We start from the raw sequence: 57,671 nt of genomic DNA on the forward strand, positions 1-57,671 counted from the left end.
GATGGCCTTTTGGCAAATTTAACTTTTCAAAATTGTAGTTGTCAGTCTCGACCTCGGGACCTTCTGCAACCGCATAGCCAAGCCCGATAAAGATATCTTCCATTTCTTCAATAATTCGTGTTAATGGATGGTGATTGCCTCGTTTAACAGGTCTTGCCGGTAATGTGACATCAATAAATTCTGATGCTAACTGCTGGTTCACAGCTTCCTCTTCTAAAACTGCTTGTTTTTGTTCAATTTGTGATTGAATGTTTTCGCGAATGACATTCACAAGAGCGCCCATTTTCGGACGTTCTTCTGGAGATAATTTCCCCATTCCACGTAATACTTCTGTGATCGGTCCTTTTTTTCCTAAATAAGCGACACGTACATCATTCAGTTCTTTCAAATTGGTTGAAGCTTCAATCTTTTGCAACGCTTCACTTTGCAATTCTTCTAAACGTTCTAGCATGAAACAATTCCTCCTATATTAGTTTTTTATGTTTTGATAAAAAACAAAAAAACCCCGTCCCATACAAAGGGACGAGGTTTATGTATCGCGTTACCACCCTTATTAGCTTCGAATATCAAATTCGCCCTTTTAAATTTACATCCGGATTGTACAAAATCCGTGGCATCCGCCAGAGGCTTTACTTCATTCAGCAAGACATTGAACCTATATTAAATCAGTAGATCCTTTTAGCATCCATCTTCCACTTATAGAAGAAGGAGTCTTTTGCTGAATAGAGTTAATAATCTCCACTCACTTCATTAAAAAATAACGGCTTTATACCGGAGCATTTTTCAGATCAAATAAATGATCCTCCCAATGTCGACTCAAGAGGTGAATTCGCTAGAGGCTTCCATAAAATGCTTTCAGTCACGGCATTTATTCCCTAAATGGTCGCTAGTCCTAGTTACTAGTCTCTATCACAGTCTTTTAATTATCAAATTCTGTATGATTTTAAATTCTGTATTATTATAGTACAAAATGGTTCGGGATTCAAATTCATTTCCGCAAATAATACATTAAAATACCTGCTGCAATCGCTACATTTAAGGATTCACTTTTTCCATAAATTGGTATGTAGAGATTTTTTGTTGTTTTTTCCAAAAGGGCTTTGGAAACTCCTTGCCCTTCATTGCCAACAAGTAGTCCAAATTCATCAGCCGGTTCGACTTCATTGTACGGAAGTCCCCCATCTAAAGCGGTTCCGTAAATAGGAATATTGATTTCATCAATAAAATCCTCAAGTCGTGCTTTTACAATCGGCAAATGAAATAAACTCCCTTGTGTAGAGCGAATCACTTTTGGATTGTATGGGTCTGCACACCCCTCTCCCAAAATTACCGCATCGATTCCTGCAGCATCTGCAGTTCGAATCATTGTTCCAATATTCCCGGGATCTTGTACAGAATCGATTAACAAGAATTTCTTGCCTTCCATTGATGATAAATCCACTTTAGGCTTTTGACATACGGCCATAATTCCTTGTGGCGTTTCTGTATCACTTAATGCGATCATCACTTCATTCGTGACAACCACTACAGGGATGTCTCCATAATTCCAAGTGTGAGGGATATCCGTATTTTCATGTAGAATCAAGTGCTGAATTAGATTCGCTTTTAGTGCTTCTTCAACTAAATGAAAGCCTTCAATTAGAAATAAACCTGATTTGTCTCTTTCCTTTTTCGTATAGAGTTTTTTCCACTCTTTAACCTGTCCATTTTTTACAGAAGTAATATGCTTCAATCAGGGTCTTCCCTTCTTCAAAATCTATCCATTTCCTTATTATATCGTAAGTAACAGGCATAATAAAATCAAATTTAGCAATCCTAAAAATGAATTCAAAATATGATAGGAGTGTCCTTGATGAACTTAAATTTGCGTAATGCTATTATTCACAATGTGACTGGTAATACCCAAGAGCAACTTGAAGATACGATTGTGGATGCAATTGGAACAGGCGAAGAAAAAATGCTGCCTGGACTAGGAGTTTTATTTGAAGTCATTTGGAAGAATTCATCTGAACAAGATAAAAGGGAAATGTTACAAGCTTTAGAAAAGGGTTTAAAGTAAGATGCTTAAAAAGCACTCTCAAATTTGAGAGTGCTTTTCCTTTTTACTCATAAGTAATCCGATCAACCGTTTCACGATCTAACTTTTTAATCACTTCGACAACAAGTTTTACAGCATTTTCAAAGTCATCCCGATGAAGCATTGCTGCATGAGAGTGGATATAACGAGTCGCGATTCCAATTGACAAGGCAGGCACACCTCTTGCTGTTACATGAATAGAACCAGCATCTGTTCCTCCACCTGGCATCGAAGTGTATTGGTATGGAATGTTCAATTCCTCCGCAGTATCAACTACTAAATCGCGTAAGCCTTTATGAGAAACCATTGATGCGTCATAAAGAACGATTTGCGGACCGTCTCCCATTTTACTCATTGCTTCTTTTTCACTGATTCCAGGTGTGTCCCCAGCAATTCCAACATCAACGGCAAAGCCAATGTCTGGATCTACTTTAAATGTAGATGTTTTTGAACCTCTTAAACCTACTTCTTCTTGGACAGCACCAATGCCGTAAACTACGTTTGGATGCTGTATTCCTTGCAACTCTTTTAAGACATTAATTGCAATTCCGCAGCCAATTCGGTTATCCCATGCTTTAGCTAAAAGCATTTTTTCGTTATTCATAACGGTGAATTCAAAGTATGGGACAACCATATCTCCGGGACGAACGCCCCATTCTTCTGCTTCTTCCTTACTTGAAGCTCCAATATCAATGAACATATCTTTAATTTCAAACGGTTTTTTCCTTGCTTCTGGTGATAAAATATGAGGTGGCTTCGACCCGATTACCCCAGTAATCTCACCTTTACGAGTCACAATCGTTACCCGCTGAGCCAGCATCACTTGCCCCCACCAGCCACCAACGGTTTGAAACTTTAAAAATCCTTTTTTATCGATTTGTGTGATCATAAAACCGATTTCATCTAAATGTCCTGTCACAACAATTTTCGGACCCTTTTCATCACCGGATTTTTTTGCAATCAAACTACCTAGATTATCGTATGTAATTTCATCTGCATAAGGAGTTATGTATTTCTTCATGACTTCACGCGGTTCCCTCTCATTCCCTGGGATCCCTTTGGCATCGGTTAATTCTTTAAGCATTGTTAAGGTTTCATCTAATTGCGCCATTTCTTCGACTCCTTTTCTCATTCTATTTTCTATTATACAAAAGGTAGTTGGTAATATACAAAAAATTAGCGAATGAACAGCTTGTTTCACACTTTCCCTCCAAGTGAAACTTTTATTGACGAGATTCGTACTTATAAGAATAACTACGATTGTGAGGTGGTTTCTAATGCTCTGGGTCATACGCTTAATCTTGCTCGTCATCATTTTATTTGCCATCTATCGAATCATTCTGTATTTATCCCATCCTAGACGTAAATTAGAACTTGCCCGTGAACAACAGCGATATTATTTTTACGATGATCCTACGAACGTAAGAAAAAACTTTCTCCTTACTTATAAAGGCGTTTTGTTTGAGGGTGAAAAATATTTAGACCCAATAAAGAAGTCCTTCAATGTTGTCTCAATATCGATGATCCCCCAACAAGTGATCGATTTAAGTAGTTTTATTCAGGATGACTTTCATCTTATTGAACAAAAAATACACGAACAATATCCAAATGCGATTATTGATTGGAAAAGTCCAGTTAAGGAGTTCTTACACTCCCATTATAAAGGAAAAGGCTAACATCTGTAAGTTAGCCTCTTTTTATTTGATTCTCATTAAAGAAATCGGCCCATTTAATGACCGCCATTTTTTCCCTAAATAAATACGTTAGGATGAATAATGAAAATAAAATGATGACAATGAGCTCGGGGGTAAAACCGCTGATAAATTCTCCAAATACAGAGTAAAAAAATGCGAGCGGTAAATTTGTTATAAAACTGTTTTTTAGATAAGCCTGATAGTTTTTATCTTTTTCGATTAGGCAGAAGTTGAGCAGGTGATAATGAATAAAAGGAATTAGCCTTAAAATCGCTGTTTGGGTAACGGTTAGATTTCGATATTCTCCAAACCATTTCCGTTTGAGATTGGATAGTTTATTATGCATTTTTGGAAGCTTCCCAATTAAAAAGTAAAACCCTAAGGAACAGAGCATTAAACCAACTAATGAATACACCGTCCCGAGAACAGCTCCAAAGAGAATCCCACCTGTCATGCAAACAAGGGTTACTGGAATAAATAAAAATTGACGAAAAAAATGAAAGAAAATAAAAGCAATTGGAGCTAATAATCCACCAGCCTCCACCAAAATAAACAAGAGCGAAAGTCCGTCTCCCATTCTTTCACCTACTCTCTGCAATTTCTCGCTGTCTCTAAAGCTTATCAAAAACAATCCCATGTTATGCCTGATTAATAGAAATAGATCAAGAGAACGATGTCAAGGATGGCCAAAATAGGAAGACCGACCTTAAAGATTAAATGTTTCGTTTTATGCCGAAAAAGGTTCATACCAATGGTAGAGCCGATCGCCCCACCTAAAATGGCAACGGTCCATAAAGTTTTTTCGCTAATTCGAAACTCTCGGTTTTTTGCCTTCTGTTTATCAGCTTTCATTACGAAAAAACCGACCAGATTGATGAATAAAAAGTATAGAATGATGTATTCAAACATTCTTACACCTCCTGTCTGTTTTTATAAAATTGAGATGCTTTCTTTGATAGAGAATAAGACGGCAAATAAGGAAATGAGCCGGAATGAGCTGGGATTGCACTAAAATTAAGGTTAATTGCACCAGTAATAGCTGGGATTTCACCTAATAACATTTCATCCCAAATAAAAAGCCATCCTCAATGAGAGAATGGCGTAGTTAACATTATTTGCTTAAGTTTGTTTTTGCAACAGATGCTAATTCAGCAAATGCTTTTTCGTCGCTAACTGCAAGGTCAGCTAGCATTTTACGGTTTACTTCAATACCGGCAAGCTTTAATCCGTGCATTAAGTTGCTGTATGAAAGACCGTTCATACGTGCTGCTGCATTAATACGTGTAATCCATAGTTTACGGAAATCACGTTTTTTCTGACGACGATCTCTGTAAGCATATTGTAATGATTTCATTACCTGTTGATTTGCAACTTTATATAATGTATGTTTTGAACCGAAATAACCTTTAGCTAATTTAAGAACTTTTTTACGACGTCTGCGCGTAACTGTACCGCCTTTAACACGTGGCATATGGTTTCCCTCCTATAAATCAATCAAATTTGCTTGTGCCTAAGAGTAACACGTTCCATTAGGCTTCTAAAAAAATAGTTTTGCTTACCTTCAGCAAGTACGAACACTCAAAAAAATTGAAATTGTATCTACATTCACTCACTACATAGAAAGAGAAGCAGAATTTTGCTGAATTAAAGGTAAGTTTACTTAAATGTTATCTAATAAATGACGAATACGTTTGTAGTCCCCGCTAGAAACTAGAGCACCTTTACGAAGTTTACGTTTTTGCTTTGTTGATTTATTAGCAAATAAGTGACTTGTATAAGCTTGACCACGTTTTAATTTACCAGTTCCAGTTTTTTTGAAACGCTTTGCAGCGCCCCGGTGAGTTTTCATTTTTGGCATTTGGTAGTCCTCCTCTTACTTTTCAGATTTTGGTGCTAACACCATAAACATACTTCGGCCTTCCATTTTCGGATACGCCTCAACTGTTGCAATCTCTTTTGTTGCTTCAGCGAAACGATCTAAAACACGTTGACCAATTTCTTTATGCGTGATGGCCCGTCCTTTAAAGCGAATCGATGCCTTCACTTTGTCACCTTTTTCAAGGAATTTTATCGCATTTCGAAGTTTTGTATTAAAGTCATGCTCATCAATCGACGGGCTTAAACGAACTTCTTTTGTAGTAATAACCTTTTGGTTTTTACGAGCCTCTTTATCCTTCTTCTGCTGTTCAAACTTAAACTTTCCGTAGTCCATAATTCGACCTACAGGGGGTTTAGCGTTTGGAGCAACAAGAACAAGATCAAGATTTGCTCGAGCGGCTATTTCAAGAGCTTCATTTTTTGACTTAATTCCTAACTGTTCACCGTTTTGATCAATTAAACGTACTTCGCGGGCACGAATCCCTTCATTTAACAACACATCTTTGCTAATAGCAAAACACCTCCAAATATTATCCATAGATCCGAATACAAAAATTTAGGTCAGAGAATCACCTGTCACTGTTTTCAGGTATGATGAACCACAAAAAAGTGTGAGTGAATACACCCACACTTTACGAAACATTTCAAAAGTAAAAGTTTTCGTTAACCTGTCAACAGCCATTCTTGCGTCAATCAGGTGAGAAGCGGGTGCTTCTTCTTATCCTAAAAAAAGTATTCTATTTTCAACTGTTTAACTATATCACAATTCATGTTGTTATGTCAAAGTAGTGATGTTCTTTTATCGCAACGAATAAAATCATACCAAATATTTTTTATTCATGCAACACTTTTTTGAAAATTACTTTTTAACCTCATCCTTTAAGGCCTCAACAAATTGAGAAAATGGAACGGATTCTGATTTTTGCTCGCCATATTTACGGACATTAACGGATTCGGTAGATACTTCTTGGTCCCCAACAACTAGCATATAAGGGATTTTTTGCATTTGCGCTTCACGTATTTTGTAGCCAATTTTTTCATTACGGCCATCTAATTCAACACGGAATCCTTGTGCTTTCAGCTGTTCTTGAACTTTTTTTGCATAATCAAAATGAACATCTGGAGATACAGGGATAACTTGAACTTGTACAGGTGCAAGCCATGCTGGGAAAGCCCCTTTGTATTCTTCGATTAAGAACGCAACAAAGCGCTCCATTGTTGAAACAACGCCACGGTGAATGACGACTGGACGATGTGGCTTGCCATCTTCACCTACATATGTCAAATCAAAACGTTCAGGCAGTAAGAAGTCTAATTGAACCGTTGAAAGAGTTTCCTCTTTGCCTAGTGCTGTTTTTACTTGAACATCAAGCTTAGGACCGTAGAATGCCGCTTCTCCTTCTGCCTCATAGTATTCTACACCCATTTCATCAATAACTTCTTTGAGCATCCCTTGTGCTTTTTCCCACATTTCATCATCATCGTAATATTTCTCCGTGTTTTCTGGATCACGGTAGGATAAACGGAAGGAATAATTTTTAAAATTAAAATCCTTATAAACCTCCAATATTAATTCGACTACACGCTTAAATTCTTCCTTAATTTGATCCGGACGAACAAAGACATGAGCATCGTTTAAGGTCATTCCGCGAACACGTTGTAATCCGGAAAGGGCTCCAGACATTTCATAACGGTGCATGGTTCCAAGTTCAGCAATTCGAATTGGCAATTCGCGGTAACTATGAATTCCGTTTTTATAGATCATCATATGGTGCGGACAGTTCATTGGACGAAGAACCAATTGTTCATTATCCATTTCCATCACTGGAAACATGTCTTCATGGTAATGATCCCAGTGTCCAGAAGTTTTGTACAACTCAACATTTGCCATAATTGGTGTATAAACGTGGTCATATCCCAATTTGACCTCTTTATCGACAATATATCGCTCAATAATACGGCGAATGGTCGCACCTTTTGGCATCCATAATGGCAAACCTTGTCCAACTTGTTGGGAATGAGTAAATAGATTTAATTCTTTTCCAATTTTACGGTGATCACGTTCTTTTGCTTCTTCAAGAAGACGTAAATGCTCGTCTAAATCTTCTTTTTTGAAAAAGGCCGTTCCATAAATACGTTGCAACATTTTATTGTCGCTGTTTCCACGCCAGTAAGCACCGGCAATGCTAAGAAGCTTGATCTCACGGAGCTTTCCTGTTGATGGTACATGAACACCACGGCATAAATCAAAGAATTCACCTTGTTCATAAAGCGTTACCGTTTCATTTTCAGGAATCGCTTCAATGAGCTCAAGTTTATACTCATCATCTATTTCTTTGTAAATTTGAATGGCTTCTTCACGACTTACTTCTTTACGAACAATCGGTAAATTTTCGTTAATAATTTTTTTCATTTCTTTTTCAATTAACGGTAAATCCTCTGGTGTTAGTGATTGTGGCATATCGATATCATAATAGAATCCACCTTCAATAACAGGACCAACACCTAATTTTACATCTTTGTATAAGCGTTTAACGGCTTGGGCCATTAAATGGGCAGAACTATGACGCAAAATTTCCAAAGCATCTGGTTGATCTTGCGTAATAATTTCAATCGATCCATCTTCTTCGATTGGTCTTCTTAAATCATACATTTCTCCATTAAATTTTCCAGCAATCGCCTTCTTTTTTAAGCCAGAACTAATCGAACCAGCAATCTCTTCTGTCGTTGTTCCTTTTGAAAACTCCTTTATGGCTCCATCAGGAAAAGAAATTTTTACAACTTCTGACATGTTCATTCCTCCATTATTTATTTTTCATACTGAGTTAAGAGTTTAACTCGTAGGTATTTTTGGTTTTTGGACAAAATAAAAAGCCCATCCCGAAAAAGGGACGAGCTATTACACACGTGGTTCCACCCTACTTTATATTTTTACAATATGTATGTAAAAATAACTTTGTAGAAAGATAACGGTCTTAGGCCGTCTTCCGATAATTTAACGAGTCTAGTCGTTATTTCCCGGTTGAAGTTCAGAGGTGGTAAGTAATCCAATCGTGTTAGGAAGGTTCCAGCCTTGCCTTCCCTCTCTATAAACCGTAAATAGAATACCCTTGTCCTCATCATTACTTTACTATCAAATTGCTTATGTACGTTATTATAGTAATTTATGATTTAGAAATCAAGGTGTATTATATTTTTTATTATTCAACGAATGTTTTATTTCCTCGAAGGTACATGTATTTTCAACCCTCAATCTTTCTTCGAAAATATTACGGACTGTTCGAATGATCGGCTGATCGTGGTCAGAACTATACAGAAATATCTTTTTCGGTGCAATGGATAGCAAGGGTGCAATGGTATTAGAATCAATATAAATCGGGTGATTAATCAGCAATTTTCGATCGACCATTTTGGCTAATTCGGATCGTCTTATTTCCATAAAATCTTCATCAAAAAAGGTGATTTTCTCATCCTCAAATAATAAATGGAGCCTTTCCATTTTTGGCTCACGACCAATAAGGAAATCCCTAAGCATCTGGATAAACATCTGATATTCTTGTTCCATTCGATATTCATCCAACGATAAATCTACATATTTACGAAGCTCATTTAATAATGTACGCAACCTGAAAGTCATGAATGAATCAAACGAGAAAATCTTATGTTCTTGCAACCATTGACCCATTTGGTCCATGATATAATCCTTTATACCAAATTTTGGTAAAAAAACTGCTAATTCCTCATTTTTTCCTTCTAGAACAGAATGAATGATATCAATAATCTGCTGCTGTTCCACTTCATCACGGTAATGATAATTCGTTGATAAAATTTCTTTAAACCAATCATTTAACTTTATCTTCAAGATGTATTGGCAAATCGATTCTTGGACCCACTTTATGAATCTTTCTTTTTCATCATGAACCATACATTCAATACGAACAGCATAAGTATCTTCTTTTTGAATCATATATGATGGACTAGACTCCATGTCTAGTAATTGATTTAAAAAAGTATATAACCTTTTGGCATCATATTTATGCTGGAATTGGATTTCAATCAACCAAATCCCCCCTTACAATTCTCTAGTAATATATATGGGGGACCTTGCCAAATTAGAAGTAAGTCATAAAAAAAAGAATCATAATTGTTCATATTAGTACCAGCCTATAATAAAACTTAATTACACTTACCATAAAAAAGACCGACTGCACAAAGTCAGCCGGCTAATTTCTTCGATTTCTTCCATTTACATACACAGGTTCTGCTAAATATTTGATGCGCTCCATAATCCGTCGCGCTTTTAACTTTTCTTCCTCTCCGCGTTGACTATATGTTAAATGGTGCTCAAGACCATCAAAGTCCATATTGGAGGTAAATAGAGTCGGTAAATTATCAAGCATCCGATATTGCAAAATCGGACCTAGGATTTCATCTCTTACCCAACTAGACATCGTTTCTGCCCCAATATCATCCAGCATTAATATCGGCTCTTTCTTGATCGCCTCTAATTTTTCATTTAAGGTGGAATCTCCAATTGAACTTTTTAATTCGCGAAAAAGTTCAGGTACATACACAATCATCGAGCGAATATTCTTTTGTGCTAACTCATTTGCAATGGCTCCTAATAAATAAGATTTACCTACCCCAAACTGCCCATAAAGGTATAACCCTTTTGTCGTCTGGTTTTCACTATATCGCAACACAAATCCAAGTGCCTTTCCGATTGCATCTGTTCGTTCTTTATCCGTATCCATATCATCAAAAGACGCTTTTAAAATATCTTTTGGTACATATAAACTTTGAATTAACTTTTCATTTTTTCGCTTCTCGTCATCCATAATTTTACGTGGACATTTATCATAATGTACTTCAAGCGAACCTCGTGAAACCACTAATTGAGGATGGTATCCTTTCATGATGTTAATACATCCTTCTAAAGAGTCACATTTATTGCATTCTTTGCTTTGGTTGGAATACTCATAAAGCTTGGAGAGATTCTTTTCAATTACTTCCGGACCCAATTCTTCTTCATTTTCCGTTAGAAAGGCTTTTATCTCTGGGTCATTTAAAATTCCGTTTCTCATTTGCTGAAATCTTTTTTGAAAGTTTTCATTTCCTGCTAACCGCTTTAATGTGTCATTAATTCTTTCCAACCCATTCACCTCCTATGATCGAATTTTTTTCAACATTGCTTCGATTTCCTGCTTCTTAAGCTCTTGATCCCCATTGTCCTTAGGTTGATTTTTCGTTTTCGCACTTTCAGATTTCTCACCATTGTTATCAAACCACTCTGGCAATCGTTCCGTTCGAATCGGCTTTTTTCTAGAATTACCTTGTTTTGGTTTATTCTTTCCTTCCGCCCATTCTAAATATTGTCGATGTTCTTGTTTCGCAAGATCCATCGCTTCAATCACGGTTTTAATATTTTTTCTCGCCCAGTGGCCGGCAATTTTTTCTACATAGTTCTTTGTAAGTTTCATATCTGTTTTTCGCAAAACATTATCTATTAACACATTTACTACACCAGGATTTAATTGCTGGCTAAACATGACATCTTCAATAATTTTAATGTCTGCCTTTGAGGGCTCTGCCCCACCGCCAATGTCTTTTAAGTATTGCATAGGCGATGTCGTCTCAAAATAATGAATTAACTTCTCCTCTTGCGTTTCAGGCTGCTTATTAACTGTTTGATAAATAACAGGCTGTGTTTTTTCAACAAGGGACGGAAGTTGATCATAGTGTTGGTATTGATACCAATCACGAGCTGACTTTCGTAACTCTTCAATATCAATTTCATTATTTTCCGTCATGGCACTAAGAACGATATTCTTCATTTGCAAAGCATCGATTCCGTACAAAAAGGCTAGACTGCTAATAGCGTCCATAACCTTTTTATTAAAAGCTTCTTTTGAAACTAAATTTTCATTCAGCCCAGCAAAAAGCAATTCAAAGTTAAATTCATTAGGCACTACTTTAATTTCCGTTCCTTGTCGGTGACCAATAAACTGCTCACCTTCTGAAGCATCAAGCTCTTGTTTCGTATCATCATCATAAGATAGGAGGTTTCCATGGCCAGATGTGAAAACATCTTGAAATGCTCTTGTTACATCCTCGAATTCTGAAGGATTTATTGCTTTATCACTAAAAAATCGCTTGACTCTGGCAAATTGCGCTCGACCAATTTTTCGATATAAATAAATATTAAGCATCCCATCTGATAAGAACTGTTCAGCTGTTAACGGTGGCTGTAGTTCATAAATAAAGAGACGATGTCCCTCTCCTTGTTTAACAAAGGTCTTTAGTAGTCCGATTGCTTCTAGTTTTAAGCGCTTATCGTAGATCTCTTTTAAGTTCATATCCATGAAATTCATTAAGCTATGATGGGAATGGGAATCAGACCAGAGTCGGTTTTCCTCTAACTCTGCCCAAAGGGTCATATACAAACTTAAACACCCTGCACCAATTAAAGGCTGATACAAAAAGGTAAGGATTTTTCGATCATAATCATGGATAAGTCCATTGGCAGTGGCGACATAATGATCAATGGGTAATAGTTCTCGCCAATGTTGTGTCATGACATTTTCAACCCTTTCTATTGAACCATCATCATTCACCTGAAAAAAGAGCCAAAGAAAAATACTCTCTAGCTCTAATCATTGTTCCTTTTTTATTAAATCTTTCAACTCGTCAATAAAAACATTAATATCCTTAAACTGGCGGTAGACCGATGCAAAACGAACATAGGCGACCTCATCAAGATTGGCAAGTCTGTCCATGACCATTTCACCGATGTCTTCACTTTTAATTTCTGAAATTCCTTGACTTCGAATTTCCTTCTCAATGCTCGCTGTAATATCTTCTAATTCTTTTAAGGCAACAGGCCTTTTTTCACAAGCCCTTAATAAACCTCGTAACATTTTTTCACGACTAAATTCTTCTCTTGTACCTTCTTTTTTCACGACAACGAGAGGTGATTCCTCGACCTTTTCGAAGGTCGTAAACCGATAACTACATTCTTCGCATTCTCTTCTTCGACGAATAGAACGGCCTTCGTCAACCGGACGAGAATCAACTACACGAGAATGATTATGTTGGCATGAAGGACATCTCATAACGATCAGCTCCGACTTTAGTTTCCTATCTTCTATCTTATTAAAAAGATTGGGTCAGTACAAGTTATTATTAAATTATTTTCACATACCTTTAATGTTGTAAAGGAGACAAAGGAAAAGAGGCTACCAAATACTGGTAACCTCTTAAGTATAAAGTAATAGATTCAATGGCAAATTTAAGCTTTCACAATTGATTTTTGCATTTCTTGTACAACATATTTTGTTAAATCAACAACGCGGCAAGAATAGCCCCATTCATTGTCATACCAAGCTAGTACTTTTACTTTGTTTGAACCAATTACCATTGTAGTTAAACTATCGATAATTGCAGAATGTTCATTTGTCGTAAAGTCTATAGATACTAATGGTTCGTCAGTAATGTCTAAAATTCCTTTTAACTCACCTTGTGAAGCTTGTGCAAAAGCTTCGTTAACTTCGTCAATGGTCACATCACGTTTTAAATCTACTACTAAATCAACAAGTGATACATTTGGTGTTGGTACACGCAATGACATTCCGTGCAGTTTTCCTTCTAATTGTGGCAGCACTAATGATAGTGCCTTTGCTGCACCTGTAGAAGTTGGAATGATTGATTGACCACATGCACGTGCTCTTCTTAAGTCTTTATGTGGATTGTCAATATTTTTTTGATCATTTGTATAAGCATGAACCGTTGTCATTAGACCATTTTCAATTCCAAACTTTTCTTCAAGAACTTTTGCGACAGGAGCTAAGCAATTGGTTGTACAAGAAGCGTTTGAAATGACATCATGTTGTTCAACATTTAATACGCTTTCATTTACACCCATTACAATCGTTACATCTTCGTTTTTCCCTGGAGCAGTTAAAATAACTTTCTTAGCTCCTGCATTTAGATGTAAAGCTGCCTTTTCGCGAGAATTAAATTTCCCTGTTGCTTCGATGACAATATCAACGCCAAGCTCTTTCCAAGGTAACTCCTCTGGATTACGGTTGCTTAATAATTTTACTCTTTTGCCGTTTACAACCATAGCATTCTCTTCAGCGGTAACTTCACCATTGAATTGACCATGAATGGAATCATATTTAATAAGGTGTGCAAGTGTTGATGCAGGATAACTTGCATTCACCGCTACTATTTCAAGACTATCATCAAGAATTGCTTTTCTAAATACCATCCGTCCAATTCTTCCAAATCCGTTAATTGCAATTTTCGCCTTCATTAATCCGGCCCCTTTCCAAACTATATGTTATACTTTTTGTGAATCACATGGCAATAGTATAACACATTTAATGAGTAATGTAAGATGTCAATTGCACAAATTTATAACTTTTTTATAATTTTATTACCTTAGTAATTTTAATAATGTTGTTTAATAGATATACAAAGAAGAAGTGCTCATCACACTTCTTTTACAAATCCGAATTGATTTAAAATCATCATTAATTGTTCCTCTGTTTGTGGGATATCTCCATTATTATCAATAATAAAGTCAGAGCGCTGCTTCTTATCTTTTAACGGCATTTGTGATCGAATTCTAGCAAGTGCCTCTGATTCCGAATATTGATTTCGTTTCATTAATCGCTCGAGTTGAACATCTTCATCTACATAGACGAGAATGATTTTATCTACTAAACCTGTTAATTCACTTTCAAATAGAAGAGGGATATCGAGGACGACCAGCATTTCTCCATGGTTTATTGCTGTCTCTTTTTTCTCAAGCATCCTTTTCCTTACCGCTGGATGGACAATCCTATTTAGGACGTTCCTCTCTCCCTCGTTATTAAAAATAATTTCTCCGAGTTTCTTCCTGTTAATTGAGCCATCATCAAGGAGGATTTCATTTCCAAAGTGTTGCACAATTTGATTGTAGGCATCTTCTCCAGGCTCTACTACCTGTCTAGCCTCAATATCTGCATCAATAACGGTAATTCCTAATGATTTTAGCATATTTGAAACGGTACTTTTACCACTGGCAATCCCACCTGTTAATCCTACGATCATTGACATCTCTTTTTCCTTCCTGCTTCTAAAATTTCCAAACTCCGATAATGATTAGTACAATCCCAGGCAAAAAAGATAGCTTTTGTAACCAAGATTTTGCAGATAATACTGCCCCTAATTTCATTCCTGCGAATACAAGTCCTGTACTAAGGAGTGAAACTGCTAGACTTAAGTATAAAGGTGAAAATCCAAGCATGGCAGCCCCAATTCCAGCACCGAAGGAATCCAGGGAAAGTGCTAGACCTAACATGAAAGCTTCAACACCTGTGATTGTTCCAGACTTATCAAAGTCTGCTACCATCGGTTTCTTTAAGATATTGATCACAATTCCAAGCGATTTAATTTCAAAATTAAGGATAACCTTTTCATGAGGCATAACCTCTTGCTCTTTCTCTGACCGAAAAAATTGGTAAATGACCCAGCCACCTAGACCAATGAGGATGATTCCCCCCACCTTTTCGGCAAATTCAGGGGATATTAATTGTTGTAGCAAATGCCCTAGTAACATGGCTGTGATTAACGTGACGGCCGTACAGCATGCAATAATCACAATTGACTTTATCGGGATACGCATTTTCCTTAGTCCGTAAGTAAATCCTACGCTGAAGCTGTCTAAGCTGACAGCCAATGCTAATAAGAGTAGTGAGAATAAATGTCCCATGAACCTGTGCTCCTTCCTCATTACAACTACAATAGTTTATGAAGAAGGCACTTCCGATGTTAATCCTATCGAATTCATCCATAAGTGTATAATTATATTTTTTGACAGGCAGGGCAATAAACGGTCCCACGTCCACCAACTACCGTTCTAATTAACGGTGTTTGGCAAAGCTTGCAATCTTCCCCTTTACGTCCATACACATAATGCTCTAATTGAAACATTCCCATCTCCCCTTGGGAGTTCACATACGTTCTTACCGTACTTCCGCCCTTATCGACTGCTTCAGTGAGAGTTTCAATAATTTTTTCGTATAGAACATGAATTTCCTCTGATGTCAGAGATTGGGAGGATCTTTCCGGATGTATTCGAGCTTTGAACAAAGCTTCATCAACATAAATATTTCCTAATCCGACCACTACTGTTTGATCAAGCAGAGTAGATTTAATATTTCTTGTTGTTTTTGCCAACTTTTGTGCAAACTCAACTTTATCAAAGGTTTCATCTAACGGTTCTGGGCCAAGTTGTGAAAGGGGAAGTGAGGTAAACTCGTCCCCTTTCTTAAAAAGATGCATTGTTCCAAATTTACGAACGTCCTTGTAGCGCAATTCTGTCCCGTCTGTAAAGTGGAAAATAACATGTGTATGCTTTTCCACAGGGTCTTCCCCTTGATAAAGGGTATAACGTCCTTCCATTCGTAAATGGGAAACAAGGGCATAAGTTTCTGTATAAAAAACAAGAAACTTTCCTCTTCGGTTAATATCAATAATACTCTGTCCTACCAATGCATCTATGAACTGCTCCATTACTTCTGGCTTTTTGATCATTTTCGGCCAGAATACAGATACCGATTGGATTTTTTTATTTAAGACTAATCTCTTTAATGTTCGTCGAATCGTTTCAACTTCTGGAAGCTCTGGCAATCATAAAACCTTCTTTCAAATAACCTTAAAAGTCCAAACTAAGCTTCATTCGGACAGGAGAGAGAACTTTTATGCCTCCCTGTCCGAAATTGGGCCCTGCGGACTGGATCGCGCTCATTTGTTGATTACTTGTCCGTATTTGCACCCTATTCGGACTGGATCGGGCCCGTTTGATATCTTTCTGGCCGAATCGGAACCCTGTTCGGACTGGATCGAGCCCGTTTGTTGACTTCTTGTCCGAATCGGAACCCTATTCGGACTGGATCGTGCCCGTTTGAGGGCTTTCTGGCCGAATCGGAACCCTGTTCGGACTGGATCGGGCTCATTTGTTGACTTCCTGTCCGAATCGGAACCCTGTTCGGACTGGATCATGCTCGTTTGTTGACTTCTTGTCCGAACCGGAACCCTGTTCGGACTGGATCATGCTCGTTTGTTGACTTCTTGTCCGAACCGGAACCCTGTTCGGACTGGATCGCGCTCGTTTGTTGACTTCTTGTCCGAATTGGAACCCTGTTCGGACTGGATCGCACTCATTTGATATCTTTCTGTCCGAATCGGAACCCTGTTCGGACTGGATCGCGCTCGTTTGATATCTTTCTGTCCGAATCGGAACCCTGTTCGGACTGGATCATGCTCGTTTGTTGACTTCTTGTCCGATATGGAACCCTGTTCGGACTGGATCGTGCTCGTTTGTTGACTTCTTGTCCGAACTCGAAACCCATTCAGGTTCTTATTCAATTCCACTTCGTTTGTCCGAATTCACCTAATAACATTTTATAAAATGTAGCATCTATCTATTTCGAGTCATACCAAGTTGGACCGTAGGCATAGTCTACTTTTAACGGTACTTTTAGTTCGATGGCATTTTCCATGACATCTGGGACAATTTCTTTCAAGATCTCTATTTCTTCTGGCGGTGCCTCAAAGATCAATTCATCATGTACTTGCAGCAATAATCTTGTTTGTAATCCTTCACGTTTCAAGCGTTCGGCCATATCAACCATCGCTTTTTTAATAATATCGGCTGCACTTCCCTGAATAGGGGTATTCATCGCGGTTCGCTCCGCAAAGCTGCGCAGATTAAAATTACGGCTTGTGATTTCTGGTAAATAGCGGCGGCGATGCATTAAGGTAGAAACATACCCTTTTAACTTGGCATCTTTTACTATTTCATCGATATATTCCTTCACCCCTGGATAGCTGGCAAAATAGCGGTCAATAAACTCCCCCGCTTCTTTTCGTGAAATCTTTAGACTTTGACTAAGTCCATAATCACTAATTCCGTATACGATTCCGAAGTTTACGGCTTTCGCATGACGACGCATATTTGATGTTACTTCCTCTTTTGATACATGGAAAACATCCATTGCTGTTTTCGTATGAATATCCATTCCTTCACTGAAAGCTGAGATTAGTTTCTCATCCCCTGCAATATGAGCTAACACCCGCAATTCAATCTGGGAATAGTCAGCTGCAAAAATAAGCCAGTCTTTCTCAGAAGGGACAAAGGCTTTGCGAATTTTTCTTCCTTCTTCTAAGCGTATCGGGATATTTTGCAAATTCGGATCCGTTGAGCTTAATCGTCCGGTTTGCGTTAATGCTTGATTAAAAATCGTATGGACCTTGTCAGTTTTTGGATGAATGAACTTTACTAAGCCATCAATATAAGTGGATTTTAATTTCCCTAACTGGCGATACATGAGTATATGTTCAATAATCTCATGACTGCTTTCTAGTTTTTCTAAAACATCCGCTGAAGTGGAATAGCCTGTTTTCGTTTTCTTAATAACCGGTAAACCTAATTTTTCAAATAAAATAACTCCTAACTGCTTTGGAGAATTGATATTAAAGGTTTCACCTGCGGCCTCATAAATTTTTTCTTCTAACTGAGCTAATCGACCCTTTAATTCTTCTCCCATTGCTAGCAAACCATCTTTATCCACTTTCACCCCTATGGATTCCATATCTGCAAGGATAATGGAGAGTGGCAATTCTAAATCATGATACAATTCAAGCTGTTGGTTTTCTTTAAGTTCAGACTCCAATTTATCCTCTAAATCTTCTAACACTAATGCCTTCCGGACGAGATGCTGTGCAAGCTCTGCCGAATCAGGAACCTTTCTTTTGGCACCTTTTCCATAAAAATTCTCATCCGATTGAATCGATGAAAAACCATATCGTTTTGCAATGGATGCAACGTCCTCAATTGTTTCTGAAGGATTTGCTAAGTAAGAAGCGATTAATAAATCAAAGGTAACTCCGTTTAAATGGATTCCATGATGTCTTAGCGAAACTTCCGACCGCTTTGCATCATATACAACTTTTTTCTTACTGTCATCCTCTGCCCAAGTTTTAAAAATAGGAGACTCTAGAGCCTTATCCGTAGCTATATAAAAATGACCTTTGTCATTTACGAGGGAAAAACCAATAATATCACTATAATGGTAGTTGCCGTCTAATACTTCTACATAGAAAGCATTATGGTCTGAAAAAATAGACTCATTGACCTCTTCCACAATTTCAAAGTCGATGTCTTCCAAAACCTCTGGCTCTTCCGTTTGAAGATCTCCACCCATTTTCTCCAATAAGGATTGAAACCCTAATTCCTTAAATAGACCCACCAATTTTTCATGATCAAATCCATTGTATTCAATGTTTTCTAATTGAACATCAATCGGTGCTTCCCTCATAATTGTTGCCAGCTCCTTGCTCATAATAGCCTGGTCTTTATACGTTTCTAGCTTTTCCTTTAATTTCGCACCGCTTACTTTTTCAATTGAGGATAATAACTCTTCTACCGTATGAAATTCTTTTAATAGCTTAATGGCTGTCTTCTCACCTACACTAGGAACGCCTGGGATATTATCAGATTTATCGCCCATAAGTCCTTTCATATCGATAATTTGTTCTGGACTTAGCCCATACTTTTCTTGGATATGTTCTGGAGTATATTCCTCAATATCTGTAATCCCTTTACGAGTAATCCCGATAGTGGTCTTAGGAGAACTTAGTTGAGTTAAGTCTTTGTCTCCAGTAATTACTTTAATTTCAAAGCCCTCTTTTTCCGCCTGTACGGTTAGAGTTCCGATAATATCATCCGCTTCATAGTTTTCAAGTTCATAGGTTGAAATTCCATAGACCTTAAGCAATTCACGAATATAAGGAAATTGTTCCGATAATTCAGATGGAGTCTTCTGCCTGCCACCTTTATATTCACTAAAGGTTTGATGACGAAAGGTCGTTTTACCAGCATCGAACGCCACCAACATATGGGACGGCTTCTCGTCTTCAAGAATTTTCATTAACATCATCGTGAATCCATAAACAGCATTGGTATGTATTCCTTTATCATTATTCAATAGCGGCAAAGCAAAAAAAGCACGATAGGCTATGCTATTTCCGTCAATTAGAACCAGCTTTTTTGTCAAATCCAACACCCCATTCCATTGACAAGTGTTATATTGTCAACCTATTTTTCCTTTCTAGTTTATCATGATTGCCAATGGAAAGGAAAATAACCGAATGGTTTCGATACCGGATCTCATACAAAAAAGAACCAAATAAAAAAGGCGGAAAGCGATAAGCAATCCACCTTTTTTATTTGGTTCCTTGGATGAAGGGGTATTTCACTTTTGATTATAGCAACGAATTGTTAATTCACCACAAACATAATGTTAATCTATTGTAAAAAATATCCTTTTTCATTCTAATCATTTTCGTGGGAACTTCTTTGACAGTTCAATGCTAAAAACCGTCCCTTGTCCAAGTTTACTTTTAACTTTAACTGTCCCTTTGTGAGCTTCCATTAAATGTTTAACAATCGCTAAACCAAGCCCAGTACCACCTGAATTACGGTCCCTTGCCTTATCCACCCGATAAAAGCGTTCAAAAATTCTTGGGATTTCCTTCTTCTCGATTCCCATTCCCGTATCTTCTACATGTACGGTTACTTTTTTAGCACTTTCCTCCATGGAGATTACTACTTTTCCGTCATTAGGTGTGTAAGATACGGCATTCGATATAATATTAATGAAAACTTGCTTTAGTCGATAAGCGTCCCCTTCAATAAGGAATTTGTCAGAAGCTTTATCAAACTTAATCATAATGTTCTTTTTTGTTGCTCTTCCAGCGACTATGCTAATTGATTCCTCAAGGATGAGGTTTAAATTAACTGGTTGAATAGTCAAGGAGAATCCTTCATTTTCAATTTTGGACAGTTCTAATAAATCGTAGATGAGCGACTGAAGTCTGTCACTCTCTTTTAAAATAATTGATAAAAATGATTCCAATGTTTCCTTGTCTTCCATTGCACCATCTAATAAAGTTTCCGCAAAACCTTTAATCGATGTAACAGGCGTTTTTAATTCATGAGAGACATTAGCAACAAAGTCTTTTCTTGTTTGTTCCAATTTTTTAATTTCTGTAATATCATGAAAAACAAGGAGAATTCCTTTCCACACATCATTGGTGCCTAAAATCGGTACACCGTAAACTTCAAAATGACGCCGTTCAATTTTTAACGGAATCACAAGCTGCTTTCTGACCTTTTGTTCCGTCATAAAAATATCTTCAATGATTTTATTAATTTCCTTATGTTTAATAACCTCATAATAGAGCTTGTACAAGTATTGTGATGATTTTACATCAAATATTTCTTTATATGTACGATTGACTAAGTTGATGTACCCATGCCCATCAATTAAAATTAATCCGCTCCCCATATTTTCAATCAAGGTACTTAAACGATCTTTTTGCATCTCATGCGCTTTCATCATATCTTGTAAATTACGAGCGAGAATATTTAAAGAGGAGTTCAGCATGCCAATTTCACCATTTTGATCTTCAAAAGTCCGAGCATGGTAATTTCCCTTTGCTAATTCAAATGCTAATTTCGTAGCCCGTTCAATAGGTCTAGTATAACGATTCATAATATTGCGACCAAGAATGACAATCACAATAAAAGCAAAACTGAAGCTAATGGTCAATAGCCACCAAATTTGCGAATAAGCATGTTTAAGTTCGTCCGTCTTGGAGCTAACCAACACAAACCCTTGTTTTGAACCATCGGTATGAATAGGCTCCCAAAAATACTGGACAGTCACATTTTTCATCCAGGTATAATCCGATTTTGGATTTGTTTGATTTGCAAACATATTTGTTAATGCTGTTTCATATTCTGCTTGATCTTCTTCGATGACTTCTCCACTTTCAAGCACGATATTTCCATTCCGATCGAAAATGGTAATTCTTGCATCTAATTCATGACTAAACTCTGAAATTCTATTCTCATTAAATGAATGGATCCCACCAGCGCCTTCTATATATGAGGAGACTAGTCTAGTTTCTTTGACTAAGTGTTCATCAAAGTTTTTTAAATAAAAAGTATTAAAGATTTGTCCTAATATAATGCCCATGACGATTAGGACAATAATAAGTAGAGCTAATAGAGCAAAAAGAATTTTTGAACGAAACTTGATCATTCCACTTTTGGCTCCTCAAGCTTATAGCCTAATCCCCTTATCGTTTTAATATAAACTGGTTTTTTTGTGTTATGTTCAATTTTTTCACGTAAATGACTAATATGAACGTCGACAATTCTCGTATCTCCGGCAAAATCATAATTCCAAACCGCACTTAATAATTGATCACGAGTTAATACCCTGCCCTTATTCTTTGCTAGGTATAAAAGCAATTCAAATTCCTTTGGTGTGAGTTCTAGTAATTTCTCACCATAATAAGCCTCATATTGCTCTGGATAAATCGATAAGTTGCTGATAACCAATTGCTCTAATTCCTTTTGTTCCGCCTGTTCTGCAGAATCATCTTGGATTTGTGATCTTCTTAAAATCGCCTTGACACGAGCAACGACCTCTCGAGGGCTAAATGGCTTTGTCATATAATCATCCGCACCGAGTTCTAGTCCAAGAACTTTATCAAATTCATCATCTTTTGCTGTCAACATTAAAATTGGTGTAAAGTTTTTTTGTTGTCGAAGTTCCTTACAAACTTCTAAACCATCCATGGAAGGTAACATCAAATCAAGTATAATTAAATCAGGATTTTCCCTCAAGGCCGTGTTTTTTCCGTCTTCTCCGTCCATTTCAGTGATAACTTCATAACCAGCCTGTTTTAAATTATACTGAAGTAATGTTACGATTGACTTTTCATCATCAACAACAAGTACTTTTTTCCCCATTTTAGCCTCCGTTTGAAAAGAAATATTTACCCCGTTACATATATCCAAAGTTCCTTAATTTATACTATACACATAATATTTACAGTTGTACATTACAAAAAATTACACGATTTGCATAGAATGAGGAAAATTAAAAAATTCGAGGATCTACTCCTCGAATTTTTTTACCCATTTAAGCTAATACAGCCATCACATTCTTTACAGCTTCGACTGAACGATCAAGTGCTGTCTTTTCAGCATCTGTTAATTCTAGTTGAATAACTTTTTCAAGACCATTTCCGCCAATAATCGTTGGTACCCCTAGATAAATCCCGTTGTACCCATACTCCCCTTCAAGGTAAGCAATCGTTGGTAATACACGACGTTGATCTTTAACAATCGCTTCTACCATTTCTGTTAATGCAGCTGCAGGCGCATAATAGGCACTTCCATTGCCTAATAGGTTAACAATTTCTCCGCCGCCTTTACGAGTACGCTCTACAATTGCTTCTAGTCGGTCCTCAGGAATTAGTGCTTCTAATGGAATTCCACCTGCATAAGAGTAACGAACAAGTGGTACCATGTCATCTCCATGACCACCTAACACAAAGCCTGTAATGTCTTTAACTGAAAGGTTTAACTCTTGGGCAACAAATGTCCGGAACCGGGCTGTATCTAGTACTCCTGATTGTCCAATCACACGATTTTTCGGAAAGCCTGACTCTTTATATACGGTGTAAGTCATCGCATCTACTGGATTTGTTAACACGATAATATAACAATTCGGAGAGTACTTAACGATTTCTTTTGTGACAGACTTCATAATTTTTTGGTTTGTTTGAACTAAATCATCACGACTCATGCCTGGCTTACGTGCGATTCCAGCTGTAATAATAACAATGTCAGAGTCCTTTGTATCTTCATAGTTGGAGGTTCCAATAATATTAGCATCAAACCCTTGAACAGGACTAGCTTCCAACATATCTAATGCTTTCCCTTTTGTTGGATTTTCCATTTGTGGAATATCAACTAAAACGACATCCCCCAATTCCTTTTGTCCGATGAAAAGTGCTGTTGTAGCTCCCGTAAAACCACTGCCGATAATTGAAATTTTCTTACGCTTAATCCCCATCGTTCAATCTCTCCCCTATTGATCTTATAATTTGATACTACTATGAAACAACTTGTTATTGAAAAATAAAGCATTGTCGTTTTATTAGATGTATATAAATTTAATTTATTTAAAAGAATTTGAATATTAAGTCTACAATTGTTAAAAAGAATGGTCTAATTTCGTCAGTTTAAACTGACGAAACATTAGACCATCTTTTTAAAATCATGATTATTACATGTTTTTAATTAACTCATTACCAAATTCAGAACATTTAACTTCAGTTGCTCCATCCATTAAGCGAGCAAAATCATAAGTAACGATTTTTGAAGCAATTGTTTTTTCCATTGATTTCGTGATTAAGTCTGCTGCTTCATTCCAGCCAAGGTGTTCTAACATTAATACTCCTGAAAGAATAACAGAAGATGGATTTACTTTGTCTAGGCCTGCATATTTTGGAGCTGTACCATGTGTAGCTTCAAAAATAGCATGTCCAGTTACATAGTTAATGTTAGCACCAGGTGCAATTCCGATTCCGCCGACTTGTGCTGCTAAAGCATCGGAGATATAGTCTCCATTTAAGTTCATTGTTGCTACAACTTCAAATTCGCTTGGACGAGTTAAGATTTGTTGTAAGAAGATATCTGCAATGGAATCTTTCACAATGATTTTACCCGCTGCTTCTGCTTCAGCTTGCGCTTTGTTTGCTGCATCTACACCTTGTTCTTCCTTAATGCGATCATACTGATTCCAAGTAAACACTTTATCAGCATATTCTTTTTCAGCTACTTCATAACCCCATTTTTTAAATCCGCCTTCCGTATACTTCATAATGTTACCTTTATGAACCAATGTTACGGATTTTCTACCTTCCTTGATGGCATAATCAATGGCAGCACGTACTAGACGGCTTGTCCCTTCTTCTGATACCGGCTTAATTCCGATCCCTGAAGTTTCTGGGAAACGAATTTTGTCTACACCAAATTCATTTTGTAAAATGCTGATTAATTTTTTTGCATTTTCTGAACCCATTTCATATTCAATACCAGCATAAATATCTTCAGTGTTTTCACGGAAAATAGCCATGTTTGTATCTTGAGGGCGTTTGACCGGTGATGGAACCCCTTCAAACCAACGTACTGGACGTAAACATACATAAAGATCCAATTCTTGGCGAAGTGCTACGTTTAGAGAACGAATCCCCCCACCAACTGGAGTTGTTAATGGTCCTTTAATCGCAATTAAATACTCGCGGATTAGATCAAGTGTTTCTTTAGGAAGCCACTCACCCGTTTGGTTGAATGCCTTCTCCCCTGCAAGTACCTCTTTCCACTGTATCTTACGTTCGCCATTATAAGCCTTTTCAACTGCTGCATCTAATACCTTTGAAGCAGCTGCCCAAATATCGGGACCTGTTCCATCACCTTCAATAAATGGAACGATTGGATTGTTTGGTACATTTAATACTCCGTTTGTTACTGTGATTTTTTCTCCTGTCATGTTAACCTCTCCTCCATGTCTGCACTTAATATGTAAGACTAGAGGCTATACAAGAAAATCCTGAACAGCCTCTAATACAACATAACAAATTTAAACATCTTCTTTATCATATATTCTTGAGAGACCGTTGCGCTTTAATTAGGCACGTCTTTCAATGGAAACATATTCTTGCATTCCAGGGCCCGTGTACTCAGCACGTGGACGAATTAAGCGATTATTTTCATATTGTTCTAGAATATGTGCTAACCAACCTGAAACGCGACTAATTGCAAATATAGGTGTAAATAAATCATGGTCGATTCCTAAACTATGATATACAGATGCTGAGTAAAAGTCCACATTTGGCGGCAACTTCTTTTCACCTGTGACAATCTTTTCAATTTTAATGGACATGTCGTAGTACTGCGGCTGACCTGTTAAGGTTGTTAATTTCAGCGACATTTCCTTTAAGTGTTTGGCACGAGGGTCCCCGTTTTTGTATACACGATGACCAAATCCCATGATTTTCTCTTTCTTGATTAACTTTTCACGTATATATGTTTCAACGTTATTAGGCGTACCGATTTCCATCAGCATTTTCATAACTGCTTCATTTGCCCCGCCATGTAACGGACCTTTTAATGCACCAATCGCTGCTGTAATCCCTGAATAAATATCAGATAGTGTAGCAACACAAACCCTAGCTGTGAATGTAGATGCATTTAATTCATGATCAGCATGCAAAATCAAGGCTTTATCCATTGCTTCGATTGCAATAGGATCAGGCTCTTTTCCTGATAACATATATAAAAAATTTGCAGCAAAACTTAATTCTTCTCTTGGTGGGACAGGCTCCAACCCTTTACGAATGCGCGCAAAGGCTGCCACGATTGTTGGGATTTGAGCTTGCAAGCGAATGGCTTTATGATAATTGGCTTCTGGATCCATTTTATCTGCTTCAGAATCATATAGCGCTAATTGAGATACAGCTGTTCTAAGTGCTGCCATCGGATGAACTCGATCAATTGGATATGTTTTGAATCCATCAAGGACTTCATGAGGTAGTTGGGCGCTCGAGCTGAGTTGCTGCTTTAATTGGTCTAATTGAGGTGCTGTAGGTAACTTTCGATGCCATAATAAGTAGATTACTTCTTCAAAACTAGCATTCTCTGTTAAGTCATCAATATTATAGCCTACATATGTTAATGTATCATTAATGATTGAACTTACGGAAGAAGTAGCTGCCACAACCCCTTCAAGGCCACGCGTAACTGTCATATAAATTCCTCTCCTTTTTATGAATATTCCCCATGAAAATGAAATCCCCCATGCTCAAAGTACATTATTAGTTTATTCAATTAACTAGGAATTATCAGAAATAATTTTCTGAATCTTATTAAATAATTATGCAGGTTATACAAAAATAGATCTTAGATACATATATCTGGTAAGGTGATAGTCGAAAGATGAATTGAGCGGATGTTCAATTATAAACGAAAAGAAAATGCTTTCATAATTGTAAAAAACATATTTTTACATTTTTCATTATATACAATTATCTGATTTTGCACAATTTTAAAAACTTGAAAACAGGATAAAAATTATTAATCGATTAAAAGAATTGCATGATTTTCATGGCTAAATAAGCAATCCCTGCCCCAATTAATGGGCCTACAGCTACCCCTTTAAATAGTGCCACCGAGATAATGGTTCCTAGTACTAGAGCTGTTGTTATATGTGGATCCTTCGCTAAAAGGGTAACTCCACCTTTAGCGAGAAGAGCAACTGCGATACCGGATATAAGAGCAATCCATGCATAGGAAGATTTAAAGGCACCGAGTAAATCCTTAAAGCCGATATCCCCACTTGCAATGGGTGCTAAAACAGCGATGGTAATGACCGTTACTCCCCAATTAATCCCCTTTGTCTGTATAACAGAGAAAACTTTAGAATCTAAACCGCTTAATTTTAAAATCATTAAGAAAACAACCGCAATGGTTAATGATTGGTTTTTGGCAACAAGGCCAATCACTAATAGTAATAATAAAAATAATGTAGCTTGCGAGAACAAGGAAAAAGCTCCCTTCTGTCTAATATTTTATCATACCTGTTTATCCTCATAAAAGCGTTTTTATTAAAAATCACATGACCTATATTTGATTTTGTTTACAAGTTACATATCTTGCTTTATGTTCAAAGTAGAAGGTTTCTTTTGACCATAGTTCTAATAAAGGCAGGTGTTATCATTTGAACCGGATTTATTTCAATCGGATGTTAAGATTTTTATTCGTTGTTGGAATTACCATTTTTTCACTCTTATGTATTTTTTACCTAACAAAAGTTACTTATCCATTCATTATTGGACTAGCCATTGCTTTTTTTATTAACCCACTCGTTAATTTTTTTCACAGAAAGTGTAAAATGCCTAGGTCCCTCTCTGTCATTTTAGTTTTAATGATTGTATTTGCTGTTTTTGCTGGATTGATTACACTATTAATCGCTGAAATTGTTTCTGGAGCTGAGTATTTAGCAAAAGTAGTTCCTCACCAACTAGAAACATTAATTACCCACTTGGAGTATTTATTTGTTTCACAAATTATTCCGCTTTATAATCAGGTTGAAAACCTTGTTGATAACTTGGGGAGCGACGGACAAGAGACCATTGTTAACAATATTCAAAATGTAGGCAACACCATCGGAAGTTCACTCGGAGGGTTTATCCAGAAGTTTTTTGAATTTATTCCGACTATCATTTCTTGGTTTCCAAATGCTGCAACAGTTTTAATCTTTTCCTTACTCGCCACTTTTTTTATCAGTAAAGATTGGGACAGATTGTCGAGGCTCGGAGTCAAATTAGTACCAAAACAGGTGAAAAAAAGCGGGAAAACGGTCTTTATTGATTTAAAAAAAGCCTTATTCGGTTTTTTAAAAGCCCAGGTAACACTAATCTCGATTACAACAGTTATTATCCTGATAGGTTTAATCATTTTACGTGTGGACTATGCCATAACGATTGCCCTTATTACCGGTTTTGTCGATGTGTTGCCTTATTTAGGGACGGGATTAATTTTTGTTCCTTGGATCGTATATGAGATGATTACTGGTAATACCGCAATGGCGCTTGGTCTAGGTGTTTTATACCTTGTTGTTCTTGTACAAAGGCAAGTCATGGAACCAAAAGTTCTTTCAGCCAATATAGGAATGGACCCACTCGCAACACTCATCTCTTTATTTGTCGGTTTTAAATTAATTGGTTTTTTAGGCTTAATCATCGGACCTGTTACCCTTGTCATCCTAACGACCTTACATAAAGCAAATGTATTTCGCGATTTATGGACATATATTAAAGGTGAGGAGATTCATCCTTAATCAAAACATCATAAAATAAAAAAAGGAGGCTGTGTTCATAGGTTGTATACAGCCCCCTTCACAACTATTATTTTAGATTACACTTGCATGCCCGTTATAAATAACGCCTCTTTGCGGATCTACTGTAATTTCTTGACCATCTTTTAAGATCTTTGTTGCATCTTCTACCCCAACCAATACAGGAATACCTAAATTCAAGCCCACTACCGCTCCGTGACTTGTAAGTCCACCTTCTTCAGTAATTAGAGCTACGCATTTCTCAATGGCAGGAACCATTTCCTTGTCCGTACCTTTTACGACTAAAATCGAACCTTCTTTAACTTTCGATAATGCTTCTTCTAGATTATTTGCAACTACTGTTTTTCCATAAGCGGATTTACGTCCAATTCCTTGAGCTTTTGCTAAAATATCTCCTACTACATGGATTTTCATTAAGTTTGTTGTACCTGATTCACTTACAGGAACTCCAGCAGAAATGATCACTAAATCGCCATGTGAAATATACCCGCTGTTCAAACTTTCATCTACTGCATTATCAAGCATTTCATCAGTAGAGTTAGATGTACCTCCAAGAACTGGATAAACCCCAGAAACTAACGCTAAGCGTCTTAAAACAAATTCATGAGGTGTAACAGCGACAATCGGAGACTTTGGACGATACTTAGAAACCATTCGAGCCGTATAACCGCTTTCTGTAGCTGTAATAATAGCTTTAGCCCCCAGATTTAATGCTGTATGAGCAACAGATTGTCCAATTGCATCTGTGATCGAATAATCAATGTCCTTACTATGTGAAGATAAAATCTTCTTATGATCTACAGCAGATTCAGTCCGTGAAGCAATATTATGCATTGTTTGTACTGCTTCGACTGGATAACTACCTGCAGCTGTTTCTCCTGAAAGCATAATTGCATCTGTTCCATCCAAAATAGCATTCGCTACGTCACTTGCCTCTGCGCGAGTTGGACGAGGGTTGCGCTGCATGGAATCCAACATTTGCGTTGCTGTAATAACCGGCTTACCATATTTATTACATTTCTTAATTAAATTCTTTTGCACAAGCGGCACTTCTTCTGCAGGAATTTCCACACCAAGATCTCCACGAGCAACCATTAATCCTTGGGACACTTCTAGGATTTCATCAATATTATCGACCCCTTCTTGATTTTCAATCTTAGGGATAATTTGAATATAATCCGCATTATTTTCTTCAAGTAATCGTCTGATTTCAAGCACATCAGAAGCTCTACGAACAAAAGAAGCTGCGATAAAGTCTACTTGTTGTTCGATTCCGAATAAAATATCTTTGGCATCCTTTTCTGTTATTCCTGGTAATCTTACGGATACACCTGGTACGTTTACCCCTTTTTTATTTTTTAAGGTTCCACTATTTAAAACCTTAACATGGATATGACCTTTGTCTGTATCAATTTTTTCAACTTCAAGACCGATTAATCCGTCATCAAGAAGAATTTTGGAGCCAATATGAACATCTTCAATTAAGCCTTCATATGTAATGGAGAACATCTCCGGTGTACCTTCTACTTCTGTCATCGAAATAATTGTAGATTGTCCTGATGTCAATTCGATGGAACCGTTCACCATATTATGTGTACGAATTTCTGGTCCCTTTGTGTCTAATAGAATCCCCACATTTTTCCCAGTTTGCTTTGCTGCTTCACGGATGTTCTTGATTCGCGCGGCATGTTCATCATGATCCCCATGTGAAAAGTTTAACCGGGCTACATTCATTCCAGCTTCCATTAGCGAAACTAATTTTTCTAAGCTTTCACTAGCCGGTCCAATCGTACAGACAATTTTTGTTTTACGCATTATTTATCCTCCTGTATCCAATTAGATGGAAAGTTCTTTTGATAATCGTAATAGATCTAAATCAATATGATGGATTTCACTTAACACTTTTGTTATATCACTATCAACGATCACATTATTTTGAATTCCAACCGCTCTTCCGCCCCTGTTTTCTAGTAATAATTCAACTGCTCTTGCCCCTAATCGACTTGCTAACACTCGGTCAAATGCACTAGGGGAACCGCCGCGTTGAATATGTCCTAATACAGAAACCCGCGTATCGATATTTGATAATTCTTTAATTTGTTTCCCAATGTCAGGACCACTTGCCACACCTTCAGCCACAATAATAATACTGTGTTTTTTGCCCCGCTCTTGACCTTTTTTCAAACGGGCGCAAATTTCTGGAATGTTGTAGTTTTCCTCTGGAATGATAATCGTTTCTGCCCCACCAGCTAGTCCGGCACTTAAGGCAATATCACCCGCATCCCTACCCATCACTTCAATAATAAATGTTCGTTCATGGGATGTAGCAGTGTCTCTGATTTTATCAATTGCATCAATGACTGTATTTAAAGCTGTATCATAGCCAATTGTATATTGAGTTCCACTAATATCGTTATCAATGGTTCCAGGTACTCCAACACAAGGTATGCCATGCCCTGTTAAAGCCTTTGCCCCTCGGTAAGAACCATCCCCACCAATGACAACGACCCCTTCAATGCCTGCTTTTTTTAATTGTTCAACCGCTTTTAACTGAACTTCTTCCTCTTTAAATTCTGGAAGTCGAGCTGAAAGAAGCATCGTGCCTCCGCGATGAATAATATCACCAACAGAGCCTAAGTTTAACTGTTCGATATTTCCACTGATTAGACCGGCATATCCGCCGAAGATTCCAAACACTTCTACGTTATGATAAATCGCCTTCCGAACAACTGCCCTAACAGCAGCGTTCATTCCAGGTGCATCTCCTCCACTAGTCAAAACCGCAATTTTTTTCATTGCTATTCCTCCTACTCATCCATTCAGTCAAAATATGTATAATACACTAAATATAAGGATTATCTATAAAATAGCATGAAGAAATTATTATCTCAACTAAGTGACGAATAGACGAAATTGTTATTAAACTGAAACCGTTTTATTCATTACCAATATCACATAACCACTGTGTTAACTGAAGAATGGTTCACTTGCAACTATATTAATTGTTATAGTTAAAATTTTGGCTGAGATCCCAATTTTTGCCAAACTTATCTCTCATTCTAACCCCAAAAAGAAAAACGTACTAGAAACAGTACGTTTTTAATTTACCCCTATAATATCTTTTAATAACGAGATTTCGCCTATTTTTTTAAATTTTTCATACCGATGGGCTACAAGCTGTTCACCGTTCATCGTTAATAAATCTTTTAAAGAATTCTTTAATACAGCATCCATTTTGACAGCTTGCTCATTTACGTCTTTATGAGCGCCACCCTTTACTTCAGGTATCACTTCATCGACTATCTCTAATTCTTTTAAATCAGGTGCAGTAATTTTCATGGATTCTGCAGCTTGTTTTGCATGAGAAGAATCCTTCCATAATATTGATGCTGCTCCTTCAGGCGAAATGACCGAGTAAGTAGAGTTCTCAAGCATTAATATATGGTTGCCGACCCCTAATGCAAGAGCTCCACCGCTACCACCTTCGCCTATAACAACACAAATAATTGGAACTGTAAAGCCGCCCATTTCAAATAAATTACGAGCGATCGCCTCACTTTGTCCTCTTTCCTCTGCTGACTTTCCTGGGTATGCTCCCTTTGTATCAATAAAACAAATGATTGGACGACCGAACTTATCGGCTTGTTTCATTAACCTTAGTGCTTTACGATAGCCTTCTGGATGGGGCATTCCAAAATTACGGCGTATATTCTCCTTTGTGTCTTTCCCGCGTTGGTGTCCAATAACCGTCACTGGTAATCCGTGATACTTAGCAATTCCACCTACAATCGCTTCATCATCACCAAATGTACGATCCCCATGACACTCAAAGAAATCGGTAAATAATATAGAAATATAATCGAGTGTAGTTGGTCGATTCGGATGTCGTGCAATTTGCACTCGATCCCAAGGCTTTATATTGCTATAAATATCCTTCTCCAACTTGCCAAGACGGGATTCAAGCTTTTCGATTTCGGATGTTAAATCCACATCTGATTCTTTCGTGAATACTTTTAAATCAGCAATTTTTTGCCTTAACTCAATAATCGGTTTTTCAAATCCTAATTCTCCTACCACTCGGGAACCTCCTTTGGTTGGTGAATATCCAAAATTGTCGTGACTTGATCCTTTAATTCAAGTCGTGGGATAACAGCGTCTAATTGACCATGGTTTAACTGGAACTCTGCTGTCTGGAAATCCTCAGGCAGTTCTTCGCGAATGGTTTGCTCAATAACCCGTTTGCCGGCAAATCCGATTAATGCACCAGGTTCAGCAAGGTTATAGTCACCTAACGAAGCAAAACTAGCTGACACCCCTCCAGTTGTTGGCTGTGTCATAAAAGAAATAAACAAGCCGCCATGATCACTAAATCTTTTCAGTGCTACACTTGTTTTCGCCATTTGCATCAAACTTAAAATTCCTTCTTGCATTCTCGCACCACCTGAAGCCGTGAAAATTATAAAAGGAAGCGATAATTCGTCCGCTTTTTCAACCGCTAAGGTAATTTTTTCTCCTACGACCGACCCCATGCTGGCCATCCGAAAATGAGAATCCATTACAGCCACAACAACTTTTATTCCATTCACATTTCCAATTCCTGTGATGATGGCCTCATTAAGTCCTGTTTTCTGTTGATCTTTTTCAATTTTTTCTTCATATCCTGGAAATTGCAGTGGGTTTCCGGAAACCATGCCTGCATTAATTTCCTCAAATGTATCTTCATCAATAAATGACTGAATTCTTTCCCATGCCTTCATTGGATAATGATATTCACAGTGCAAGCAGACTTTTAAGTTTTTATTCAATTCTCTCGTATACATGATTTTTTTGCAATTCGGGCATTTCGTCATGATTCCTTCAGGAACTTCCTGCTTGGATTTTTCTGAAGGAATGGTGGCATATTTTTTCTTTTGCTTTGTAAAAATATCCTTAAGCAAAGTAGAACCTCCCTTGTTATTAAAATTGAACTCACTTCTAAAGGAAGCTCGTTTTAGGCGTTGTAGCTAGACCTTGATCTAAGTTCAAAAAATGATTATTAGTAAACTATAAAGGAACTTGTCTAAAATCTTTGCTGGAATTTGTCAGTCTTTATTCGACAATCCTCTAACCTTTTCATACGCTTTAAAGACTTTTTCTTGATCCTTTAAAGTTAAAGCTTTAATCAGATCTACATAGTCCTCTTTTCTCGGCTTATACTCTTTAAACCCGAGTGTATGATAGTAATCCTTTAAAATAAGCCAAATTCTTAAAACCAAGTTATTATTAGCCAACTCAATCATCTTCACCATAAAATCATCAAATGACTGCTCTTCATCCATTTGTGCAATGACATTTGCTAATTGACTATCAGAAACCTTTTTATCCATAATGAGGGTTAAACAATCTTTTTCAATTAAAGTTTTAGTTTCAACCACATCTTGTTTGGACTTATCCTCTTGTAAAATGAACGTCCCTAATAACGGAATTAACTGATGGTCCCTAAAATTTCGTATATACGTGCCTTCGCCTCTTTTTGTTTCAATTAATCCCAGTAATTCTAACGCCCTTAATGCTTCACGAACAGAAGAGCGTCCTACATGAAGACGCTCAGATAGTTCACGTTCAGAAGGCAATCGATCACCAGGATTTAATCTATTCTGTTCGATTATGCCTTTAAGTTGTTTGACGATTTCAAGATAAACCTTTGAATTTGCCTGTGAAACATTCACTTGTGCTTCATCACTCACCTTACCGAATACTAGAAAGCTGGCGCGTTTTTTCTTTTACCTCATCTGGGTTCACTTTGATTCGCGCAACCCCTGTTTCCATGGCAGCCTTTGCTACTGCTGCAGCAACAGCTGGTGCGACTCGGGGGTCAAATGGCCCTGGTATCACATAGTCTGCATGAAGATCTTCAATGTTAATCAAATCTGCAATTGCCTGGACAGCTGCAATTTTCATTTTTTCGTTAATATGTGTCGCTCTTACATCAAGAGCTCCTCTGAAAATTCCTGGAAAAGCAAGAACATTATTAACTTGATTAGGAAAATCAGAGCGACCGGTTCCAATCACTGCTGCTCCCGCTTCCTTTGCTAAATCTGGGAGAATTTCAGGGTTTGGATTGGCCATCGCAAAAATGATCGGATCTTGATTCATGGATTTGACCATCTCACTCGTTAACGCTCCTTCAGCAGAAACCCCAATGAACACATCTGCTCCTACAATTATATCTTTTAGACTGCCTTCTTGGTTTTTTGCATTCGTAAACTTAGCAACTTCATTCTTAACAACATTCATACCAACAGGGCGCCCCTCATAGATCGCACCTTTTGTATCACACATGATAATATCACGAACACCGAAGCTGTGAAGTAATTTGATAATTGCAATTCCAGCAGCTCCTGCGCCATTAGCCACCACTTTTATTTCCGTTATTTTTTTATTAACTAATTTCAACGAATTCATTAAGCCAGCAGCCGTCACGATAGCTGTACCGTGCTGGTCATCATGAAAAATCGGAATATTGGTTTCCTTTTTCAATCTTTCTTCTATAACAAAACAATTAGGTGCAGCAATATCTTCTAGATTTACTCCTCCGAAAGTCGGCTCTAACATTTTAACAGTTTCAATGATTTTTTCAACATCAGTTGTGTTTAAACAAATTGGAAATGCATCTACCCCGGCGAAACTTTTAAATAAAACAGCTTTTCCCTCCATAACAGGCAAAGCAGCTTCAGGTCCAATATTTCCCAGTCCTAAAACAGCCGTTCCATCTGTTACAACAGCAACCATATTCCCTTTCATCGTATAATCATATACTGTTTCAGGCTTTTCGTATATTTCTTTACAAGGCTCTGCAACCCCTGGGGAGTACGCCAAACTTAGATCTTTCGCATTTCGAACTTGAACTTTTGATTTTGATTCAAGCTTTCCTTTATTTTGGCTATGCATATGCAAGGCTTCTTCTCTCAATGACATCTTCCCACTCCCTCAAGGATTTAATTTTTCTATAACCTTTAAAACAATCACCCTTAGCCTTTAGTGTCATCTATCCACTGGTCTGACCAGCAAAAGTTCTTTTAAACAATATATCATACTGTTAAATTATTTAGAAGAAAAAATCAAGGTCCACGAAAAAATGTTATGTTGATTATTCGTGCTTTTCAATCATTTCATCTATGTCTTGTGCTAGTTTCATGATCAATTGCTCTTTCCCATTTCTAACTTCCACTTTTCCGCCAACAAGGATGATTTTTCCCTTTTGAAGCAAGGGGGCCGTTGTTTTTAAGACGTTTGGAAAAACGACTACTTCCATCTCTCCACTTTGGTCACTGACCGTTAAAAACGCCATTTGTTCTCCTCTTTTTGTGCGGATTTTCTTTACTTCGCTAATGTAAGCAACGGATCTTCGAAAAGGAGTTTGGTCCTGATAATCATATAATGGAGCAGCCTTTAATGACTGAAACCATCTTTCATAAATCGAGACCGGGTGGTTGGATAAGTAAAAGCCTAATACCTCTTTTTCTAACCTTAGCTTATCTTCTTCCCTAATTGGTTCAACCTCCATATATTTAGGTCGAATGGAGAATTCAACATCGATAAACAAGTCTCCTTGATCCTCATCAACGGGTTTCACTAAGGCCGCATGATCTAAAGCTACATCAATACTCGCTAATAAAACAGCACGATCCTCGCCGAATTCATCAAAACAACCCGCATAAACAAGAGATTCAAGCGTTTTTCGATTGATTGCCTTTTGTGAAACCCTTATACAAAAGTCAAATAAATCGGTAAAGTGTTTCTCTTTTCGCGCTCGGAAGATTTCTCTTAATGCAACCATTCCGACCCCTTTAATTCCTGCTAAGCTGTAACGTATCCCAGCTTTTTCCGGATAAAAGGAATAACCGCTTTTATTAATAGAAGGAGGTAAAATCGCCATGCCCATTTGCTTCATTTCACTTATGTACTGGCTGATCTTGTTTTCATTTCCTGTTACAGAAGTTAAAAGTGCAGCCATAAAGTGAACAGGATAATGAGTTTTTAAATAGGCGAGTTGATAAGCAATCATACTATAGGCGACAGCATGACTGCGATTAAATCCGTAGTTTGCAAACTTAACAATTAAATCATAAATCGAATGGGCTTGCTCGTTTTCGTATCCTAACTTTTTGGCACCTTCAATAAAATGTGCCCGCTCCCGATCAAGAACTTCCTTTTGTTTTTTACTAACCGCTCTTCTTAATAGATCTGCTTCACCAAGCGAAAACCCCGCCATAACCGATGCGATTTGCATGATCTGCTCTTGATAAACGATCACCCCGTATGTGTTTTCAAGAATCGGTTGTAATTGTGGGTGTGGATAGACAACCTTTTCTTGCCCATGTTTTCGATTAATAAACTGGGGAATATTTTCCATTGGGCCTGGACGATAGAGTGCATTCACAGCGACAATATCTTCAAAGCGGGTAGGCTTTAGTTTTGTTAATACATTTCGCATTCCTTCTGACTCAAGCTGGAAAATACCTGTTGTCTGTCCTCGGCTAATAAGCTGATATGTCTCTTTATCATCCATTGGAATAGTTTTTATATCTAATTTCACTCTTGATGTTCGCTCGATCGACGATAATATATTTTCAATGAGCGTCAAATTTCTTAAGCCAAGAAAGTCGATTTTCAAAAGCCCTAATTCCTCTAAATATTCCATTGAATATTGGGTTAAATAGATGCCGTTTTGCCCTTCCCCAATAGGAATAATGTTAACAAGCGGCTCTTCACTAATGACAACACCTGCCGCGTGGGTGGATGTATGCCTCGGGAGTCCTTCTATTTGTAAAGCCGTTTGAAATAAACGCTTATTTTGCTGCGATTCGTTAACAAAATTACGCAATGACTGTGATTCCTTATAAGCATCCCGAAGGTTAATCCCCAGTCTATGAGGAATCATTCTTGATAGCTGGTCTAATTCTTTTGTATTTAAGCCAAAAACCCGGCCCACATCCCGTAATGCCGCCTTTGTGGCAAATGTCCCAAACGTAATAATTTGTGCCACATGGAGTTGTCCATATTTCCCGGCCACATATTGTATGACTTCATCTCTGCGATGGTCTGGAAAGTCGAGATCAATATCAGGCATTGAAACCCGTTCAGGATTTAAAAACCGCTCAAAAAGAAGTCCATGTTGAATCGGATCTACATCCGTAATATATAAAGTAAAAGCAACTAAAGAACCTGCCGCAGAACCTCTTCCTGGCCCAGTTAAAATTCCTGATTCTCTCGCAAATTTCATAAAATCCCAAACGATCAGGAAATAGTCACTAAATTGCATATTTTTAATGACCGTTAATTCATACTGTAAGCGCTCCTTGATTTCTTTCGTTTGCTCTGAGTACCGTTCTGTTAAGCCTTGCTGACATAGCTTTTCGAGTAACGCATCTGCTGACATCCCATTTTCAGTTGGATATTTTGGCAACTTTGTCTTTTGTAACTCAATCATAACATTACAGTCATCCGCAATTTCCAGCGTATTTTGAAGGGCGTCAGGAAGTGCAGAAAACAGTTCTGTCATTTCTTGAGATGTCTTTAAATAATACTGATCACTTAAAAGTCGCTCATGAGTCTCATCCTGTAATTTTTGTCCATTTTTAATCGCCAATAAACATTCATGACTGAAAGAATCTTCTTGGTTTAAATAATAGACACTGTTTGTGGCGACTACTTTAACTTTGTTGCTCTCTGCAATATGGATTAATTTTTCATTTAGTTGAACTTCCTCTGAAATGTGGTGATTTTGCAGACTTATATAAAAAGAGTTACCAAATAACTGTTGATATAAAGTTAAAATTTGATCCATCGACTGCTCATCTTGCTGGAGAACAGCCTGTTCCAATTCTCCTTCCATTCCAGGTGTGATAGCAAATAGTCCTTCGCTATAATGCTTTAACCACTTAACAGGAATTCCCGCTGGCGATTTTGTTTGAACAGCACTGGTGATTTTCAGCAGATTTTGTAATCCGATTTGATTTTTGGCTAAGAGCACTAGAGGAAAAGCCTTATTTTGCTGTAGTTCACTTATGATATCTACAGTTAAACCGATAATCGGCTTTATTCCGTGCTTTAAACATTGTTTATAAAAAGATACAGCCCCGTACATCACATTTCGGTCTGTTAATGCAATTGCTTTGAACCCTTTTTTCTTCGCATCCAATACAAGTTTTTCCACAGATGCGGTACTATTTAATAAACTATACGCGCTATATACATGTAGGTGGATAAAAGACACATCAATCACTTCCCCTTACAAAAGAAACTATATTCCTAATTATAAAGCTAATAGCCTAAAAAGAAAGTATGTTCCCTTTTCGTTTAATCAAAAATCCGAATGTTCTCTGTCCCTTTAATCATAAATTCCTTAACTTGTCCATATGTTTATAGGGATAACACTTATACTCATAAGGATGGGATGGCATGCAGGAACAACCCTTTATTACGCTTTTTTTCCAAAGTTATTTCATAGCCTTAGGTGTATTAATCGGCGGATCAATCGTTGGCGGTTTGGCCTCTTTCTTGACAGGGAAACCACCCCTAACTGAAATTTACCGCCTTTCTAATATGATTCATATTTGGGCGATTGTTACAGCAATCGGCGGAACATTTGATGCTGTCTCAACTTTTGAGAGAGGTTTGCTTGAAGGACAAACAAAAGATTTATTTAAGCAAATCCTCCTAATACTGTCTGCCTTAGGCGGTGCTCAAACTGGATCATTAATCATCCAGTGGCTGACACAGGAGCATACCACTCTATGAGAATCCCACCTTACTATCGTAAATCAACTTGGCAGCAATTCTTTGCAGGGTCAGTTATCGGTGGACTCATAAGTTGGTTTATCTTTTTATATATTTTTGGAGTTTGGCAGGAGGATTATAGTAAAGAAATTCAAAAGCAAAGAGATCGAATTTCTGAATTGATCGATGAGAAAAAGATCTGGCAAGAAGAGTTCAATAAGCTGAACAAGGAAAATCAGGAAATACTAACCGTACAATCGATCTATATTAAAATTACAAACAAGGAAAAATATTCTCTTGATCCGGTTAGTGTTTTGGAGATGGAGGATAAAGTTCGCGAAGACCTAAGAATTATGATAGCAAAAGATATTGAAACAGTCTATAACAGCCGTGAATTGATCAGAAGAACAGTTGAAAACAAAACAATAAAAGTAACGAATAAACGATTTAAATTTAAAGTAACGGAAATGACCATATATACGACGCTATCGCTTGAACTAGAAATTGAAATCGAATAATAAAAAGGTGCCCGACATTATCATAAAAACAATGTCTGACACCTTTTTTGAATCGTACTGAAAATTGAGATGTAAATTCAGTCAGCCAATTTAATTTCATTTCATTAGCTAAGGACATACCCCGCACATAATTCTTCTACTTCATGAACCACATCATCTGCCTTATCCCAAGAGTAGATGGATGCACCAGCTGCTAGAGGATGGCCTCCCCCTTTAAAATTACGGGCAATCGTATTAATCACGGGTCCTTTTGAACGTAATCTTACTCTTATTTGATCTGCTTCTTCAATAAAGAATACCCAAGCCAAAATGCCTTTAATATTCCCCAAAGCACCAACCAATAATGAGGCTTCTGACGGTTTTGCATCAAACTTATGAAGTAATTCTTTCGTTAATTTAATATGAGCCACTCCATGCGCTCCAGTCACATAGTTTTGTAAAATATATCCATTCAATTTCACAATATTCGGGCTTAAGTTATACATTCCCTCATAGATTTCAGGTCGTGAAAATTGATAATGAATTAACTCCCCTGCATAAGCAAATGTTTTCTCACTTGTACTCGGAAACAAAAAGCGTCCTGTATCTCCGACAATCCCGGCATATAATAATCTAGCTGCCTGATCGGACATTTTCAGCCCTTTATCTTTTCCATTTAAATAGAATTCATAAATCATCTCGCTCGTTGAACTTGCATTTGTATCGACCCATAACAAATTCCCATATTGATCTACATTTGGATGATGATCAATTTTAATTAATTGATCTCCTAATTTATATCTTTGATCATCAATTCTCGCTTCATTTGCGGTATCACAAACAATAACTAAGGCCCCTTGATAAGTTTTATCAGAAATCACATCAAGCCTTCGTAAGTAATGGAGGGTTTCTTCCTCCTTTCCAACTGTATAAATGTTTTTCTCAGGAAATGAAGCCTTTAATACTTCTGCTAACCCTCCCTGTGAACCATAGGCATCAGGATCAGGTCTGACATGACGGTGGATAATAATTGTTTCGTATTCCTTAATAGTTTGGAGTATTTTATCTTTCATTTGATCTCCCTCTTTATTTATCGATATCTAATTAATAGCATAAAAAATGAGAAAGAAAAAGATTATAAGCTCATTTTTAGCAATTTTCAAACAAAGCCGGTAAAATAGTTATGGATATGAACTAGATATTAAGCCTATTAATAATGGGGGAATGGGAATGCCAATTTTTGTTATTTTAATTGTTTTTTCACTGGTCTTCTATCTTTTTTATAAAACAAAATATTTTAGAAGTAAGCTTCCAGCAGAAAAACGTTGGCTGTCTGCTAAATCAAGTATTGCACTAGGTTCATTTGTCGGTTTATTTGGGATTAATCAATTATTTCTCTACCAAACAACGGTTACCTATATTATTGCCGGTATATTTATCGTACTAGGTGCAATAAATGTTCGGGCTGGCATCAAAGCTTATAAATATTTTTTACCTTTAGCAGCAGAAGAAGTCCGAGAAACACAAAAATAAGAAAGAGTTTGACCTCTTTCTTATTTTTACTAAATTATCTATCAATATGCTGACACATCAGCAACGCTTTTCCGACTAGGTTTCCTTCGTTAAAGACTTCGATATCGATCTTTCCAAATTTACGTCCAACTTCTAATACCTTTGGTTGAATCTCTATGATACTGTCAATTTGAACTGGCCTTAAAAAGTAGATGGTAATATTTTCTAGAACAAGATCTCCTTTTTTATGGCCTTTTAAGGCTTGGTTAGCCGCTTCATAAACAATAGAGGTAAAGACCCCATAGGAAATGGTACCTAAATGATTGGTCATTTGTGGAGTAACTTCAAAACGAAAGACGTCATCAGATTTGGTTTTACCTTTCATGACATTAATTCCATTGGAAATGATATCATCAATGGTTTCACCTGCTTGCGGCTGTCTTTGGTTGACTTGTAATGCCTTCAATACATCTTGACGACTGATTAATCCTTCCAATCGATTTGATTCATTGACAACCGGTAGGATTTCAATACTTTCCCATACCATCATATGAGCAGTAGAGGCAACACTTGTATTCATATTAACCGTCATCGGATTTTTCGTCATCACTTTTTCAAGAGATACACTCCGCTCTACCCCAATAATATCTTTTGAGGTAATCATCCCTTGTACCTTTAAATTCTGATCGACAACTGGAAATCTACTATGACCGGTCTCTTGGTTCAATTCATACCAAGCAGCAAGCGTATCAGATGTTCGTAAGTAAAATACCTTATCTAATGGGGTTAATACATCTTCAACAAGAATAATTTCTTTTTTAATCAATTGGTCATCAATCGCCCGATTAATCATCGTCGCAGTCGTGAATGTGTCGTAGCTTGTTGATATAACAGGCATATCTAATTCATCTGCTAGTTTTTTAACTTTATCATTTGTATCAAATCCACCCGTAATGAGAACGGCTGCACCTGCTGTCAAAGCTAATTCATGGGCGTCGGAACGGTTTCCAACAATTAATAGACTTCCCGCATCAATATAACGCATCATGGCATCCAACTGCATGGCACCGATTACAAATTTATTTAATGTTTTATGTAAACCTGAGCGACCACCGAGAACTTGACCATCAACGATTTTAACTACCTCTGCGAAAGTTAGTTTTTCAATGTTTTCCTTTTTCTTCTTTTCAATCCGAATCGTTCCTACTCTTTCGATCGTACTAACGAACCCTTTATTCTCAGCCTCCTTGATCGCACGGTAAGCTGTTCCTTCACTCACTTCTAAGGCCTTGGCTATCTGTCTTACTGAAATTTTTTCCCCAACGGGTAAATCACCAATATATTGTAAAATTTGTTCATGTTTTGTGGCCAAGAGTCTCACCCTTTATCTAAATTTGAAAACGTTCAATACTTTTTCTACTAGCTCTATTATAAAGGTCTTGGCCACCTGTTTCAATTTTTGTTCATCATCTGTTCTAATTATAATTTCTGGCTTTGACCTGTTTTCTTCCACGGTGGCCCAACGGCTGTTGCTTTTTCTTTTTACTTGGAGTATATAACAACGCAGTTAAATTTCCTGCTATCACCATTAAAGCAAATAACAGCCAACTGATTGTAAAGTACCCTTCTAAACCTGGGCTGTTAATCGTTAGACGCGGAACGGCATAGTACAGGAGGATCCCACTTACTAATAAACAGATTAAATAACGATTTTTATTCAAATTTTCCACCCCTTTTCTTACTATCAATCTATGCGTACAAGCTTGAAATAATCCTTTAAAAAATTAAAAAATCGTGTGAAATGTAATGATTTCACACGATTTTCAGTATTGTTTAGTTATAATTCAATAGAATCACCAGGGTTTAGAACTTTCCCGTTACCCGCTTCAAGAAGTTTAATAAACTCATTTGGGTCCTGTTTGATTGGTGGGAACGTATTATAATGGATTGGCACCACTGTTTTAGCACCTAGCAGTTTGGCTGCATATGCGGCATCCTCTGGACCCATCGTGAAGTTGTCACCAATCGGTAAAAACGCTAAATCAATTGGATGACGGTCACCAATTAATTTCATATCTGAAAAGAGTGCAGTGTCTCCAGCGTGGTAAATGGTTTTACCTTCTGCCATAAATAAAATTCCAGCTGGCATTCCTGTATAAATAATCTGCTTGTCTTCAGTTTCTAAACCAGTGCCATGAAAGGCAGGTGTTAACTTTACTTTTCCAAAGTCAAATTGATAAGCACCACCGATATGCATCGGATGAGTTTTCAATCCTTGCCAGCTTAAATAGACGGCAAGCTCATTATTTGTCACAACTAAAGCATCATGTTTTTTCGCTAATTGTACCGTATCTCCAACATGATCATTATGACCATGGGTTAGTAAAATGACATCCGGTTTTACATCCTCTACTGTTAAATCGGTTAATGGATTTCCAGTAATAAATGGGTCAAAAAGAATCGACTTCCCATCTGTTTCTACTTTTACAACCGAATGACCGTGATAACTAACTTTCATTTTCCTCTCCTCCTACGGTTTTAAAGTTAAGCCTGATTGCGCTAATAAAATCGGGCCGTTAAAAAGGGTCGCTGCCTCTTCTTCCAATTGTTCCAACCTTCCATAATGAGGCAAATGAGTGAGTACTAACCTTTTCACATTTGCTCGGCTGGCCAATTTACCAGCATCAAAACTTGTCATATGCCCTGCATTTGCACCATTTTGTTCTCCATAAAAGTTACACTCACAAAGAAGTAAATTAGCGTTTTGCGCAAATGAAACGAGTTCTTCCTTAAAAGCTGTATCTGCTGTATAAACCATTGAGCGTCCGCCAGCTTCAAATCTCATCGCATAGCATTCAACAGGATGGTTTGTTTTTTGAAAGGTAATGGAAAATGGCCCCACTTGTAATACTTCTCCAGGGTGGTAAGGAATTCCTTTCGTCACCTCTTTATAAGTAAGAACCTTAAATTCCTGTGCATTTAGATCATGGGCATAGATTGGCAAGTTCCCCATCTTTTTTCCTAAAAATCCTTGAATCAATCTGGCGTGTTGTAATACACCAATGTCTGCAATATGGTCGGCATGATAATGGGAAATAATTACTCCATCAAGCTTCTCAGGCTCAATGAAATTTTGTAGTTTTGCTAAGACACCGCTTCCACAATCAATTAATAAATGGTAGCCCTCGTGTTGAAGCAAGTACCCTGCACTCGCTTCATTGACTTTTGGATACCCTCCCCAAGGACCAATAATTGTTAATTCCAAGTTAAAACCTCCAATATATTAGACTTAATATGCTATTATAGGAAAATTTTGGTATATATATAAAGTGAAACTTCCAACAGTGGGGGTTCTTTTATCTCCCATTAACGGAAAGCTTTAGGCCACAGCATGCTAGTCATTTAGACATTGCCGTAGACGTATTTAGTCAGTGTTCAACTTCCGCACGGGGCATTTGTTTCCCCACCTATCTTTTTTTTATTTGGGCTCTTTTCTCAGACATCGGATGTTCGGCATAATTTCTCACTGTGTATCAAGTTTTATCAGAAGAGAAAAGAGCTGCAAACTGAATTAAGTCCAAAAATAGATATGTCCACGTTAAAATTAGCCTTTAAATTTTAACAACAAACTTTACGAAGACAACCTTTATTTTTACCCAGAATCTTGAGGTGGGGTCTTACTGCCCGGTAAGCCTGATAAAGTAAAGTGATTATTACTATTTTCACTTTATTAAAGTTGTATTAAAACAACTGTTGACAATTCCACTACTGTTATATTACAATGAAAACAATAAATTAGTAATCATTCAAATTTTGGAGGGATACAAATGATTAAAAATATTCTTGAATTCTTTAGAAACTTACCTTCTAAACAGTGTACAAAATGTGGTCAGGAGATCGAAGAACAAGCAGACTGCTACGGAAATACTTGTAACCATTGCCTAGGGATGCATGACCTTTAAAATTTAATTGATTCATTATATCTATAAAATTTTCAAATAACCTTCAACTATGATTCCAGCCGATTATATCAGCTGGTTTTTTTGTTATATAGTGTTAGAAAATAAAAGAACCGGATCATCCTTATGACAGGATGTCCGGTTCTCTCTGCTTAAATAGCCTCTAATTTTCTCAAAATAACGGTTGCTAAGGCGTCAATAAATAGCGGATTAACATTTGGCATTTCAGGCCTGTAGTAAGATGCCCCAATTTCGTCAGTTACAACTTTACACTCATAGTCATTGTCATACAGAACTTCCAAATGATCAGCAACAAAACCGACTGGGAGATAGATAAAAGCTTTATACCCTTTTTCCTCATATAACTGCCTTGTCAGATCTTGAACATCCGGCTCCAGCCATGGTTCAGGTGTGTTTCCAGCACTTTGCCAGCCAAGCGCATAATGCCTTGCACCTGTTTGTTGTATAATGAGCTGAGCCGTCTCCTTTAACTGTTCTGGGTACGGATCGCCCATTGAAATAATTTTTTCCGGTAAGCTATGCGCGGATACAATGACGATAAAATTCTTTTTCTCTTCTTCTGGTAACTTGTCGATTGTTAATTCAAGCTGTTCAACCCAATATTGAATGAATTTTGGCTCGTCATACCAGCTTTCAAGACTCGTTATGCGAGGACTGCCCAGCTTTTCCGCCGCTTCTTTTGCTCTTCCGTTATAAGACTTAATACTAAACGTAGAAAAATGCGGTGCAAGCACAATGCTAACAGCCTCTTCAATGCCGTCCTCATGCATTTGGGTTACGGCATCTTCAATAAATGGTTCAATATGTTTTAATCCTAAATACATCTTAAATTCATATTGCTCCTGTGATGTATTTAGTTGTTCTTCTAATCTTCTCGCCTGTGCCAGTGTAATTTCTGCTAATGGAGAGCTTCCACCAATGGCCTTGTATCTTCTTTTTAAATCTTCAAGCGCTTCGTCAGAAGGTCTACGTCCGCGTCGAATATGTGTATAATAACATTCAATATCGGTTTCTTTATAAGGTGTTCCATAGGCCATAACAAGAAGACCCATTTTCTTTTTCATGAAATATCATCCCTTCACTGCAACCAAGTTAGTTTCCTGCCCTTTTTGAAGCAGAGTAATCATGGATAAAGGCTGTTAATCGTTTCAATGTTTCTGGATTTACTTCTGGGAACACTCCATGACCTAGATTAAAAATATAACCATCCTTTTCCATCCCTTGGTCCAGTATCTCTTTAGCTCGTTCTTCGATCACTTCCCATGGTGCGACAAGGAAAGCAGGGTCTAAATTCCCTTGTATGGTCTTCGTAACACCTAGGTTCCGTGCCTCCCGGATAGGTAGACGCCAGTCTAATCCGACAACATCAACAGGCAAATCATTCCACTCGAGCGCTAAATGACTTGCTCCAACTCCATGGATGATCATAGGAACATCTTCTTCTTTTAGTGCAGAGAAAATCCGATTCATTACTGGTTTAATAAAGTAACGATAATCCGCTACATTTAGAGCTCCTACCCAAGAATCAAAGACTTGAATCGCTTTTGCACCTGCTTTGATTTGAGATTTTAAGTATGTAATTGACATATCACCCAGCTTATCCATGAGCGCAAACCAAGCTTTTGGTTCAGAATACATGAACGCTTTTGTTTTTATGTAGTTTTTCGATGGTCCACCTTCAATCATATAGCTAGCAAGCGTAAAAGGAGCACCAGCAAATCCGATTAACGGGACATTCAACTGTTCCTTCGTTAAAATTTTAATGGTTTCAAGAATATATGGAATATCTTCTTCTGGATTGAGTTCACCTAACTTATCAACATCAGCGATAGACCTAATCGGATTATCAATAACCGGACCAACCCCTGATTTGATTTCAACATCTACACCCATGGCAGGAAGTGGGGTCATAATGTCTTTATAGAGAATAGCTGCGTCCACCCCATAATTTTCAACCGGTAATCGAGTTACATAAGCAGATAATTCTGGTTGATGGGTAATTTCAAATAAAGAATATTTTTGTTTAATCTCTAGGTATTCAGGCTGAGAACGACCAGCTTGTCTCATATACCAAACCGGTACATGATCTGTTTTCTCTCCCCTTGCTGCTTTTAAAAAGGTGTTGTTCATCTTTCTTTCCATTGTTATTAATACCCCTTTCCTTTTCTCACATATACTTAGTGTAATATATATAAATGCATTAAATACAATAATAAACGTACAATTCTATGACAATTAACATGATACCTGTTTCCTTTCTCAAAGTATAGTTTCTCGCTTTTCCTATCTAAAAAATGCTATGTGCGTTCGTTTGAGATTTATTGTGTTAGTGAGGTATACTGAAGGAAAGAGGTGATCGGGATGTTTATGTATTTTACAGGTGGCACAGAGGATTATTTAAAAAAGTTTTTTGCTGATAATCCGCAAGAAACCTTTGCACTAATGCATAGTGACGATGTATTTATGCTAGCACATGAGACGGAGGGGAGTTCACTTTTCAATGAACCGAAAAAGTATGAAGTGATTGATGCCTCTGGTACACTTCATGTACCTTCTGGGTTTGTCGTCTGCAATCATATACCAGTATCAGATGAAGGCCGGCCATTATTTGAATATCGTTTTAAAAATCGAGCTAGATTAATAGAAAAAGAGCCAGGTTTTTTAGCGATCCGTGTTTTACGCCCTTTAAGATATGATACGTATATGATTTTGACAATTTGGACGGGTGAAGCAGCTTATAATCAATGGAAGAAGTCTAAATCATACTCAGACGCCCACTCAAAAGGAGAATTTGGCGCTCCAAACATGTTTCCACGCCCATCCTTTGCAACAAGATATAAAATCTATGAAGAAGATGAATAATAAAAAGCTGACTGGAATAACCACCCTTTCCAGTCAGCTTTAATTGTTTTATTCTTCTCTGCTTTTCATCCTGCGAGCACCTAGACGGCTATACACAACATTGTAGAGCGTTACCCATAAAATGGACCAAATAATCCCCAGCGCAAAGCCCCCTAACACATCTGTTGGATGATGATCTTGTAAAACAATCCGGCTGATCCCAATCAATAGTACGATGATAAACGAAATAATGGCAATTCCCCATTTTAGGGTAAGTGATTTACTAGTAGAAATCAGTAGATAAGATAATATAAAATACAAGATTAACCCAACCATGGCATGACCACTTGGAAAGCTGAGAGATTCGGCTGCCCCCGCTGTTTCAGGCCGTTCTCTCCCAACAACTTCTTTTAACCATTTGCTCATTTCATTTCCTAACGCAACTGCCAAAACCAAAATAACCATTCCTGTGAAATCGCGCTTTTTAACCCCTAGCCAAACAAGTATAATAAATACAACAATGGCAATCCCTATCGTGTCTCCAAGCTTGGTAATCACTTGAAAGATAGGGTGACTACCTTCTGTAAAAATAGATAACACCCATTGATTAAGAGCATGATCGAACCCTAATTCTGCTCCACTCTTTATTACTCCAACAATAAGAAAAACCGATGTCACAACCGCAATGATCAGCAAAAGAGTCATCCATTTTGTTGTTTTAGCCATATCGCCATCCCCTTTTATAATCTCCCTTTTAAATTACAGGAAAATTAAACTATATCAAAGGAGGCGTTGTTAATAACCGAAGTCGATAACAATTTTGTGCCGTTTCACCGAGCTGATCAAGCAGATTATAATTTGCATAAGCACCCACAACGGCTCCAATTCCGGGTACGAGTTGAAGCATTTTCACAAAGTCAATATAATCTCGATATTCTTGCTGAAATTCTTGCCAATTTAACTCCTTTAATTCCGATTTGTATTCTTCCCAGTTCTCAATTAGCTCCATCGTTTCTCTTCTTTTTTCACTACTTGAAAAAGCTAATTGAAACACTAACAAAATAAAAATTCGCTCTTCATATTTTTTCGTATCATACCCATATAGATTGGCCGCATCAAATAAAAATTTCATTTTAATTGAAAGAAGAAGTGGGAAGTCGGCAAGTCCTAATAAGATTCCACCCGCCCCTGTTCCCGCTCCTTCAATGACAGCAGATTTACGATAAACCGATAGTTTTTCAGCAAAAATTTCATCACGCTCTTGCAAAGAAAGATAGGATTCCTCCACTCTTCTCGTCGTAATTTGCGAGCCGGTTAAGGTTAGTTTAACAAAGTTTTTAATTCCGTCTGTGATGATTTCATGTGCTTTTTCCGGGATTTTTTCGTTGATTTTTTCTTGCATTTGTTTCGTCATTCGTTGGAACATTTTGGGCTTTTTCAAAATTCTCCGCTTCCATTCTAAAATTTCATCGTAAGCTCGTTCCTCGTATTGGCCCATTGATGCAAATCTCTCCTTTAAGGATGATCATCCATTTATCATTTATCTGATCCTATATTGCTAAACAGAGCTTATATTACCCACTTTTCCATTAGGCATAACTTTTTCGGTGTTAGATGAATATTACTCTTAAATTGTTTATCCGTTAATCTTTCTCTTGCTATAAAAATAAACAAAATAGAGAGTAAAGATTCCTCCAGCAAGTACAGCAATGACGGCTGCGAGCCAGTCGCCTTTTATTAAAATGATGACAGATAGTACAATCACTTGTAGGACTAACACATTTCGTAAAATCTTTAAAAAAGATTCTTTTTTATTTTTATCGCTTATTGGAAACAACTCAAGCATGGCATGATTTTGGTGATGTTTCCAGAGAGGTATTAATTGAAATCCTGTTAAATATAGAAAAAGAATCATAAGGATAATTTGTCCGATCCCAAATGTAAGGAAGTAAATCATAATCGCCCCGATAGCGGTCAAACGTATAAATAAACCGAAATAGTCACCAGAACGTAAAAAAGTCCGTCCTAATAAATAGGAAAAAGTCTGTTCTTGTTGAAACGGAATTCTTGCAAGGAGCGCATCCAACCATTTTCTCCGCTTCACTTTATTTTTCAGCTTAGGAACATCGGTAAATAAATTAGCCAAGCGATAAAAACCCGTCATCCGCCTCTCATCTTGTTCAATTAAAAACTCCCATTTTAATCCTTTGTTTTTCGATTGATTATGATAATAAAAAAGTAATCCCACTAAAAGAATGATGGGAACCCCAATTAAATAAACCGAAGCATTTGAAAATAAAAAAAGGAGGAAAACAAAATTGACTAATAATCGAATAATGGAATCAACCCAATGTCCTCGAACCTCGCCATCGTACTGAACAAACCAGCGTATCCATAAATTAAGCGCCTTTGCCACGAGAATGATAACGAGAAATGGAATAAAGGAATTAAACCTTCCCTCATTCACAGCAGCATACATCGGCATGAGCACCGCCAACCCGACAAGTAACAAATAAACTTGCATAAAAAAGCTAATGAGAATCGATTTTTTAAAAAAATTATTCAGTTTCGTTTCTAATGGAAGCAAAAAAATGCGATCTGCATCAGACATAAAGGTATATATCGGACTATAAGTTAATAGCAGTGACATAATTACAGCCATAATTACCCCAGCCGGAAAGGTTTCAGGTATCATTTTTAGCCACTCCTGATAATAAAAAGCGGCAGTTCCAATTAGAAAGATAAAAACGATTACGAGATGACCGTTAAAAATATAACGAAGGTAACGAGAAAGCTCCTTGCTCGTCCGACTAAAACGTTCTTTCCATAATATCTTCTCATCAAACATGATCTTCTTCCTTTGTCAATTGAATGTATAGATCGTCTAGTGTCGCATTTGGCATATTGAAATCCTGTCGTAACTGGTCCATCGTTCCTTGAGCTTTTACTTTGCCTTCGTGTAATATAATAAATCGGTCACAATACCGTTCAGCGGTTGCTAAAATATGGGTGGACATGAGTATGCCTGCGCCGCTTTCCTTCATTTTCTCCATCAAGTCAAGTAAGGACTGAATTCCAAGAGGATCGAGGCCAACAAAAGGCTCATCTACAATATACAAAGATGGCTGAACTAAAAAAGCACACATAATCATAACCTTTTGCTTCATTCCTTTTGAAAAATGGGCTGGAAACCACTTCAATCTCTTTTCCATCCGAAACTCTTTCAATAATTTCCCTACTCGTTCTTTATAAAGGTTTTCCTCCATTCCATAAGCCATCGCTGTCAGCCTTAAATGTTCATCCAAAGTCAGTTCTTCATAAAGGACAGGTGTCTCTGGTACAAATGTAAATTGCTTTCGATATGTTTCTCGATCATCATCAATATTTTTTTTATTGATGGTAATCTCCCCTTGATGCGGTTCCATTAATCCAATAATATGCTTAATCGTTGTACTTTTACCTGCCCCATTTAAGCCGATAAGCCCAACTAATTCTCCGGAATTAACCGAAAAAGAAACATCTTTTAATACAGGATTTCTTGTGTATCCACCTGTTAAATGTTTTATCTCCAATAAAGACATTCATAACGCCCTTCCTAGTTCAGATTTACTTACATTAATTGTAAGAAATGTGTGATGACCTTGTCCAGTTTAACAAGTTTCAACGGAAATCAAAAACTTTTTAAAAAAGGAAGTATATATATTTCAAAAAGCGGACATTCTAATTTATGTAGGGGAAACAACCTTGATGATGAAAATCATCAAAAATTGAAATGAGGTGTCTGTAAAAGACAATTGTTTCGATTGACCCATATGCTTTATAAAACGTTCCAAATAAGGGGATGGTTGTAATGCACAAGTTGTATGAAAACCAAGAGGATTCCTGTCACCGAAGTTCAAATTAAATTTGAAAATGAGGTGTTTGTCAAAGATAACGTTGCCTAGTGATTATAATGTTTTGTAAAAAACTTATAAGAATAGGGGATGGTTAGCTTGAACAAAGGATCTGAAATTACCCAATAAACACAACCATTTTACTAATAAATGAGGTGTTTATCGCAGAACAGTATCTGTAAGTGAATGAGCACATACATTTTACAATAAATGAGGTGTTTGTCGCAGAACAGTATCTGTAGTGAACGAAAGTATATGAATGATTCCCCTGCATTAGGGTGGGATTCCATGCGAATCCTGCCCTTTTTGTTTGCTTGTTTTGAAAAGGTTACCAATATGTTACAATTATTCATAACTTATGATGAAAGGGTTGAAACATAATGAGTGATTGTATTTTTTGTAAAATTATTAATGGAGATATCCCCTCAGCAAAGGTTTTTGAAAACGAAAATGTCGTTGCGTTTCTCGATATAAGCCAAGTCACAAAAGGACATACGTTAATTATTCCAAAAGTACATAAAGAAAACATTTATGAATTAACTCCAGAAATGGCGAAAGATATTTTTGAAGTTGCTCCTGAGATTGCTAAGGCTCTAAAAACAACATACAACCCAGTCGGATTAAATGTTGTTAATAATAACGGTGAAAAAGCAGGTCAATCTGTATTCCACTTTCATATGCATTTAATCCCCCGTTACGGTGAAGGTGATGGATTTGGTGCAGTTTGGAAAAACAACGGAAGTGACTACACTTCACTAGACCTTCAACAAATGGCAGCGGATATAAAAAGTCATTTTTAATAAAAAATTCTCCCTATGGAGAATTTTTTTATTATTTCACAAAATTACTTATGTACAATTCGACAAATTCTAAGGTACTATAAAGAAGAAGAAACTATTTTTATATTTATTTGAAATTTCAAAATGGCCTATCACAAAAATTCTAGGAGGTTGTCTAAATGAGTCGTGCACTGAATTTTAATGCGGGTCCCGCTGCTTTACCTGAAGCAGCACTTAAACAAGCCCAAAGTGAATTGTTGAATTTTAGAGGTACGGGAATGTCAGTCATGGAATTGAGTCACAGAAGTAAAGATTATGAAGCGGTCCACAACGCTGCGATTGCCTCTTTACGTTCTTTACTTTCCATTTCAGATGATTACGAGGTGCTATTTTTACAAGGTGGGGCTAGTTTACAATTTTCAATGGTACCGATGAACTTGCTACAAGCAGGTCAAACTGCTTATTATGCATTAACTGGTGCATGGTCTGAAAAAGCTTTAAAAGAAGCAAAGAAAGTTGGAAAAACGGAAATCGTCAGTTCAAGTAAAGATAATCAATACAAAAACATACCAGCTTTAGATCCAGCAATGGTAGCTAATAACGCTGCTTATTTGCATATTACAAGCAATAATACCATCTACGGTACACAATGGCATAAATTCCCAACAGGATTACAAGTTCCTCTTGTGGCTGATATGTCCAGCGATATTTTATGTAAACCATTAAATATGGATCAATTCGATCTTATTTATGCAGGCGCACAGAAAAACTTAGGCCCATCTGGGGTAACCGTTGTTATTATCAAGAAAGATTTATTAACCCGCTCATCTGATGATTTACCAACGATGTTAAATTACAACACTCACGTGAAAAATAATTCTTTATATAATACACCACCAACCTTTGGAATTTATTTATTGTCGCTTGTCCTTGAATGGATTGAAGAGCAAGGCGGTGTCCAAGCGATCGAAAAAATAAATGAGCAAAAGGCGAAGCTTCTTTATGATGAGATCGACGAAAGTAATGGCTTCTATAGTGGACATGCTACACCAGACAGCCGTTCAACAATGAATGTCACTTTCACATTACAATCTGAAGAAGCAACAAAGAGCTTTTTATCCCAGGCAAAAGAAGCTGGGTTTGTTGGTTTGGCTGGTCATCGTTCAGTTGGTGGCTGCAGGGCCTCTATTTATAATGCTGTACCTCTTGAAAATGTAGAGCGACTCGCTCAGTTTATGAGAGAGTTCAGAAAAAATTATTAATAAAAGGATTCTTTAAACTCTGCTTTTGTGCTATAATAATAGAAACTTTTCGCTGCAGGCAACGAGTGCACTGTAGGAAAAGCGATTTTAGTCAAGATGAGATGAGGAGAGATGAGAAGTGAATACTAAAAAACTAGTGGCCATTGCTCTTTTAATTGGTATGGGGACGGTCTTACACGCAGTTGTTCCTGGGTTTGTGTTCGGAATGAAGCCTGATATGATGCTAACGATGATGTTTTTAGGTATTATTCTTTTTCCAGATACGAAAAGTGTCCTATTAGTAGGACTTGCAACAGGAATTATTTCAGGAATTACAACTTCAATGCCAGGGGGATTTTTCCCAAATATTATCGATAAATTCATTACAGCATTCGTCTTTTTAGGATTATTTATGCTACTAGGAAAGCTTAATAAATCGATTATCTCAGTCGCTGTTCTAACAGCAATTGGAACATTGATTTCAGGAGCCATTTTCTTAGCTGCAGCATCCTTTATTGTTGGATTACCAGGACAATTTGCAGCAATGTTTGCCGCAGCCGTATTACCAGCAGCAGCGGTCAATACTATTGTCATGATTGTTTTATATCCAGTCGCGACAACAATTATGAAAAAAACAACATTTACTGGTCAACAGACAATCAGTCAATAACTGTTTGAAACCCGTCTCGATTGACGGGTTTTTCTTTCTAACTAAAACAACATTAACACAATGGTAATAAGCAAAAACATGATACTACTTAGACCCATGATTTGTAACCGTTTTTTAAGCAAGTATTTGGGCGGATAAGCAGACGGCCTCTTCCAGGCTAAAAAGTAAAAAAGATAGAGTGAACCTGTTATAAGGCATAAAAGTAAAAAAAATATGCTCATGATGTCACCCCTAGAATTAAATTCGCCCGTCGAATTTGCGCGCCTGGATTCTTTATCACGTTACAGAGCGCCACAACCTTATTTCTAGCCTGACTAGGACATCATGTCCCTCTCATCGAGCTACTCGGTACGGCACCCTAAGAAAATCCGTGACTACCGCTGAATAAAGTTAACAGACAAGCATAATTAAGTTTATGCATCATGAATGAGGGATATAACACACAAGGGAACGATTCATACTAATTGTAATTGGAGGAGAAGATCATGAAAGGGAAGTCATACCTCGCTGGATTATTTGTTGGAGCCACTTTATCTAGTTTAATCACGTTACTAACCACTCCTAATTCTGGTAAGGAAACTCGTATAGTCGTTAAAAATACAGCACAACCGTTTATACACCAACTCTCAGAGATTCAATCTCATTTACGTGATTTAAAGAAGAGTCTGGCAACTGCAACTCAAGAAGGAAAAGAAAACATTCATTCTTTCGTCTTGGATTTAAAAAAGTCGGTCACTGAATGGAAAGATGAGATTCGTCCTCACCAACGACATTTGCAAGAAGAAATTGCTTCGCTTGAAAAAACAATTGCTGAATTTGAGAGACATTTAAATAAATAGTATGTAAATTCTGACATTTTTCAAAAAAATACGTGAAAAAAGCAGGATTTTCTCGTCTCATAATCGAAAACAGATATATTGCGATAGCAGGATGAACCTTCACACAATAACATAAGACTATACATGGTATTTGCACAAATTCTAATAATTTAGCAAATTACTATCTTTATTAATCTTTACTTTATTGGCATAATAATAATTAAGAGAGATACGAAAAGGGGTATAAGAGGATGGAAGAAAAAGATTTTTCCGCAAAGGAAGCGATGCTTTATACTCAGAGAATTGCTCAACTAAGTAAAGCATTATGGAAATCTGTTGAGAAAGACTGGCAACAATGGATAAAACCGTATGATTTGAATATTAATGAACATCATATCCTGTCAATTGCTTACCATTTAAATGGTGCTTCCATCTCAGATGTAGCAAAATTTGGAGTTATGCATGTTTCTACCGCCTTTAATTTTTCCAAAAAGTTAGAGGAGCGGGGCTTTCTGGAATTTTCGAAAAAGGAAAATGACAAACGTAATACGTATATTAAACTGACAGAAAAAGGGGAAAAAGTGTTTTTAGATTCTTTATCTGCTTATGATGGGACTCAAACCTCTGTCTACACAGGCTCCTTACCGTTAAAAGATATTTATGGAAAATTCCCAGAGATTATGGAACTAATGGCGATTGTTCGAAATATTTATGGGGATGACTTTATGGAAATTTTCGAAACTTCTTTTAACAATATCAACCAGGACTTTATCGAAGATGATGGGAAAATCATTAAAAAGGCCAATTTAGAAAAAGAATTCATTTAGATGATCATAAATATTTTTTGAATTCGGTCATTAAGGAAACATATAACCCCTGTCTTAAACAAGCTATGATTACTTCTTGAGCCGAAAGTTTCGGATGAAGATGAGCAATAAATTTTTCGTAAAGCGGATGAAAATAAACAAAACCTTCCGCTTTTTGTTCTTCGAAAATTTTGCTCAATCTTTCACATTTTTTATGGAATTGTCCTACTTCTTCTTCTGATAGTGATTTTTCAATGATTAGTTTGTAAAAGGCTTCAGTCGATGATTGATTCATTTTCAACAAAAGTGATTGGTGGTACTCCAATTTATTAATTTTCTCTAATATCGCTTGTAAATCCATATCTTTCCCCACTTTATTTTGCATTATCCTTAATGTTAATCTATCCATTTTACTATTGATTTTTTATTACTTTCATCGTAAATTTACATAAGTAGTCTATAATAAATGGATATAATTATTACAACATGTACACTATTTTACCATTTCTACAGCTTTTCAGGTAGGCATATGATTAACAAGAATGCCTTATTTTTGTTTTATTCACTCATTTATAGGCATATATATATAAGAATGATCTTCAATTACATTAATGGCTTTTTAAAATCGTGATTCCGTATTGATTTTTATCAGCTTAACGGGCAGTAAGACTTCCACCTCAAGATTCTAGTATAATGTGGGGGATTAACTGACCGTAAAGCTCGGGAAGTTAATCACAGACTAAATACGCTTACGGCAACGTATGCGTGACCAGCATTCTTTGGCCGCGGGCTTTCCATCAGCGAGGGATAAAAGACCTCCCATTGATGGAAGTTACACTTTATTCACGAGACCGAATCAGCCTCTCAAAAGGAGGAATAATGACTTGTTAATTTTTTATATTTTATTTGCCTTTTTTATATTATTGCATATTAATAGGCTCACCAACTTACTTTGTCTACAAAAAGAGATTCCAGAAGAAAAGCAATCAAACATATTTAGAACCATCAATATTCTTGTTACCATCCTACTCATCTCTTCATATGTTGAGATATTAGTAGCTATTACGTAAGCACGACAAAGAAGCGGTGATATTCTCACCGCTTCTTTGTCATCTATTATCTCAATCTTATAACCATGCTGCTCCAACGATGATTAATAAGATGAAAAGAACTACGATTAACGCGAATCCTCCACCGTAAGCTTGACCCATACTTAACACCTCCTAGAATGAAATTATCTGTATTTCTATATGGTATTCCGCAAACATTTTAGGTTTTAAACTATTTCTTAGTAGAAGGAAGCTCCAACGATAATTAGTAAGATGAACAATACTACGATTAACGCGAAACCTCTGTTATGAAAATGTCCCATACTTTTTTACCTCCTTTCTCTTA

General features: G+C 37.1%; 60 protein-coding genes and 2 other annotated features (1 of these 62 cut by a window edge). Of the genes, 14 read left to right on the forward strand and 46 right to left on the reverse strand.

Annotation, left to right across the window (positions count from 1 at the left end; translation table 11 throughout):
* Together pheS and R4Z10_RS16880 are read right to left on the reverse strand one after the other, a co-directional pair.
* A protein-coding gene (gene pheS, locus R4Z10_RS16875) for a phenylalanine--tRNA ligase subunit alpha (RefSeq protein WP_338470455.1) crosses the window boundary here: on the reverse strand, nucleotides 1-451 show its beginning. Its footprint begins 587 nt before the window's first position; only the first 451 of its 1,038 coding nucleotides appear in the window; it begins with the start codon at nucleotides 449-451; its stop codon lies off the left edge, out of view.
* Between the two features lie 537 nt (nucleotides 452-988).
* Nucleotides 989-1,732 (reverse strand): RNA methyltransferase, encoded by a 744-nt coding sequence (locus R4Z10_RS16880; RefSeq protein ID WP_338470456.1) that lies wholly within the window; start codon nucleotides 1,730-1,732, stop codon nucleotides 989-991.
* A 120-nt stretch (nucleotides 1,733-1,852) separates the two neighbouring features.
* On the opposite strand from R4Z10_RS16880, the gene sspI reads away from it, so the two are divergent.
* Nucleotides 1,853-2,059: a small acid-soluble spore protein SspI gene (sspI, locus tag R4Z10_RS16885; protein ID WP_338470457.1), complete on the forward strand. Its 207-nt coding sequence runs from the start codon at nucleotides 1,853-1,855 to the stop codon at nucleotides 2,057-2,059.
* A 43-nt stretch (nucleotides 2,060-2,102) separates the two neighbouring features.
* On the opposite strand, the gene R4Z10_RS16890 is transcribed toward sspI, so the two are convergent.
* Complete coding sequence (locus R4Z10_RS16890) at nucleotides 2,103-3,188, reverse strand: M42 family metallopeptidase (RefSeq protein ID WP_338470458.1); 1,086 nt, start codon at nucleotides 3,186-3,188, stop codon at nucleotides 2,103-2,105.
* Between the two features lie 166 nt (nucleotides 3,189-3,354).
* On the opposite strand from R4Z10_RS16890, the gene R4Z10_RS16895 reads away from it, so the two are divergent.
* Nucleotides 3,355-3,753, forward strand: a complete 399-nt coding sequence (locus R4Z10_RS16895; RefSeq protein WP_338470459.1) for a sigma-w pathway protein ysdB — start codon at nucleotides 3,355-3,357, stop codon at nucleotides 3,751-3,753.
* 10 nt (nucleotides 3,754-3,763) lie between these two features.
* Here R4Z10_RS16895 and R4Z10_RS16900 read toward each other — a convergent pair whose 3' ends face one another.
* The 22 genes from R4Z10_RS16900 to R4Z10_RS17005 all read right to left on the reverse strand — a co-directional run bounded on the left by R4Z10_RS16900 (nucleotide 3,764) and on the right by R4Z10_RS17005 (nucleotide 27,162).
* Nucleotides 3,764-4,369: a VTT domain-containing protein gene (locus tag R4Z10_RS16900; protein WP_338470460.1), complete on the reverse strand. Its 606-nt coding sequence runs from the start codon at nucleotides 4,367-4,369 to the stop codon at nucleotides 3,764-3,766.
* A gap of 50 nt (nucleotides 4,370-4,419) precedes the next feature.
* Nucleotides 4,420-4,680 (reverse strand): DUF1294 domain-containing protein, encoded by a 261-nt coding sequence (locus R4Z10_RS16905; RefSeq protein WP_338470461.1) that lies wholly within the window; start codon nucleotides 4,678-4,680, stop codon nucleotides 4,420-4,422.
* Between the two features lie 202 nt (nucleotides 4,681-4,882).
* Nucleotides 4,883-5,242, reverse strand: a complete 360-nt coding sequence (gene rplT, locus R4Z10_RS16910; RefSeq protein ID WP_338470462.1) for a 50S ribosomal protein L20 — start codon at nucleotides 5,240-5,242, stop codon at nucleotides 4,883-4,885.
* A gap of 189 nt (nucleotides 5,243-5,431) precedes the next feature.
* Nucleotides 5,432-5,629, reverse strand: a complete 198-nt coding sequence (gene rpmI, locus R4Z10_RS16915) for a 50S ribosomal protein L35 (protein ID WP_338470463.1) — start codon at nucleotides 5,627-5,629, stop codon at nucleotides 5,432-5,434.
* Between the two features lie 15 nt (nucleotides 5,630-5,644).
* The gene (infC, locus tag R4Z10_RS16920) at nucleotides 5,645-6,187 is read right to left on the reverse strand and encodes a translation initiation factor IF-3 (RefSeq protein ID WP_338470464.1); all 543 of its coding nucleotides are present in this window, start codon (nucleotides 6,185-6,187) and stop codon (nucleotides 5,645-5,647) included.
* A 59-nt stretch (nucleotides 6,188-6,246) separates the two neighbouring features.
* Nucleotides 6,247-6,375, reverse strand: a sequence feature (ribosomal protein L20 leader region).
* A gap of 133 nt (nucleotides 6,376-6,508) precedes the next feature.
* The gene (thrS, locus tag R4Z10_RS16925) at nucleotides 6,509-8,440 is read right to left on the reverse strand and encodes a threonine--tRNA ligase (protein WP_338470465.1); all 1,932 of its coding nucleotides are present in this window, start codon (nucleotides 8,438-8,440) and stop codon (nucleotides 6,509-6,511) included.
* A gap of 93 nt (nucleotides 8,441-8,533) precedes the next feature.
* Nucleotides 8,534-8,781, reverse strand: a binding site (T-box leader).
* A gap of 46 nt (nucleotides 8,782-8,827) precedes the next feature.
* Nucleotides 8,828-9,709, reverse strand: coding sequence for a putative sporulation protein YtxC (locus tag R4Z10_RS16930; RefSeq protein WP_338470466.1), 882 nt, complete (start codon nucleotides 9,707-9,709; stop codon nucleotides 8,828-8,830).
* A gap of 163 nt (nucleotides 9,710-9,872) precedes the next feature.
* Nucleotides 9,873-10,802, reverse strand: a complete 930-nt coding sequence (gene dnaI, locus R4Z10_RS16935) for a primosomal protein DnaI (protein ID WP_338470467.1) — start codon at nucleotides 10,800-10,802, stop codon at nucleotides 9,873-9,875.
* A gap of 12 nt (nucleotides 10,803-10,814) precedes the next feature.
* The gene (locus R4Z10_RS16940; RefSeq protein WP_338473267.1) at nucleotides 10,815-12,224 is read right to left on the reverse strand and encodes a replication initiation and membrane attachment family protein; all 1,410 of its coding nucleotides are present in this window, start codon (nucleotides 12,222-12,224) and stop codon (nucleotides 10,815-10,817) included.
* Between the two features lie 78 nt (nucleotides 12,225-12,302).
* Entirely contained in the window at nucleotides 12,303-12,761 is a 459-nt protein-coding gene (nrdR, locus tag R4Z10_RS16945) for a transcriptional regulator NrdR (RefSeq protein ID WP_338470468.1), read from the reverse strand.
* A gap of 176 nt (nucleotides 12,762-12,937) precedes the next feature.
* Nucleotides 12,938-13,963 carry a glyceraldehyde-3-phosphate dehydrogenase gene (locus R4Z10_RS16950; RefSeq protein WP_338470469.1) on the reverse strand — a complete coding sequence of 342 codons (1,026 nt, stop codon included), beginning with the start codon at nucleotides 13,961-13,963 and terminating at the stop codon, nucleotides 12,938-12,940.
* Between the two features lie 179 nt (nucleotides 13,964-14,142).
* Nucleotides 14,143-14,751 carry a dephospho-CoA kinase gene (gene coaE / locus R4Z10_RS16955; protein WP_338470470.1) on the reverse strand — a complete coding sequence of 203 codons (609 nt, stop codon included), beginning with the start codon at nucleotides 14,749-14,751 and terminating at the stop codon, nucleotides 14,143-14,145.
* A gap of 19 nt (nucleotides 14,752-14,770) precedes the next feature.
* Complete coding sequence (gene ytaF / locus R4Z10_RS16960) at nucleotides 14,771-15,406, reverse strand: sporulation membrane protein YtaF (protein WP_338470471.1); 636 nt, start codon at nucleotides 15,404-15,406, stop codon at nucleotides 14,771-14,773.
* 92 nt (nucleotides 15,407-15,498) lie between these two features.
* Nucleotides 15,499-16,326, reverse strand: a complete 828-nt coding sequence (mutM, locus tag R4Z10_RS16965) for a DNA-formamidopyrimidine glycosylase (protein WP_338470472.1) — start codon at nucleotides 16,324-16,326, stop codon at nucleotides 15,499-15,501.
* 420 nt (nucleotides 16,327-16,746) lie between these two features.
* The gene (locus R4Z10_RS16970) at nucleotides 16,747-17,070 is read right to left on the reverse strand and encodes a hypothetical protein (protein WP_338470473.1); all 324 of its coding nucleotides are present in this window, start codon (nucleotides 17,068-17,070) and stop codon (nucleotides 16,747-16,749) included.
* 50 nt (nucleotides 17,071-17,120) lie between these two features.
* A complete protein-coding gene (gene polA / locus R4Z10_RS16975) occupies nucleotides 17,121-19,754 on the reverse strand; it encodes a DNA polymerase I (RefSeq protein WP_338470474.1) in 2,634 nt (877 codons plus the stop codon).
* Between the two features lie 282 nt (nucleotides 19,755-20,036).
* The gene (locus R4Z10_RS16980) at nucleotides 20,037-21,806 is read right to left on the reverse strand and encodes an ATP-binding protein (protein WP_338470475.1); all 1,770 of its coding nucleotides are present in this window, start codon (nucleotides 21,804-21,806) and stop codon (nucleotides 20,037-20,039) included.
* Complete coding sequence (locus R4Z10_RS16985; protein WP_338470476.1) at nucleotides 21,803-22,522, reverse strand: response regulator transcription factor; 720 nt, start codon at nucleotides 22,520-22,522, stop codon at nucleotides 21,803-21,805. Before R4Z10_RS16985 ends, R4Z10_RS16980 begins: the two co-directional genes overlap by 4 nt.
* 172 nt (nucleotides 22,523-22,694) lie before the next feature.
* Complete coding sequence (gene mdh, locus R4Z10_RS16990; protein WP_338470477.1) at nucleotides 22,695-23,633, reverse strand: malate dehydrogenase; 939 nt, start codon at nucleotides 23,631-23,633, stop codon at nucleotides 22,695-22,697.
* 213 nt (nucleotides 23,634-23,846) lie between these two features.
* The gene (icd, locus tag R4Z10_RS16995; protein WP_338470478.1) at nucleotides 23,847-25,112 is read right to left on the reverse strand and encodes an NADP-dependent isocitrate dehydrogenase; all 1,266 of its coding nucleotides are present in this window, start codon (nucleotides 25,110-25,112) and stop codon (nucleotides 23,847-23,849) included.
* A 138-nt stretch (nucleotides 25,113-25,250) separates the two neighbouring features.
* The gene (gene citZ / locus R4Z10_RS17000; RefSeq protein ID WP_338470479.1) at nucleotides 25,251-26,369 is read right to left on the reverse strand and encodes a citrate synthase; all 1,119 of its coding nucleotides are present in this window, start codon (nucleotides 26,367-26,369) and stop codon (nucleotides 25,251-25,253) included.
* A gap of 334 nt (nucleotides 26,370-26,703) precedes the next feature.
* Nucleotides 26,704-27,162 carry a DUF441 domain-containing protein gene (locus tag R4Z10_RS17005; protein WP_338470480.1) on the reverse strand — a complete coding sequence of 153 codons (459 nt, stop codon included), beginning with the start codon at nucleotides 27,160-27,162 and terminating at the stop codon, nucleotides 26,704-26,706.
* A gap of 200 nt (nucleotides 27,163-27,362) precedes the next feature.
* Here R4Z10_RS17005 and ytvI point away from each other — a divergent pair, with 200 nt between their 5' ends.
* Complete coding sequence (gene ytvI / locus R4Z10_RS17010) at nucleotides 27,363-28,460, forward strand: sporulation integral membrane protein YtvI (protein ID WP_338470481.1); 1,098 nt, start codon at nucleotides 27,363-27,365, stop codon at nucleotides 28,458-28,460.
* Between the two features lie 72 nt (nucleotides 28,461-28,532).
* On the opposite strand, the gene pyk is transcribed toward ytvI, so the two are convergent.
* The 7 genes from pyk to dnaE all read right to left on the reverse strand — a co-directional run bounded on the left by pyk (nucleotide 28,533) and on the right by dnaE (nucleotide 38,736).
* The gene (gene pyk, locus R4Z10_RS17015; protein ID WP_338470482.1) at nucleotides 28,533-30,293 is read right to left on the reverse strand and encodes a pyruvate kinase; all 1,761 of its coding nucleotides are present in this window, start codon (nucleotides 30,291-30,293) and stop codon (nucleotides 28,533-28,535) included.
* A 21-nt stretch (nucleotides 30,294-30,314) separates the two neighbouring features.
* The gene (gene pfkA, locus R4Z10_RS17020) at nucleotides 30,315-31,274 is read right to left on the reverse strand and encodes a 6-phosphofructokinase (protein WP_338470483.1); all 960 of its coding nucleotides are present in this window, start codon (nucleotides 31,272-31,274) and stop codon (nucleotides 30,315-30,317) included.
* 303 nt (nucleotides 31,275-31,577) lie between these two features.
* The gene (gene accA / locus R4Z10_RS17025; RefSeq protein ID WP_338470484.1) at nucleotides 31,578-32,555 is read right to left on the reverse strand and encodes an acetyl-CoA carboxylase carboxyl transferase subunit alpha; all 978 of its coding nucleotides are present in this window, start codon (nucleotides 32,553-32,555) and stop codon (nucleotides 31,578-31,580) included.
* A complete protein-coding gene (gene accD / locus R4Z10_RS17030) occupies nucleotides 32,549-33,415 on the reverse strand; it encodes an acetyl-CoA carboxylase, carboxyltransferase subunit beta (RefSeq protein WP_338470485.1) in 867 nt (288 codons plus the stop codon). Before accD ends, accA begins: the two co-directional genes overlap by 7 nt.
* Nucleotides 33,416-33,559: 144 nt before the next feature.
* Nucleotides 33,560-34,204, reverse strand: a complete 645-nt coding sequence (locus R4Z10_RS17035; protein ID WP_338470486.1) for a GntR family transcriptional regulator — start codon at nucleotides 34,202-34,204, stop codon at nucleotides 33,560-33,562.
* 1 nt (nucleotide 34,205) lies between these two features.
* Nucleotides 34,206-35,435 (reverse strand): malic enzyme-like NAD(P)-binding protein, encoded by a 1,230-nt coding sequence (locus R4Z10_RS17040; protein WP_338470487.1) that lies wholly within the window; start codon nucleotides 35,433-35,435, stop codon nucleotides 34,206-34,208.
* A 172-nt stretch (nucleotides 35,436-35,607) separates the two neighbouring features.
* A complete protein-coding gene (gene dnaE, locus R4Z10_RS17045; RefSeq protein WP_338470488.1) occupies nucleotides 35,608-38,736 on the reverse strand; it encodes a DNA polymerase III subunit alpha in 3,129 nt (1,042 codons plus the stop codon).
* Between the two features lie 185 nt (nucleotides 38,737-38,921).
* Between dnaE and R4Z10_RS17050 the strand changes: the two genes are divergently transcribed.
* Both R4Z10_RS17050 and ytrI read left to right on the forward strand, forming a co-directional pair.
* Entirely contained in the window at nucleotides 38,922-39,260 is a 339-nt protein-coding gene (locus R4Z10_RS17050; protein WP_338470489.1) for a YtrH family sporulation protein, read from the forward strand.
* Nucleotides 39,257-39,757, forward strand: a complete 501-nt coding sequence (gene ytrI / locus R4Z10_RS17055) for a sporulation membrane protein YtrI (RefSeq protein ID WP_338470490.1) — start codon at nucleotides 39,257-39,259, stop codon at nucleotides 39,755-39,757. The genes R4Z10_RS17050 and ytrI overlap by 4 nt, the downstream gene beginning before the upstream one ends.
* A 104-nt stretch (nucleotides 39,758-39,861) precedes the next feature.
* On the opposite strand, the gene R4Z10_RS17060 is transcribed toward ytrI, so the two are convergent.
* A complete protein-coding gene (locus R4Z10_RS17060) occupies nucleotides 39,862-40,809 on the reverse strand; it encodes a bifunctional oligoribonuclease/PAP phosphatase NrnA (RefSeq protein WP_338470491.1) in 948 nt (315 codons plus the stop codon).
* A 157-nt stretch (nucleotides 40,810-40,966) separates the two neighbouring features.
* Here R4Z10_RS17060 and R4Z10_RS17065 point away from each other — a divergent pair, with 157 nt between their 5' ends.
* Nucleotides 40,967-41,269, forward strand: a complete 303-nt coding sequence (locus R4Z10_RS17065; RefSeq protein ID WP_338470492.1) for a YtpI family protein — start codon at nucleotides 40,967-40,969, stop codon at nucleotides 41,267-41,269.
* Nucleotides 41,270-41,303: 34 nt separating this feature from the next.
* Here the strand turns inward: R4Z10_RS17065 and R4Z10_RS17070 are convergent, their stop codons facing one another.
* The 4 genes from R4Z10_RS17070 to R4Z10_RS17085 all read right to left on the reverse strand — a co-directional run bounded on the left by R4Z10_RS17070 (nucleotide 41,304) and on the right by R4Z10_RS17085 (nucleotide 44,513).
* Nucleotides 41,304-42,620: a DRTGG domain-containing protein gene (locus R4Z10_RS17070; RefSeq protein WP_338470493.1), complete on the reverse strand. Its 1,317-nt coding sequence runs from the start codon at nucleotides 42,618-42,620 to the stop codon at nucleotides 41,304-41,306.
* 103 nt (nucleotides 42,621-42,723) lie between these two features.
* A complete protein-coding gene (locus R4Z10_RS17075) occupies nucleotides 42,724-42,969 on the reverse strand; it encodes a hypothetical protein (RefSeq protein ID WP_338470494.1) in 246 nt (81 codons plus the stop codon).
* A 116-nt stretch (nucleotides 42,970-43,085) separates the two neighbouring features.
* A complete protein-coding gene (locus R4Z10_RS17080) occupies nucleotides 43,086-43,766 on the reverse strand; it encodes a metal-dependent hydrolase (RefSeq protein ID WP_338470495.1) in 681 nt (226 codons plus the stop codon).
* 12 nt (nucleotides 43,767-43,778) lie between these two features.
* On the reverse strand, nucleotides 43,779-44,513 hold the full coding sequence (locus R4Z10_RS17085) for an MBL fold metallo-hydrolase (protein WP_338470496.1): 735 nt from the start codon (nucleotides 44,511-44,513) through the stop codon (nucleotides 43,779-43,781).
* 562 nt (nucleotides 44,514-45,075) lie between these two features.
* On the opposite strand from R4Z10_RS17085, the gene yhfH reads away from it, so the two are divergent.
* Nucleotides 45,076-45,210, forward strand: a complete 135-nt coding sequence (yhfH, locus tag R4Z10_RS17090; protein WP_338470497.1) for a protein YhfH — start codon at nucleotides 45,076-45,078, stop codon at nucleotides 45,208-45,210.
* A gap of 149 nt (nucleotides 45,211-45,359) precedes the next feature.
* Here yhfH and hemH read toward each other — a convergent pair whose 3' ends face one another.
* Both hemH and hemE read right to left on the reverse strand, forming a co-directional pair.
* A complete protein-coding gene (hemH, locus tag R4Z10_RS17095) occupies nucleotides 45,360-46,292 on the reverse strand; it encodes a ferrochelatase (protein WP_338470498.1) in 933 nt (310 codons plus the stop codon).
* Between the two features lie 28 nt (nucleotides 46,293-46,320).
* A complete protein-coding gene (gene hemE, locus R4Z10_RS17100) occupies nucleotides 46,321-47,370 on the reverse strand; it encodes a uroporphyrinogen decarboxylase (protein ID WP_338470499.1) in 1,050 nt (349 codons plus the stop codon).
* Between the two features lie 219 nt (nucleotides 47,371-47,589).
* On the opposite strand from hemE, the gene R4Z10_RS17105 reads away from it, so the two are divergent.
* Complete coding sequence (locus tag R4Z10_RS17105) at nucleotides 47,590-48,090, forward strand: antibiotic biosynthesis monooxygenase (protein ID WP_338470500.1); 501 nt, start codon at nucleotides 47,590-47,592, stop codon at nucleotides 48,088-48,090.
* 48 nt (nucleotides 48,091-48,138) lie between these two features.
* On the opposite strand, the gene R4Z10_RS17110 is transcribed toward R4Z10_RS17105, so the two are convergent.
* From R4Z10_RS17110 to R4Z10_RS17125, 4 genes are all read right to left on the reverse strand, one after another.
* On the reverse strand, nucleotides 48,139-48,795 hold the full coding sequence (locus R4Z10_RS17110) for a phosphatase PAP2 family protein (protein ID WP_338470501.1): 657 nt from the start codon (nucleotides 48,793-48,795) through the stop codon (nucleotides 48,139-48,141).
* A 49-nt stretch (nucleotides 48,796-48,844) separates the two neighbouring features.
* Nucleotides 48,845-49,567 (reverse strand): EcsC family protein, encoded by a 723-nt coding sequence (locus R4Z10_RS17115; protein ID WP_338470502.1) that lies wholly within the window; start codon nucleotides 49,565-49,567, stop codon nucleotides 48,845-48,847.
* Nucleotides 49,568-49,705: 138 nt separating this feature from the next.
* Nucleotides 49,706-50,917 (reverse strand): ABC transporter permease, encoded by a 1,212-nt coding sequence (locus tag R4Z10_RS17120; RefSeq protein WP_338470503.1) that lies wholly within the window; start codon nucleotides 50,915-50,917, stop codon nucleotides 49,706-49,708.
* Nucleotides 50,910-51,650, reverse strand: a complete 741-nt coding sequence (locus R4Z10_RS17125; RefSeq protein ID WP_338470504.1) for an ABC transporter ATP-binding protein — start codon at nucleotides 51,648-51,650, stop codon at nucleotides 50,910-50,912. The genes R4Z10_RS17120 and R4Z10_RS17125 overlap by 8 nt, the downstream gene beginning before the upstream one ends.
* A 692-nt stretch (nucleotides 51,651-52,342) precedes the next feature.
* On the opposite strand from R4Z10_RS17125, the gene R4Z10_RS17130 reads away from it, so the two are divergent.
* The 5 genes from R4Z10_RS17130 to R4Z10_RS17150 all read left to right on the forward strand — a co-directional run bounded on the left by R4Z10_RS17130 (nucleotide 52,343) and on the right by R4Z10_RS17150 (nucleotide 56,297).
* Nucleotides 52,343-52,762 (forward strand): HIT family protein, encoded by a 420-nt coding sequence (locus R4Z10_RS17130; protein WP_338470505.1) that lies wholly within the window; start codon nucleotides 52,343-52,345, stop codon nucleotides 52,760-52,762.
* Between the two features lie 158 nt (nucleotides 52,763-52,920).
* Nucleotides 52,921-54,003, forward strand: coding sequence for a 3-phosphoserine/phosphohydroxythreonine transaminase (serC, locus tag R4Z10_RS17135; protein ID WP_338470506.1), 1,083 nt, complete (start codon nucleotides 52,921-52,923; stop codon nucleotides 54,001-54,003).
* A gap of 118 nt (nucleotides 54,004-54,121) precedes the next feature.
* On the forward strand, nucleotides 54,122-54,652 hold the full coding sequence (locus R4Z10_RS17140; RefSeq protein ID WP_338470507.1) for a tryptophan transporter: 531 nt from the start codon (nucleotides 54,122-54,124) through the stop codon (nucleotides 54,650-54,652).
* A 485-nt stretch (nucleotides 54,653-55,137) separates the two neighbouring features.
* Nucleotides 55,138-55,491, forward strand: a complete 354-nt coding sequence (locus R4Z10_RS17145; RefSeq protein ID WP_338470508.1) for a YtxH domain-containing protein — start codon at nucleotides 55,138-55,140, stop codon at nucleotides 55,489-55,491.
* Nucleotides 55,492-55,721: 230 nt separating this feature from the next.
* Nucleotides 55,722-56,297 (forward strand): HTH-type transcriptional regulator Hpr, encoded by a 576-nt coding sequence (locus tag R4Z10_RS17150; protein WP_338470509.1) that lies wholly within the window; start codon nucleotides 55,722-55,724, stop codon nucleotides 56,295-56,297.
* 4 nt (nucleotides 56,298-56,301) lie between these two features.
* Here the strand turns inward: R4Z10_RS17150 and R4Z10_RS17155 are convergent, their stop codons facing one another.
* A complete protein-coding gene (locus R4Z10_RS17155; protein WP_338470510.1) occupies nucleotides 56,302-56,661 on the reverse strand; it encodes a DUF1878 family protein in 360 nt (119 codons plus the stop codon).
* A 499-nt stretch (nucleotides 56,662-57,160) separates the two neighbouring features.
* Between R4Z10_RS17155 and R4Z10_RS17160 the strand changes: the two genes are divergently transcribed.
* On the forward strand, nucleotides 57,161-57,346 hold the full coding sequence (locus R4Z10_RS17160) for a hypothetical protein (RefSeq protein ID WP_338470511.1): 186 nt from the start codon (nucleotides 57,161-57,163) through the stop codon (nucleotides 57,344-57,346).
* Nucleotides 57,347-57,403: 57 nt separating this feature from the next.
* On the opposite strand, the gene R4Z10_RS17165 is transcribed toward R4Z10_RS17160, so the two are convergent.
* Together R4Z10_RS17165 and R4Z10_RS17170 are read right to left on the reverse strand one after the other, a co-directional pair.
* The gene (locus R4Z10_RS17165; protein WP_338473268.1) at nucleotides 57,404-57,487 is read right to left on the reverse strand and encodes a YjcZ family sporulation protein; all 84 of its coding nucleotides are present in this window, start codon (nucleotides 57,485-57,487) and stop codon (nucleotides 57,404-57,406) included.
* Nucleotides 57,488-57,564: 77 nt separating this feature from the next.
* On the reverse strand, nucleotides 57,565-57,648 hold the full coding sequence (locus R4Z10_RS17170; protein ID WP_338473269.1) for a YjcZ family sporulation protein: 84 nt from the start codon (nucleotides 57,646-57,648) through the stop codon (nucleotides 57,565-57,567).
* Between the last annotated feature and the right edge of the window lie 23 nt (nucleotides 57,649-57,671).

The organism is Niallia sp. XMNu-256 (genome assembly GCF_036670015.1).
In the GTDB taxonomy this organism is placed as follows: Bacteria; Bacillota; Bacilli; order Bacillales; family Cytobacillaceae; genus Bacillus_BD.

Bases quoted from the DNA above. Each gene is read 5' to 3' on its own strand.
- hemE (WP_338470499.1), bottom strand. From the start codon at position 47,370: ATGGAAAGAAAGATGAACAACACCTTTTTAAAAGCAGCAAGGGGAGAG.
- hemH (WP_338470498.1), bottom strand. From the start codon at position 46,292: ATGAAAAAGAAAATGGGTCTTCTTGTTATGGCCTATGGAACACCTTAT.
- R4Z10_RS16890 (WP_338470458.1), bottom strand. From the start codon at position 3,188: ATGGCGCAATTAGATGAAACCTTAACAATGCTTAAAGAATTAACCGAT.
- R4Z10_RS16940 (WP_338473267.1), bottom strand. From the start codon at position 12,224: ATGACACAACATTGGCGAGAACTATTACCCATTGATCATTATGTCGCC.
- infC (WP_338470464.1), bottom strand. From the start codon at position 6,187: ATGGATAATATTTGGAGGTGTTTTGCTATTAGCAAAGATGTGTTGTTA.
- sspI (WP_338470457.1), top strand. From the start codon at position 1,853: ATGAACTTAAATTTGCGTAATGCTATTATTCACAATGTGACTGGTAAT.
- R4Z10_RS17060 (WP_338470491.1), bottom strand. From the start codon at position 40,809: ATGAAAGATAAAATACTCCAAACTATTAAGGAATACGAAACAATTATT.
- serC (WP_338470506.1), top strand. From the start codon at position 52,921: ATGAGTCGTGCACTGAATTTTAATGCGGGTCCCGCTGCTTTACCTGAA.
- yhfH (WP_338470497.1), top strand. From the start codon at position 45,076: ATGATTAAAAATATTCTTGAATTCTTTAGAAACTTACCTTCTAAACAG.
- R4Z10_RS17170 (WP_338473269.1), bottom strand. From the start codon at position 57,648: ATGGGACATTTTCATAACAGAGGTTTCGCGTTAATCGTAGTATTGTTC.
- coaE (WP_338470470.1), bottom strand. From the start codon at position 14,751: ATGTCAATGATCGTAGGATTAACAGGTGGGATTGCCAGTGGTAAAAGT.
- R4Z10_RS17040 (WP_338470487.1), bottom strand. From the start codon at position 35,435: ATGTCATTGAGAGAAGAAGCCTTGCATATGCATAGCCAAAATAAAGGA.
- R4Z10_RS17130 (WP_338470505.1), top strand. From the start codon at position 52,343: ATGAGTGATTGTATTTTTTGTAAAATTATTAATGGAGATATCCCCTCA.
- mdh (WP_338470477.1), bottom strand. From the start codon at position 23,633: ATGGGGATTAAGCGTAAGAAAATTTCAATTATCGGCAGTGGTTTTACG.
- R4Z10_RS17165 (WP_338473268.1), bottom strand. From the start codon at position 57,487: ATGGGTCAAGCTTACGGTGGAGGATTCGCGTTAATCGTAGTTCTTTTC.
- R4Z10_RS16950 (WP_338470469.1), bottom strand. From the start codon at position 13,963: ATGAAGGCGAAAATTGCAATTAACGGATTTGGAAGAATTGGACGGATG.
- R4Z10_RS17065 (WP_338470492.1), top strand. From the start codon at position 40,967: ATGCCAATTTTTGTTATTTTAATTGTTTTTTCACTGGTCTTCTATCTT.
- icd (WP_338470478.1), bottom strand. From the start codon at position 25,112: ATGACAGGAGAAAAAATCACAGTAACAAACGGAGTATTAAATGTACCA.
- R4Z10_RS17105 (WP_338470500.1), top strand. From the start codon at position 47,590: ATGTTTATGTATTTTACAGGTGGCACAGAGGATTATTTAAAAAAGTTT.
- ytaF (WP_338470471.1), bottom strand. From the start codon at position 15,406: ATGGGACATTTATTCTCACTACTCTTATTAGCATTGGCTGTCAGCTTA.
- rplT (WP_338470462.1), bottom strand. From the start codon at position 5,242: ATGCCACGTGTTAAAGGCGGTACAGTTACGCGCAGACGTCGTAAAAAA.
- pyk (WP_338470482.1), bottom strand. From the start codon at position 30,293: ATGCGTAAAACAAAAATTGTCTGTACGATTGGACCGGCTAGTGAAAGC.
- thrS (WP_338470465.1), bottom strand. From the start codon at position 8,440: ATGTCAGAAGTTGTAAAAATTTCTTTTCCTGATGGAGCCATAAAGGAG.
- nrdR (WP_338470468.1), bottom strand. From the start codon at position 12,761: ATGAGATGTCCTTCATGCCAACATAATCATTCTCGTGTAGTTGATTCT.
- R4Z10_RS16905 (WP_338470461.1), bottom strand. From the start codon at position 4,680: ATGTTTGAATACATCATTCTATACTTTTTATTCATCAATCTGGTCGGT.
- R4Z10_RS17080 (WP_338470495.1), bottom strand. From the start codon at position 43,766: ATGAAAGTTAGTTATCACGGTCATTCGGTTGTAAAAGTAGAAACAGAT.
- R4Z10_RS17050 (WP_338470489.1), top strand. From the start codon at position 38,922: ATGCAGGAACAACCCTTTATTACGCTTTTTTTCCAAAGTTATTTCATA.
- R4Z10_RS17110 (WP_338470501.1), bottom strand. From the start codon at position 48,795: ATGGCTAAAACAACAAAATGGATGACTCTTTTGCTGATCATTGCGGTT.
- R4Z10_RS17120 (WP_338470503.1), bottom strand. From the start codon at position 50,917: ATGTTTGATGAGAAGATATTATGGAAAGAACGTTTTAGTCGGACGAGC.
- R4Z10_RS16985 (WP_338470476.1), bottom strand. From the start codon at position 22,522: ATGGGGAAAAAAGTACTTGTTGTTGATGATGAAAAGTCAATCGTAACA.
- R4Z10_RS16895 (WP_338470459.1), top strand. From the start codon at position 3,355: ATGCTCTGGGTCATACGCTTAATCTTGCTCGTCATCATTTTATTTGCC.
- citZ (WP_338470479.1), bottom strand. From the start codon at position 26,369: ATGACAGTTACGCGTGGCCTTGAAGGGGTTGTGGCAGCTACTTCTTCC.
- ytvI (WP_338470481.1), top strand. From the start codon at position 27,363: ATGTTAAGATTTTTATTCGTTGTTGGAATTACCATTTTTTCACTCTTA.
- pfkA (WP_338470483.1), bottom strand. From the start codon at position 31,274: ATGAAAAAAATTGCGGTTTTGACTAGTGGAGGAGATGCACCTGGAATG.
- R4Z10_RS17150 (WP_338470509.1), top strand. From the start codon at position 55,722: ATGGAAGAAAAAGATTTTTCCGCAAAGGAAGCGATGCTTTATACTCAG.
- R4Z10_RS17155 (WP_338470510.1), bottom strand. From the start codon at position 56,661: ATGCAAAATAAAGTGGGGAAAGATATGGATTTACAAGCGATATTAGAG.
- R4Z10_RS17125 (WP_338470504.1), bottom strand. From the start codon at position 51,650: ATGTCTTTATTGGAGATAAAACATTTAACAGGTGGATACACAAGAAAT.
- R4Z10_RS17115 (WP_338470502.1), bottom strand. From the start codon at position 49,567: ATGGGCCAATACGAGGAACGAGCTTACGATGAAATTTTAGAATGGAAG.
- rpmI (WP_338470463.1), bottom strand. From the start codon at position 5,629: ATGCCAAAAATGAAAACTCACCGGGGCGCTGCAAAGCGTTTCAAAAAA.
- R4Z10_RS16980 (WP_338470475.1), bottom strand. From the start codon at position 21,806: ATGATCAAGTTTCGTTCAAAAATTCTTTTTGCTCTATTAGCTCTACTT.
- R4Z10_RS17145 (WP_338470508.1), top strand. From the start codon at position 55,138: ATGAAAGGGAAGTCATACCTCGCTGGATTATTTGTTGGAGCCACTTTA.
- ytrI (WP_338470490.1), top strand. From the start codon at position 39,257: ATGAGAATCCCACCTTACTATCGTAAATCAACTTGGCAGCAATTCTTT.